Genomic DNA, 55,067 nt, shown 5'->3' with positions numbered 1-55,067 from the left:
GGCACCGTGAACGGCGTCGCGCGTCCGCGCATCCGGCCGAAGAAGCCAACCAGCGCCTGGAGGTCGGCGATGACATCCATGCGCAGCACGTCAAAGGTCATCTCGATCTCCCAGGTGGGCTGGCTGCGGCGGGTGGCGCGGCTCTCGCGGCCCGAGACGTGGCCCGCCATGGCTGTGACGAAGGCCGGCCGGTAGCGGGTCGACCAGCCCCGGCCCGCGAGTGTCGGGAAGCTCGGATACGGCCCACCCGGCGCGGGCGGAGCGTCGGCGGCCGGCGGCGGCAGGGCCGGCCCCTTGCCGCCGAGCCAGTTGCCGACCCGCCAGTTCGCCGCGTCGCCCCAGACCGAACCGAGGAGCGGGAAGGTCGGAAACGGGCGGGCGTCCCAGTTCCAGGCCGCCATGAAGGTCGGCTCGATCATCTTCAGGCCGGCCGGAGAGGCGGCGTTCTTCCCGTCGACCACCCAGTACTCGTAGACCGCCTGCAGCCCGAGCGCCGCCAGGGTGTCGTTGCGGCGCGGCGCGACACGGCCGCCCTCCGCCGGATCCCAGGCCGACCAGTACGGGGTGAAGCTCTCGGTGGATTTCGGGTCGTAGAAGACGTTGGGCTGGTTGGTGCAGCGGTCGCAGGTCGGGAAGCCGTACTCGGTGAAGGTGACCGATTTCGACTGCGGCACCCACTTCGAAGGCGCGCCGCGCGGCACCCAGCCCTGGCCGTCGCCGGTGTCGTAGACGGCCGGGTGCGGGTTGTTCCACCACCACCTCAGCATCTTGGGCGCGAGAAGCTGCTGGCCGGCGGCGTAGGGCGTCCGGGTCTGGGTGGCGCGGTCGCCGTTCGGGCGCGAGACGGTGAGCCCCGAGCCGAGCGGGTCGAGGCCAGGGCCGAGATTGGTCGAATCGGCGTAGAACCAGCCGTATTTCTCGCCGCCCTCGATGTTGGCCTTCAGGTAGGCGAGCGAGCCCAGCATCGGCGATCCGGACAGGCCGAGCCCGTTCATGGTGGCGGCTGTGGGCGGCCAAGTGGTCGGCGCCGGGGCGCTCCAGTTGGCCGCGTCGAGGCCGCCGGTGCCAGTGGTCCAGTCGGAGAGAGGCAGGTAGTTGTCGATCGCCACGAGGTCGATGGCAGCCGAGGCGTAGAGCTGGTCGAGATGGGGCCACTGACCGGCCTCGCCCGGGTGCTGGTACCCGGTCCACACCGACCAGTCGGCCGCGTAGGAGATCAGGTTCTTCATTGCAGATGCGTCCCGGGAGAGCCCGGCGCCGTCGAAGATCCCGCGCACGTCGGCGGCGAGTTGCATCAGACTGGCGACGAACGGATAGTCCCAGGTCGCACGCCCGTCCGATCCCACTGTCCCGGTCTTGGTCCAGGCGGGGCCGCGGATCGCCTCGAGGCTTCGCAGCTCCGAGCCGACGAGGAACAGGTCGACGCCGCCCGCCACCACGCAGAGGTGGGCGTAGTGCAGGATCATGCGCCGGAAGGTGAAGTCCGTAGGCGAGCCGGCGTAGGCGACCGTGAGGTTGGTGGTGTCGCGCGTGAACTGCGACGGCGCGGCGGAGCCGAGGAACGCCGCCACGGCGCTCGCCGCCGCGGCCGATTTGTCGCTCCCGGTCCAACCGATACGGCCCCGCCACGGATAGCCGGCGCAGTCCATCAGCAGGAACGGGTAGAACACGACGCGCAGGCCGCGGGCCTTGAGGTCGCGGATGCAGCGCACCACCGCCTGGTCGGAGGGCGTGCCGCCATAGGTGGCGGTGCCGCCGCTGGCCGAGATCGGGATCAGCCCGGGCGAGGCCTGCGTCAGCCCCGAGCAGCGCCACGGGTCGGCCTGCCAGCTGCCGGAGACGAGCGCCTGGAACTGGCCGCCGATGAAGGTGGTCGAGGGATAGACCCTGGCCTGCGCGACGTCGGTAGAGGAGCCGAACCACGCCACGATCAGGTTGACCGTCCGGCAAGCCGGGTACTGCGCCTGCAGCTGGTCGAGCGAGACGCTGTAGTCGGTCTTCGTGCCGCCCGGGGCCGCGTTGAGGTTGAGCGCGACGAAGGCGCCCTCCCCGGCATGCAGGCCGCGGTGGGGCACGGTGTCGTAGACCCACTCGCCGGAGGCCGGCAGCAGGTTCACCCCGAGAAACGTCGCCATCAGCTGCGCAGCTTGGACAGGCCGAGGTGGGAACCGGTGCGCACGCCGTCGTTGATCGCCTCCATGATGTGGCGGGCATGGGTGCGAAAGAATGACTTCACCCCGGCCGCGTCGACGGCCGAGACGTGGAAGTGCACGTCGCCGGTGCCGGCCGGGGGGCCGCCGGCCTTGCCGCTGGCGGCCTGGGCCATCAGGCTCTGTGCCCAGGGCGTGGCGGCAGCCGGCACGATCATCTCGCCGCGGTGGACGTTTGCCAACGTGTCGCCGGGCAGCGACCAGGCGCCGACGGCGAAGGACGGGATCGCCGCCGCAGCCGCCGCGACAGTGGCCTGTCCGGCCAGCGCCGGGCCAGCAGCGGCCGGGCCCATCAGCGGCGACAGGAAGCCGAAGATGCCCGCGAAGGTCTCAGCGGCCGAAGCCATGATCGACTTGACCATCGCGGCTCCCTGCGTGGCGAGCGATGTCGCCGCCCCGGCCTCCTCGGCGCCCGTGCGGGTGGTCACGCCAGCGACCGTGGCGGCAGTCTTGGCGGCCTCGCCGGCCTGGTGGGTGGTGACGCCGGCGAGCCAGTCGGCGACGAGCCGGACCTTGGCCTGCACGTAGCTCTGGACGATCGACATCGCGGTGGCGCGCGCGGCCTGGGCGACGGTCTGCTGGCCCTGCAGCACCGCGAAGGTGTTGCTGGTCAGCGTCGCGCCGATCTGCTCGTAGGAGCGACGGGTGTCCTGGTAGACCGCCTTGTTGACCTCACGCTCGGCCTGGGCGCGGCGGGCCGCGGACTGCCCGTCGATCTGCAGCAGCTGGGCCCTGGCCTGACGGTACTGGCTGGTGCCGTCGCCCCAGATCGCCGTCAGCCGTTCCTGGTGACCGCGCTCGAGCGTCTCGATCTCTGCCAGCACCGTCAGCGTCTGCGCCCGCCTCTCCTCGAACGAGATCTGGCGCTCGCCGGCCTCGGCGCGGATGTCCTTGATCCGGTCCTCGAGGACGCGGCGGGCGTTCTGGTAGGCGGTGTCCTCCGCCGCTGCCTTCTCGGCGGCCGAGGCGCGCTCCATCTCCGTCTCGATCTCGGCCTTCTCCCGCGCCAGCTGGATGGACTTGAGCGAGCCCGCCTCTTCCTTGGCGAGCAGCTGGTCGAGCATCGCGATCCGGGCCTTGGCGGTGTCCGGGTCGCTGTTGTCCGATCCGACCGTCTTGAGCGCGGTGCGTGCCCGCAGCAGGGTCTCGGCCTCCTGGGCCGCGGCCTTCTCCTGCGCCCGGAGGCTGTTGGTTTTCTGCAACTCGAGCCGGTTCCACTCGGCCGAGCCGCGGGCATAGGCGGCCTGCTGCTTCGTGACCTCGTCGTTGACGATGCGGACGCGCTCGGCGCTCGATGTCTCCATGCCGGCGATGCGCAGGTCGATCTCGCTCTGCTCCTGCGCGCGCTGCCGGTCCCGCAGGGCCTGCTCGGCTTCGGCGACGGCGCGGGCGGCGGCGAGGCGTGCGGCCGGCGTGCCCCCCTGCGCCGCCCGCTCGTCGTCCTTGCGCGCCTCGACGAGGCGCCGCGCCTCCTCGACCTGGTTGCGCGCGGCACCCACCGCTTCCTGCGCGATCGTCAGCGACTCGACGTCGGCCCGGGTGCCGCCGCGCTGCTCGTCGGCGATCCGCCGGCGGATGTCGGCCTGTTCCTCGAGGCGCTGCCGGATCGCGTCCTGCTGCGCGGCGTCCCCGACCGGCGGGCTCTCGGGCGTGTTGCCGAACCGGTGGTTGCCGATGTCGGTGACGTTCCCGAGCGTCCTGCCCCAGGCCGGGTCGGCGGCCCTCGGATTGTAGTAGTTCGTCGCGCCCCTGGTCGGGTCGGCCGCCTCGGACAGGTAGACCTTGTCGACGATCTCGCCGGTGCGCCGGTACTCGTCGCTGTCCGGGCTCAAGGCCCGGGCGCGGGCTCCGGCCGGGTCGCCGGGGTTCCAGACCGAGAACTGGCGCGGCGCCGTGACGACGTCCTGGTAGTTGCCGCCGTAGCGCCCGCTGAGAATCCGGTTGCGGATGACGTTCGCGACGGCTTCCTGCCCCTCGGCGCGCTCGCCGCCGGCCTCGCCGTAGACGGTGCGGATCATCAGGTCGCGTTCGGCCGGGGTCATCCGGCTCGCGGCCCCGGTGTTGTTCAGCCGGCCCCGCAAGACCGCCGAAGCGGCCTCCGACTGCTGAAGCCGGCCGGTCTGCGAGGCCTCGGCGTTGAGCGCCTTCTGGAAGTCGGCCTCGCGCTGTTGCGCGGCCACGATCCCCTCGCGTTCGCGCCGCTGGTTCTGCAATTCCAGGGTCGCGACCCGGATCTCCTCGTTGAGGCTGCGCTGCGTGGCCTGCGCCCCGTAGAGACGCTCGTTGATGTCGGCCAGCGCGTTGCCGATCAGGGGATACCGGCGGATCGCCTTGTCGTTCTCCTCCGCGATGAACGCCTGCTGCTCGGCCTGCTTCCTCAGGCGGCCCTCGATCGTGTCGAAGTAGGAGACCGCCTGCTGCGGCGTCAGCGAGGCCGCGATCCGGCGCGCGAGCACCTGGATGTCCTCGAGGTTGCGCAGGTCGGCCGTCAGGTCGCCGAGGATCCGGCCGCCGTTCTGCTGGTCCTTGAACGCCGCGCCGATCTTCTGCGCGTTGGCGACGGCCTCGTCTCCCGTCTTCGAGATGGTCTGGAGGAGGTTGACCAGGATGGCGTTGGTGTCGACCGAGTAGTTCGGCACCGTCGCCAGCATGACCTCGATGCCGGCCGCGGCCTCGCGGCTCAGACCCGGGATCGTCTGCAACTCGCCGGTGAAGCGGAGGAGGACGTCCTTCGCGCCGGAATCGGTGATACCGAGCGCGGTTCGGAATCGCTCCAGCCCCTCGGCCGCCGAGATGGCCACGACCTGACTGCGGACCATCTCCGCCGAGGAAGCCCGCATCCGGTCGACGAATTGCTCGACGTCGAGGATCGTCCGGCCGATCGAGGCGCGCACCCCCTCGTTGGCCTGGGCGAACAGCCGTCCGCCATGCTCTGCGTAGGCGACCGACGTGTAGTAGTCGCGCACCGCCGCGGTCACCGTCGCTGCGGTGTTCGCGACCTCGCGGTAGTTCCGGAACGGGTCGGTGATGGTTGCGCTGGCGCTGGCGTAGAGCGATTGCGCCGCGTAGGCGTCGAGCGCCGCCACCTTGACCGTGAGATAGCCGAGCGTCGTCCGCTCGAGCGCGGCTTTGAGGTCGGTTTGCCAGTCGCTCGCCTCGCGGGTCGCGGCGGCGATGCGGGCCGTTGCCGCGGCGGTCTGCTGGGCAGCCGCGACCTGCGCCTGCATCGCCTCGCGATTGGCGCGCATCTCGGCGCCGAGGTTGCGCAATGCCTGCCCCGTGGCGAGGTTGGCGGCCTGGGCCGCTGCCGCCTGATCCTGGATGGCGGCCTTGGCAGCTTGAGCCGCCGCACGGATGCCGGAGGCATCGCCGCCGAAGCGAGCCTGGATGTCATCAGACATTTGTCTCTAATTCTTTTCCTGGGCTCGATCCGAATTGCAGTCGAACTTGTTTCTGGGTCAGATATGTCGCCGGATGCTTCAATCCGGCGAATCGGATATGACGGGAGATGGGCGATGGTGTCGTATGCTCTTCAGCTTCAAAGCAGCACAACAAATACCATCATCGCCACCTTTCCGCCGGCGTCCCAGTCATATGGCAGCTTTTCTGCCGGTAATTTGATCACGCTTGGAAGTAACAACTACAAGATTGTGGATGTCGACCACAATTTTTCTGTCGGTCCGGCAGGAGCAATCCTCGTATTGACGAAGCTACTCCTCAGGTAGAGCAACGAAGCCATTCGCATTCCGGGTGCTATCCTGCCTTTACTGCACCATCAGGGAACCGCATGATCATGGAGCCGATGCCGCTGGGATCGTCGGCGGAAGGAGCGGCCGCCGCCGGCTCGGGCGGCGGCTTGTAGCCGAGGTAGGCGGCCACGAGCTCGTGGGTGGGCGGTGAGCCGCGCCAGTAGGCGAAGATCCGCTCCACGTCCCAGATCGTCATCCCGGCGATCACGCCGGGGGCGTAGCCGCAGCCGGTGGCGAGACGTCCGTAGATGAAGCCGAAGTCGAGGCCGCGGCGCTCTCCGCCGCGCGTGCTTCCCCCGGCAGGGTCTCCGGCAGGTAGCCGCCGAGCCGCAGGATGGCCGAGGAGGCCGCGGCGACCTCGGGGCCGGTCGCCTCGAGCTCGCGCCGATCCGCCAGGGCGGCGTCGTCCGGATGGTCGCGCCGCAGGCCGGCAGCGATCACCGCGGCGCCGTAGGCCGTCGGGGACAGCCCCGGCCCGCCCTGAACGACCGGGTCCAGTTCCTCCAGTTGCGCCAGGGTGAGCGGGCGGATGGTCCATTCCCGGGCGCCGAGCCGGACGGTCCGCGGCGGGGGAGCGGTCGTGGCGGGCCCGGTCACGCGACGTCCCCGAACGACCAGGTCGCGACGTTGCCGGCGGCATCCGCGAACATGCTGAAATCGAACTCGGGCATCGTGAAGTCTTCCAGCTTCGTGCCGAAGCCGAGCTTCGAGGCCGTGCAGTTGACGTAGTTCACGTTGACCGACTGGCCCTGGAACGTGGTGTAGAGCTGGACGGCGAAGGTCGGCGTCGTGCCGAGCAGCTGGTTGGTGACCGTGAAGCGCTGGCCGCTGCCGGCGAGCGTGTAGGTGTAGTTCAGCAGCAGGGGCTTGCCCGAGTCGGCCGAGGCGAAGGTGTAGACGCCGCCCGCGCCCAGGCTGTACTGCCCCGCAGCGGGCGCCGAGGCGACCCGGATCAGGGGCAGCCCGGTCAGGGCATAGATCGGGCCCTGGTCGCCGACGAAGCTCGCGCCGTTCGCCACCGTAACGGTGTAGGGCGCGGCCGCCGGCACGGTCGCAGCCTCGCCGAAGGCCGTCATCACCTGCCCGGCCACCGGCGTGACGCCGTAATAGAGGCTGGCGAAGGCGAGCCCGGAGATCCTCGCGACCTTGGCCTTGCCGGTGGTCTTGATCGTCCCGCGGGCGATGGCGACCGGGCGCTGGAACTGGCCGTAGAGCTCCTTGAGGCTCGCGGATTCGTCGATGGTGACCTCCTGGACGAGGCCGAAATTGACCGGCGTGGCGTTGGGCACGTCGGTGCGCGTGCCGATCAGCACGCCGGAGCCGAAGCTGTACAAGGGGATCTCCTCGGGGGTGGGGTTGGCGGGGGTTCAGGCCTCTGCCGCGACGAGCGCCTTCACGCGCTCCTTGAACGAGGCGACGAGGTTCCAGAGTTCGGTGTGGTGGCCGAGGGCCGAGCCGGCGAACATCTCGCGGTGCAACTGGTCGATTCTCTCGGCGGTGCTGCCCTGGAGCGTCGACAGCGCGATGGCCACCGCGGTCGTCGGCTCGCCGACGCCGCAGGCGGTGGCCGGCGTCGCCGCAGCCGGGCTGTCCGGGACGGTGACCGCGCTGGCCGGCGCTTCCGCCGCAACGGTGGACATGGCAGCGGGCGCCGCTACCCCGGGGCCGTCGTCGTTGTCGGTCATGAGGGTCTCCTGGAGGCTACGGAAGGTCGATCTCCACGGGCACGATGAGCAGCCCGTCGCCGTCCAAGTCGCCCGGGACCTTGATCGGGCGGCCCGCGATGCGCGCCATGTACTGGGTGCCGGCCAGCGTGTTGCGGCCGAGCACGGCGTCGGCGCCCTTCGGCGCGAGCTTTGCGTCGAAGGCGTCCATGATGTCGTTGAGGAGCGCCGCGCCGACCGTCTTCGGGTCCCTGGCGTCGATGTAGACGAAGACCTTCACCTCGATCTTTCGCCGCGGGATCGCGCCGCTCTGCCAGGTGTAGGTTTCGTCGCCGCCCTCGTGCAGGAAGACGCAGGGGCGGTCCTTGGCGGGCACGTCGGCGAACAGCCTGAGGCGGCGCGACGGCGGCGCCTTCCAGGCCCAGACGCCCGCGACGACGACCTTCAGCGCCTCGACGGCGGCGTTGCGGCTCATGCGCCGGTTCCTCGCGCGACGGCGCCCTTGAGGCGCGCCACGATCGCCGCCGCCCGCTCGGCGAGGCTCGGGCGCATGAACGGCCGGGCCGGCTGGTCGACGTGGCGGGTGAACCCGCGCACCTCGACCTCGCGCGGGGCGATTGCCGAGCCGAAGGCCTGGGTGACCGTCCTGACGTGGGCCCGCACGACCTCGTCGCCGGTGAAGCCGAACTCCCAGCGCCGGCCGTACTTCACGTCGCCGGATTGGGCGACCACTCCGGAGATCCGGTCGCCCTCGGCCTCGACGTAGGAATAGATAGAGCGGCGTAGCTTGCCCGTGACGACGTTCAGCACCTCGCCGGACAGCTTGCGCTTGACCAGCGCCTCCAGGATCAGGCGCTCGATGTCGACGGCCGCGCGCAACGCGCGCAGCACGTCGCCCGGCACGCGCTCGAGCCGGGCGACGACCTTGGTCTCGTCGACCTGGATCTCCGTCAGCACGGCGGCACCACGCTGGCGTATTGCTGCAGGACCGGCGCGACGAAGTCCGGCACGGCCGCGATGCGGAAGGACACCGTCTCCTGGCCGCCGAGGCTCTTGGATTGCAGCCCGACGCGCTCGGCATAGGCCTGGCGCTCCAGGATCCATTCCCGGGCCGCATTGGCGAGGTCGGCCGGGACGTAGCCGTAGGTGAGCGCGACCGGCCGGCCGGCATCGGCGGCCGCGAAGGTGTAGCCGCCCGCGCCGTCCATGGCGTACTGGCCGGCGGACGGGGCGGATGCGACGCGGGCCAGGGCGGAGCCGCCGGCATAGGTCACGCCGCCATCGCTCGCCCAGGCGCCGTAGGGCTGGAGCGCTATGACCGCCCCGCCCTGGGGCACCACGGTCGCCTCCGCGGTGACCTGGTAGCCGGCCGTGTAGGTCACCGTGACCCGGGCGCAGCCAAAGCCTATCGGGCTGCCGTGTCCGAAGCGCAGCATCTGCGGCCGGCCCGGCGGCACCTCGTCGTCGGGGTCGACATCGTAGCCGGCGATCAGGCCCGAACCCGGCACGAGCGGACGCACCAGCGTGCCGGCGCGCGAGACCGCGTCGACCCGGGTCACCGGCCAGTTGCGCAGCAGCAGCCCGTTGCGACCCGCCTCGTAGGTCTCGACGTAGGCGCGCGGCAGGATCGACGGGCGGTTGATCGCGGTCAGGATCGACCGGCTCACCGCCGTGATCTGGCGCTGCAGGACCGGATCGGTGTCGGGGTCCGCCACCGCTCGCAGGTCGGCGAGCCGCACGAGATCGGAGGGATTCGGCGCCACTGCGATCAGCCTGCCAGCGCCGCCCGCGCCTTCTCGCGCAGGGCCTCGTTGGTGATCGGAGGCACGGCCGGCACACCCTTCAGCTTCAGGAAGGCGAACAGCTCGGGCCGGGACATCGCGTCGATGGCCGCCTCGGTCACCGCGGCCGGGTCGAGGACCGGCGCGCCGTCCTGCTCCCGCTGCTGCGCCGCCCGTGCATCGGCCAGCATCGCGTCGAGCTCGTCGTCGGTCATGGCGTCGAGCCGGTCGGCGAACAGGCCGATCAGGACCTGCTTGCGCAGGTCGAGGGGACGCTGCGGCGCGGGCTCCCCGGGAGCAGGGAGCGGAAGGCCCGTGTCCTCCGCCCGGAAGCCGTGCATCTCGAACTCGCCGCGGAAGCGCGGGTCGACCTGGGCGACGCCGTCGCGGATCTCGACGGGAAAGCCCTGATGGGTGAAGCCGGTCAGCCCCTCGGGCGCGCGCATCGTGATCATGTCGGCCTCCTCAGACCGCGTTGCCGTTGAGGGGATCGCGCCAGGCTTGGCCGTCGAACACGATCAGCTTGCCCAGCGTCTCGTCGAAGAACGTCGCCCCGCGGTGGGCGGCGTAGAGGCCGGTCTTGCCGGCCTGCCGGGCGCTCGTCGGGCCGGACGGAGCGACGAAGGTCCAGCCGTTCGCCTGGAGCACCTGCCCGTCCTGCTCCGGCACGGTGACGACGCCGCCGGGCTGGCCCGAGTAGGAGCGACCGTTGGCGGTGCGGGTCTGCTCCCGGACCGCGACGGGCGGGAACAGGCGCCAGTTCATTGCCATGATGGGCCCTCGCGGAAAGGATAAGGCGGCACGGTCGCCGCCCCGGGTCTGGCGATCAGCCGTTGCCGATATTGGTCAGGACCGCCATCGACGGCGGGAAGTAGTGCTGCAGCACCTCGTCCGCGTAGACGCCGTACTCGTACTTGCGCGAGCGCAACGGCCACTCGATCTGGTAGTAGTCCTGCCGCGTGCGGATCTGCACGACGTTGCCGATGTTGTTGATCGGGTACGGCAGCGCGGCCGTGGTGAACAGGATGGTGCCGGCCGGCAGGTTCGGGTGGACGCGGATGTCGAGGACGGAGCCGCCCTGCATCGAGAACCGGTTGAGGTACTTCCGGATCATGATGCCGCCGCCGAGCGCGTCCTGGGCGGCGGAGAACTCGAACTTGAAGGCGCTGTTGGCCGAGCCCTGCAGGATCTTGCGCGAGAGATTGAGCCCCTCCTGGCTGTTGACCCAGATCGTGTCGGGGCTCAGCCGGTAGAGGTCCCACATCTGCTTGAGGACGGCATCGATCTCGACGATGCCGCCCGCGCCGTCGGCGGTGAGCGGGGTGCCGACGCCCGGGGTGCCGGACGGCATCGTGACGATCGTCGCGCCCGATCCCGCCTTGAACGCCTGGGTCAGCAGGCCGTCGAAGGCGAGCGCGTTGGTCGAGCGGTCCGAGGCGCCGAGCGAGGCGGCCGTCTGGGTCCCCGCGGCGGCGCCCGTGACGACGACCGAGTTGATGGGGGTGATGGCGCCCAGCACCTCTGCGCCGGCCGCACCCCAGAACCAGGCGTATCCCAGCGCGCCGGACACAGCCGCGACCGAGGCCGCGGCCGAGCCGGTGGGACCGGTGACCGCGACGGTGGCCGGAGCGGACCTCGCCGCCGCGCCGCCGCCGAAGATGTCGGTCGAGCCGTCCGCGTTGGTGCGGGTGATGGTCGACTGGATGCCGCCGGACAGCGAGCCGTTGATCACGCCGTCGAGCGAAAGCGCGACGCAGATCACCGACAGGGTGCCGCTGGCGAGGCCGCCGCCGGCGGACGAGGCCGAGAGCGTCGGGGTCGGGGTGGTGCCGAGCGCGAGCGACGAGTTGCCGCCCAGGATCATCGCCTCCTCGCCGAGCATCAGGCTCTGGAGGCCGGTGCGGGCCGCGATGGCGCGCACGTCGTCGAAACCCGCGGCCGCGTACTGCGCCTCGAAGTCGACGTTCGATTCGATGCCGATGCCCTTGTAGGAGGCGGTGTAGTCGGCGGTGGCGACGATCTGCACGCCGCCGCGGTTGCCGCCCGACACGCCGATGCGCATCCCCGACACGTTGATGCCGGTGATGGCGCGCCAGGCGGCCTGGATGCCGCCACGGCCGGGCACGCGCGGGATCAGGTTCCGCAGCGGGGTCAGGACGGGATACAGATTTTTGGCGCCCAACTCCAAGTCGTAAAATGTCAGACCGCTCGTGGGCGAGACGCCCTGCGAGAAGGTCGCCTTGGTCAGGCCGAGCTGGGCGAGGATCGGATCGTTGAGCGGGATCGCCTGGGCCTTCTTCAGGGCCTCCAGGGCGGCAGCGGGATTGTCCTGGAACATGGGTGCGTGATCCGGATCGATGGGCACGGCCGCGGGCGCGCACGCTCCGTTCCCGGGGCGCGGCATGGCGGACGTCGTGAGGGGGTGGGCCGTCGGGCCCGGCGGGCGAGGCGCGAGGCCGGCCCGTCCCCGGGCGGCCTGGCCTCCGTGTTCAGCCCCGGCGCGTCAGCGCGCGGCCGGGAGAAGCTGCTGGGGGTTGGCCTGCGCGACCTTGATCATCAGCGTCGCGCGCTCCTCGGACGTCATCCTGGCGAGGAGCTGCACGGCCTGTTCGTCGGAGACCAGTTCGGCAGCGCCCTCGGCGCCCTTGGTCACGGCCCGGCCGACGAGGTGGCGCGGCACCGGCTGGTCGCCGATCATCTTCTGCAGCATGGCGATCGCCGGCATGATCTGGTCGGTCACCGCCTTCTTCAGGGCGTCGCGCTCGCCCGTCACCTTGGCGAGCTCGGCGCGCACGACCTCGACGAGGTCCGCGCCCTTCGCCAGTCCGTCGCCGCCCGCCGCCTTCTCGGCACCGCAGGTCGCGCCGAGCGCCACGGCGTGGTCGTGTACGCCCTGAATCTTCTCGGCGTCCGACTTGTTGTTGCGCGCGCCAACCTTGGCCAGCGCCTGGCCGCCTGCGCTGTTCACCAGCACGGCCTTGCGGAGCGCCCCCCAGGCGTCGTCGCTCAAGCGGCCGGCGGCGAGCGCCATCGTCGCGTCGTCCGCGCTGCCCGCGAGGTCGTCCATCTCGCTCTGCACAATCGCCATTAGGAGCGAGAGGCCCTGCGAGGCCCACGCCTTGATGCGGGCCGGAACGTCGGTCTGGGCGCCGGCATAGGCTGCATCGAAGGCGAACGAGGACTGCAGATCTTTCACCTCGCCGATCAGGGAGGCCAGCCGCGAGACGCCGTACAGGCCTTTCTCGAGGTCGGAGGCGGCGACCTTGTCGACAGTGCTGCCGGCGGCGGTGTCCGCCGGGCGCCGACGCTTTCTGGCCGGCTTCGCCGGCTGTTCCTCGGCAGCCGGCTCGCCCTCCGTCCCGACGCCGGCCTGCTTGGTCAGGTCCGCCAGGGCGTCGAGCGCCGGCCCGGTGATGGCCCGCGCCGCCGCCTCGGCCTCGGCGCGCGCATTGTGCGCCAGCGCATCCGCCTTCTTCGCGAAGGTGGTGCCGTCCTTGGCCTTCCAGACCTGCTCCACGCCGGCATAATCCGGTCCCGGCTCGGCGGCGGGCGGTTCCTGGGTGCCGGGACCGTCGGCCTTCGCCAGTGCCGCCGCCGCGGCTTCCGCCTCCAGTTCCCGGCGCGCCGGCGCGATGAAGTCGCCGGGCTTGCCCGGCTGGCCGGCTGCCTTGGCGAGCGCTTCGGCCCGGGCCACGACGTCGGCGTTGCCGGGCTCTTCCGGCGTCACCGTCACCGCGGGGGAGAAGCGTTTCGTCTCGGCGGCGCCGTCGGCCTTCAGCACCTGGAACGTGGCGGAGGGCAGGCATGGCATGTCGACGAGGCTGATCTCGCTCGGGTCGGCGGTGTAGCGCATCACGCCGTCCTCGCCCTTCCAGCGCTTCACGTAGGCGCCGCCCTGGGAGAAGCCGGTGTAGACACCCTCCAGCACCTTCGCCCACTCGGCGTCGTCGACCACCTTGGCGCAGAGCTCGATCTGCCGGGCGTCGTCGTTGAAGGCGAGCGCCGTGACCTTGCCGGCCGCGACCTTGCCGTGCATCGCCCGCAGGTTGCCGAACGACTTGCCCTCGGTCGCCTTGTGGATGCCGCCCGACCACTTCTCGTAATACGGCTTGGTCGAGGCGTAGTCGCAGACCTCGCCGGACCTATCCTTGGTCTCGGCCGTGGCGACGCCGTAGACCAGGCGCTGCTCGGCGTCGACCTTGGTCAGGGGGATGAAGAGGGAAAGGTCCGACATGTCCGTGTCCTGTTGCTGGCTCAGGCGGGCTTCGACCGCAGGGCCGCCCGGCGCGCGGCCATTGAACTCGACGCGGCTTCGAGATCGCGCTCGAGCTGGGTGATGACGTCGTCGTGCCGGCTGGCGCCGGCCTGTGCGGCGGATGCGGCGCGACTGGCGGTCTCCTCGCGGATGGTGGCCAGCGCTTCCCTGGAGGCGGCGTGCGCCTCCTCGTAGCTGCCGAGCGCCCCCACCAGGTCCTCAGTATCGTTGAGGATCGGCGTCTCGTGCTCCTCGTCGCCGTAGAGCGCCCGGACCTCGTGCACCTCGTCGTAGGCCCGGCCGGCTGCCGCGTGGTGCCGGGTGACGTCCTTGCCCGCTGCGATGATCTGATCCGCGGTGGCGCCAGGGTCATGGAAGACAACGGCTGCCCGATCCAAGCTGCTTTCCAGCTTCCCAACGTGATTGCTAAGCGATTTCATCGCCTTGTCGTGGCGCTTCTGATCGACGGGCTCGTAGCCCTCGCCGGGCCTGAATTCCTCGTCATCGCCGCCACCACCGCCGGTCGACGAAAACTTCCCGTGGTCGTCTCGCGGATGGTCCTCCTCGTTCCAGGCCTTCGCCATCCCGAGTACTCCGAAGGTCTGCAACCCGCACTGCATAGTCATCTCGTCGCTCACTTCAGCTTCGCGGCGGTCGCATGCGGTTTCAGCACGTCGCGTGCGTCATCGATGCCGGACATGAACTCGGCAGCATCGTCGACCTCGGTGGATTCGCTCTCGGCAAATCCGTACTCGCCGAGAACGCCGTTGTGCCCGGTGAGCGCATCGAGGGCGGCGGCGTGCTCCTTCTCGACGGTCGCTCCGATCCCCTCGAGCGCCGCGATGTGCTCGGCCGCCTGCTTCCGGGCCGCGTGGATGTTGCCGAGGTGCTTGTCCAGGCGGCCGTCGATGGCGTGCATCCGCGCCTCGTCCTCGGGCTGGAACGTGCTGTTGTCGACGGCGTGATCGCCCGAGGTCCACCGGCCGTTGGCGTCCCGCGGATGGTCCACTTCTTTGAAGCTCTTGGCGAAGCTGGGCGCACCGAAGTTGCGGACGAGGCCGGTCAGCACCGTGGCCATGCTTCGGCTCCTCAGGTCGCTTCGGATCGGTTGGCGTTGAGGTCTGTGGTGGGACGCGCTACACTCTCGGGCAGCCGCCAGTCGTTTCGGACGTGTCAGCTCAGGCCGGTTCTGAACCGTGCATCGAGCATGGCGGTGTTACCTCTTCCACAGCGTGACGACTTCGATCCGCCGCTTCCCGCGCTGGATCTCGCCGATGCAGGTGTAGGTCACGCCGTCGATAGCCTTCGTGAAGATCAGTCGCGGCTGGCCATTCGCCTTGGAAGCCGGGCCGGGCCCGATGGTGTCGGGGCGTCGGACGATCGCGGTAACCTGCGCGAAGTCCCCTGCGGAGACGGGGATCTGCCCCCGTGACCTCTCCTGCGCAGAGCCATGTTTGGCGAGGATGTGCCTGATGCCTTCATTGGTCAGCGTATGCTTGAAGCCGCGCACGTCGACCCCGGTCAGAGCATGGATCCTGGCCGCCCTGGTCACCGGGCCGAGGCTGGCGCGCACGACGGGAGCCGCCTTCTGGCCGGCCGCGCCGAGGGCGGACGAGAGACCCGACGTCCACCGGCCCCGCTCGTCCCGCCCCTGACGCGGATCGAACGCCTTGCCGACCGCCTCCGGCCCATCCTCGACGACCGGCGCCACCACGCAGCGGCATTTCGGGTGCGCCGGGGTGGTCTCGTCCCCGCTCGGGAACTCGTCGTCGAGGTCGATCGGCCCGGCCTCGGCGTTGGCCTGGCAGGCCGCGCAGCATCCGTTCTCGGCCCACCACGCCTTCTTGACTCCGACGCCCGCGTGTCGCGCCGCGTGGTAGCTCTCCAGCGAGGCCTGCCCGTTGACCGCGGCCACCTCGGTCTCGGCGATGGTGAGCGCCCGTTCGGCCGAGAACGCGTAGGAGGCCTCGATCTCGTCGGCGATCGCGTCCGAGCCAATGTTGCGGGCCAGCCCAGAGACGATCGTCTCGCGCAGGCTCTCCCGGGTCGTCTCGTCGATCCGGTAGGAGGCGCGCTTCGCCTCGACGAGGTTGCCGTCCTCGTCCCAGTGCATCCCGACCAGTTCGGCCGCCCGGGCCCGGGCCTCGGCGACGGCCCCCTCGTTGACCTGGTCGACCAGGGTGTCCAGGCCATCGGCGCCGACCTGCGCCATGGTCCGGCGCACTGTGTCGGTGGCAACGCCCGCCAGATCGTCGGCGAGGCCCGGCGCGAGCTCGTCGAGGTCCGAGAGGTCGAGCCGGTCGACGAACGCGTCCGCCTCCCGCCGGGCTCGCTCCGTATCCTCGGGGTTCGGCGCGGCCTTGGCGAGCTTGCCGAGCCCGCGCGCCGCCGCGACCGCTTCGTCACGGATACCGGCGAGCGCACCCGCAACCCGTCCCGTGATCGCCCGGATGGCCCGGCGCGTGGCCGGCCGGTCGAAAGGGACCGGGTCCGGCCGCCCCCATCGCTTCGTGAAGCCGGCAGCCTTCTCGGCCGGTGCCCCGATCGCCGCGACCTTGTCCTGCCAGGAGCGTCGGCGCTCCTCGATCGCAGCCAGGGCCGCCTCGCGCACGTCCTCGTCGAAGTCGCCGCGCGCCTCTTCGACGTGCCGGCTCATCTCGTCGAGCGCGGCATTCACCGTGGCGGCGAGTTCGCGGCGCAGGTCGGACACGATCCCGGTGCTCTCGGCCTTGAGCAACCCGCCGAGGCCGGCACTGTCGAGCGCGCCAGCGACGAGGCCCGTGGCCGCCTCTGCGTCCACACCAGCCTCGGACAGAAGGTGGCGGGCGACCTTCTCGGCTGCGTTGGTGAGCAGGGAATCCGCGGCGTAGGTTGCCAAGGCGACGACGGCCGGCGCCGTCCCACCGCTCATCGCTGTGACAACGGCGCCGCCAGCGAGGAGGGCCGCCGCTATGGTGGTGTTGCGGACCACGCCGCGGAACGTCCCGCGCGCCTCCTCCCCTCGGATCTTCGCCGGACCATCGCCGCCCGCGCTGCCGCCTCCGCCGCTGGTCCATTTGCCGTCGGCGGCCCGGGGCTGATCCGGGTCGAACTTGGCAAGGAGCCGCTTGGCTACCTCATCCTCGCCGTCCTGCTCCTGCCCGCCGCCCTGCGCCCCGAACGCACCATCCGGCCCCGCCGGCGGCCCGAGCAGCGCCATCGCCGCCTGCCTGCCCTCCAGCGTGTTCGCGTCGATCGGCACGTAGCCGGAGCCGGTGAGGACCATCAGCTGGTTGGCCGCCGGCGACGGGTCGGGGTCGAGGCCGTCCTTCGCCCGCACCTCGTTGATGCTCATCAGGCCCGACGAGGCCTTGCCCCGCAGGATCTCGGCCTGCCGCGCCTCGTCGATCTGGACGTCCTCGGCCCAGGCGAATTCGAGCTCCGGCGCGCCGAAATCGTCGGCGAGCACATCGTCGATCAGGCCCTTCACCCAATCGAGGAGGGGGGCGAGCCCTTCTTCCTCGGCGATCTCCTTCTGGGTGTCGGCCGAGGCTCGGTTCATCTGCTTGAGCAGGGCCTGCGGCGAGGTCGAGAAGGCGAAGCACACGACGCGCGCCAGCCACTCGTCGAACTCGCCCTTCAGCTCCGGCTCGCGGGTCTGGATGAAGGTCTTGGCGACGCCGCCGGGCACGAACTTGGCCTTGCGCCGGCGCGCCTGGTTACCCTCGAACAGCGAGTCCCAGTGGTTCTGGAACGCCGCGATCTGGTCGGGCGTCCAGGTGTCGGGCACGCCGATCAGCGAGTCGGGGACGTTGCCCGAGGTGTAGTATTCCAGGGTCCCGACCTGCCGGCGCAGGGCGATGTTGACCGTGGTCATGACCTGCTCGACGGGCGAATAGCCGTAGACCCGGTTCACCCGGCGGTTGCGCGGCCGGTAGAGCAGGTCGTTGGCGGTGTAGTTCACCGCCGGCAGGTCCTTGAGGACCTGCTGGTAGGCGTCGGGCCACTCCGTCTCGCCGGCCCGCAGCATGGGCTCGGGGATGCGGCCCCAGTCGTCGACCAGCGGCTTGATCGTGGCGCCGTCGATCGGCTCCAGGGCCAGCAGGTTGCCGGCGTAGTCGCGGCGCTTGAGCAGCGACAAGGCGTCGATGACCAGCACGTCCTCGAGCGCCATGCGCAGCCAGTCGTCCCACCGGTGCAGCCCGTCCGGCTTGCGCAGCCACGTGATCAGCGCAGCGGTCCGGCCGTTTACCGCCCGCCCTTCCCGCGGCCGGATCGTCCAGTCCATCCGGGCGACCTGATCCTTGCGCGTCTCAATGACGAGCCGGAGCAGGTCGTAGCCGTCGGCGAGCCGCCGTAGCATGTCGAACCCGACCGGCTCGTAGGCCCGGGCGGTGGTGTTGAGGTTGTAGCCAACTGGGAAGTCCCAGGCGCGGCCGCGCACCTCCGACGGCGCCGAGGGCGGCATGGGCGCGCCCGGCCCGAACCAAGCAGAGCCCTGGCCGGGCGCGGCATAGCTGAGCTTGAGCGTCAGCGGGGACAGGGGCGTGCCCTGTACGCCGCCGCGGGACGGGTTCGCCATTCTCGCTCCGGATCCGGCCCGCGTGCGGCCGTTAGGCCGACGGTGCGTCCTCGGCCGCGCGTCTGGCGGCTTCGTCCTGCTGCGCGTCCGTGCCAGCGGGCTGCGCGGCGTTGCCGGTGTTCGCCTCCGGGCTCGTCATGGCCTGCGGCGCTCCGGCGCGCTGGGCCGCCTCGGCGACGGCCGCGGCATCGGCGGCCTTGTGCGCGGTCGTCACCGGGTCGCTGCCGAGGTCAAGCGGCCGGCCGTGCGGCGGGACGGCGCCGCCGAAATCCTGGTGCCCCTGCGCGGTGTCGGACGGGGTCTCGCGCCGGCCGGCCTCGCGCTGGGCCGGGTCGAGCGCGGTGGCGCCCTCGGTCGCCGCGGTGGGCGAGGGCGAGGTGATCGGGGCCGCGGTCGCGGTGCTGGGGTCGCCCCCCTGCTGCTGGACGACGTAGCCCGCGCCGATGAGGTCGCGCACGTCTGAGGAATCGACCGTCACGGTGCCGTCGGGGGCGATCGTGTAGTTGCGGCCGGACTGGCTGGCGTGGATCTGTCCGCCGACGCCCGGGGGCGCCTTGAGGACGACTTTCGGCATCATGGCTGGGGGTTCTCCTGGTCGAGAAACGGGCCGCCGCGCAGGCGGCGCTGTGGACAAGCTGGTGGCACGGGCGCGTGAGTGGGCTCTCAGGCCGCCGCGTCCTCGACATCCACGAACCCGGCCGCCCGCAGCGGCCCTGCATCCTCCGCTGCCACCCGCACCAGGCCGTCCGCATCGGGCGCATAGCGCGCGCCGGTGAGCCCGATGACAGTCCCGGTGCCGGGAGGGGCCAGCAGGACGACCTGCCCTTCGACGACCCCCGAGGGCATCGACCAGCCGTGCTGCGGGGTGGGAATGCTGGGCGCGGCCTCGGCCTCCCGGCGATAGAATTCCAGGATGCCAGTGCCGTCGGCGATGCCGAGCAGGTAGGTGAGGGCCCAGACGCAGGCGTCGGCGTGGTCGGGCGAGCCCGGGCCGGTGTAGCCCGAGCCCGCGAAGGCGCAGAGCTGGTCCTCGAGCACCGGGAAGCGCCCGGCATGGTGCACCTGGCCCTGGGCGTAGCGGGTCGAGACCGGCTCGGCCCGCACCGCCTTCCCGCGGCTCGCGGTGACGAGGCGCACCGGCACGTTCGGGTCGGCGGCGCGGATCGTCGCTTCGACCATCGCCCCGCCGAAGTTCGATTCGGCCACGATGCAGTCGGCGCGGTAGCGGTGGTAAGCCTCGACCGCCCGGCGCGCCCAGACCGCCGGCGCCTCGCGGCAGGACAGGTCCTCGAGCACGTAGCCGTGGCTGTCGGTGCCGCGGGCCGCCACCACGATGCCGATCTCGTCGGCCGCCTCGTCCTGGCGGCTCGCCGCGCCGGAGGGATCGACCGCCACTACCACGGCGGCCCGCCTCCCCTCCGGGATGTCCTCGGGCCGACAGCGGTGCTTCTCCAGCACCTCCAGCGTCCAGAGCGCCCCGTCGATCTCGTCGACGTAGACGCCCTCCAGGAAGCGCTTGCGGGCCTTCTCGGGCAGGCCCTCCAGCGCCCGGAGGAAGTCGGGCGAGAGGTTGTGCGCGTTGTCGCGCGGGTTGAGGAAGGCCCGGGCGTAGTCGTCGGGGTCCGGCAGCGGCTGGCGCGAGACCGGGTCGCGCTTCTCGCCGAACAGCTGGTTGGTCCAGTGCGCCTTGCCGACCGGGTTGAGGTCGACGAAGGCCCGCTGCTTGAGGCCCGGCACCACCTGGGCGAGGCGGGTGAACGCGATGGTGGCCGAACTGTGCGGGATCTGCGACGCCTCGTTGAGGAACATCGTCGCGAATTCGAGGCCGAGGATTTTCTCGACCCGGTCCTTGTCGTCGAGGCCCCCGATCCAGAACTGCGAGCCGTTCGGCAGCTCGAAGAACCCGTCCTGCCGGTGCTCCTTGAGCGCCACGCCCGGGAAGCACGTCCGCATCACCGCCGGCAGCGTGTCGAGGGCGATCGAGGCGCGCGCGGCGTTCGCCCGGAAGCGCAGCAGGGCGTGGCGCGAGCCCGCCCCCTTGAGGCCGCGCACCACGATGGTCCGCACGGTCAGGAACGTCTTGCCCGAGCGCGTGCCGCCGACGAGGCAGGTGTAGCGCTGCGGGCCGGCGAGCAGGCGGCGGGCCGCCTCCTGCCCGGGCGAGAACGCGACGCTCACGCCTCGGCGTCGACCGTGTCGAACACGATGGTGACCTCTCCGGTGTGCTGGACCTTGTCGCTGAACATCCCGAGGTGCTTGCCGAGCTTTTCGAGCGCGGACAGCTTGTCGTGGAGCTTGAACTTCACCCGCCGCACCTCGCGGGCGTCCTCGCCGCGGCCGTCCCGGAAGTCCTCGACCGTCACCTCGCCAAGCGCGGCGGCTTGGTCCCGCGTGAGCCGGCCGAAGTCGAGGACGGGATCGCCGTCCGGGCCGACGCGCATGTAGTCGTGCATGTTGGCGAAGCCGACCTTCGCCAGTTCCTCGACGATGCGCTGGACCGTCACGCCGGCCTGGGTCGCGCCCGCCGCCAGGATCTCGTCGACGCGTGCCCGGACCTGCTCTTTCCGGCTCAGGCGCGAGGCGTTGCTGTCGTGCGCCTTGAAGCCGGCCGCAACATAGGCCGCGCCGATCGACGAACCCTTGGCGAGTTCCTGCGCGAACCGCTCATGGCGCGAGTTGGGGAGGATCGGCATCGGGCCCCGGATGAGCGGCACCGCGCGGGCTCGGGGCCCGGGCGGGGGATCAGGCGTCGGGAGGGTTCGCCGCGCGGCGCTTCGGCCGGACGGCAAGGCCGTCCCAGCAATGGCCGTCGGCCTGACGCTGCTCGTTGGTGGTGCGGGGGGAGCGGAAGGCGGGCATACCGGTCGTTCCGCCAATGCATCCGCAGGGCGGGTGAAACCTCACCGCGGCCCTGCATGCCGCAAGGTTTACCCCGCGGCGCGGACGTGATCAAGCGGGACCGTCGCCCGGTGCCGCTTGCCCATGGCCTCGAACACCACGTCGATGCGCTGGCCCGGCAGGGTGTGCCGCACGCGCTCCACGAAGGCGTCGAGCTCGGCCGAGCCGACCCGGACCTTCACCGCTTCCCCGGCCGCGAAGGCCGCCTCGGCGGTCCGCGTGAAGGCGTTGGCGGCGATCGCCTCCTCCAGCAGGCCGACGACGCGCTTGGGCACCGCCCGCGGCTGCTGCCCGCTCGACAGGATGCCGAGCACGCCCGGGACGGCCCGCAGCGGGTACCAGGATGCGCCCTCCGGCACGCCGAGGAAGACGTAGCGGGGGAAGACCGGCCGCTCGACCAGCATGCGCCGGCGGGCGTGGCTCACCTCGACGAGGCCGGTGGGCAGGAGGGCGGGATAGGCGCGGGCCTCGGCGGCGTCGCGCACCGCGGTCTCGCGGTTCGCCGCCACGTAGGCGGCGACCCAGATGCGGATCGCGGACGGGGTGTCGGTGGTCGGCATGGTCGGCCGGATCTCCGTGGCGGGAGACCCGGACCGGGCGGGGGCGTGGCGGGCGGATCATACCAGCCGCGGGCTCTCAACCCCCCTCCCCCAAGTTCTTGACGGTGTAAAAAGCCGTTCGCTGGAGAGAGGGTGTGGAGAGCAGGTCTAACAATGGAAGGGAGAGGGATAGGAGGGAAGAAGGGTAAAAAGATTTTTTTCTTTTATCTTTATAGAGTTAGAGCTTGGAGTTTTTGCACTGGCTGAGTTTCTGCTGCCGGTGCAGGAAGGCGCTGGGCGGGTTTCTCCCATGGTGCAAAAACGATTCTGCGCGGAGGCCGGGGCGTAAAATGAAAAGGCCCGCGCGATGGCGGGCCTTCGACGAGCGTCTATGCAGCGTGGTCAAATCAAACGAAGGTAACCTGACCGGCAGTGCGGATAAGAGCGCGCCTACGAGTTAGGCAACAGCTCGAACAATGAAGGTACAGTCAAGCCGACTGTGGTGGTTGGCGCGCGACACAGTAACTAGATATATATGTATCTAGCCGGAAAAAGGTTCGGGATGGGGAGAGGTTCTGCGATTGGATGTATCTTCCTGGCCGTGGATGCCAGTACCGGCGACAAATCGACTCACGGCCAAGGCGTAGTTTTGTGAAGCCTCACGATCAACAGAGGCACTCACTACATTTCTGCCGTTGGGCTCGCTGTTAGCTATGCGGGTGAATTGTTCCGACAGCCACTGCGCTGTGAGTTGTTGCGGCCTATTCATATTCCACCCCGTTTCAACGGTTGCAAATCCGCAGAATCACCATAGCATGTTAACAATGGGTGGTCACTCACGTTCGTTCCCATAGAGTTGGCGGGCAAGTTAAATGTCTGTTAATAACAAGCAAGCAACCGAGTATCCAGAGTTGTTCTTTCCTCTTTGTGGCGCCATCGGCGTAAACCTTGAGTTAGTTTCAAATGTTCTTCAAGATCAATTAAAGTTATTTGGATACAAAACGGTTGAAATACATCAGACGCAGTTCTTGCAACTTATAGATGACAATCTAAAAAACAGGGCAGAGACACTTAATGAGCATTATAAAAAAAGAATTAAAAGCGCAAATGATTATAGAAAATTACTTGAAGATAAGGCTCTGATGGCTCACGTTAGTTTGTTCTTAATTCAGGGAGAAAGAAATAAAATAACAAAAGATCCTTTGATTGCAGCCCCTAAAGTGGCGTATATAATTCGACAACTCAAAAGAACTGAGGAAATAGAATTATTTAGAGAGTTGTACGGTAAGCAAGTATTTCAAATATCCGCCTATATGGATCCGATCGCAAGAAAAACTCGACTTGCTACTAAAATGAGAGATTACGATAATACTAGTACAAGAATTTCTGATTTCGAAGGCGAGGCATTAAACCTCGTGAAGCTCGACGATAATGAGCCCGACAATCCTTATGGGCAGCGACTTAGAGACGTGTACCCGCTCGCTGATGTATTTATTGACGCATCTACAAGCGACTCCGCCAAGAAAACAATCGGAAGATTTGTAAAGATTTTGTTTGGATATAATTTTCATTCACCGTCCCGAGATGAGTATGGAATGTATGTTGCTAAATCAGCGTCACTTAGGTCGGTTGATTTATCGAGGCAAGTCGGGGCCGCTGTATTTTCTCCAAAAGGTGAGGTTAAAGTTCTTGGATGCAACGAGGTTCCCAGCCCCTCAGGGGGCACCTATTGGGAAGACGACAGAGGTGATGCTCGTGAGTTTAAAATCGGGTGGGACACAAACGAAAATTTCAAGTATCGTTTGCTTGGAGATACCTTGAAGCAGCTTGAAGCTATAGGTCTAATTGAAAAGAAATACGTGGAAATGAGTACGCGTGATTTTCTTGCTTCGATAAAAGAAGAAAAAAAAGTCGATCTTACGAAAAGATTAATGATGATGGATGTTATTGAATATGGTAGGATTATACATGCAGAAATGAACGCTATTACTGATGCTGCTAGGAAGGGTATTTCTATAGATGGCGACGTCTTGTATTGCACTACATTCCCTTGCCATCTTTGTGCTAAGCATATAATTTCTGCAGGTATAAAGCGCGTAGTATATATCGAACCTTATCCAAAAAGCTACGCGACTGAATTATATATCGACGATATTTCGCTTGAGCGGTCTGAATCCGACTTGTCTAAAGACAGGGTGCATTTCGAGCCATTTATCGGCGTGGCCCCTTACAGGTACAGGGACTATTTTGAAAAATCGAAGAGAAAAGATGGTGATGGCAAGGCTTTAGAATGGAAAAATGGAGCTCCCAAGCCTGATATTAAAATCAAGACAACAGCATATATCGACAATGAATTCGCATATCTACAATACATGCTGTCACAATTTGCTGCTAAAGGCGTAATGTTGTCAGACGAAGATCATAATATATCTAATTCAGAACAAGGATATAATAGAGATACACAACAAAAAGATGCTAAAACGGACGTTGAAATCGATCGTCAGGACAAGGTTGGCGCGATACCGCAGCCTGATGGGTCCGCGTCGCGTGACTAGGGTCAAGAACCCGATCAGCTTGACGGTAGAACGGCCGCTGACGGTGGGGAGCGGACCCCAACCCTGCGCCCTGAAGCGGACGCCCTGCATTCAACCCAACTCAACCAACGGTCGAACTTCTAGCCGGTCCAGAAAGCGGTATTTGAGACTAGTGCGGTGCCGCCAGCTTCGCGTAGTCGAACATATCCGGACAACAATTGAAGGCTTACAATGAAACTTACCAAAGAGGGTTTTGAACGCATAGCAACTGCTGGACTCGAAACAGCACAAAGATATGCACTGCCCATTCTCGTGTTTGATTCTGCGAAGCAGAAAGTAAATACCGCCACTGGGACCATAATACGCACTGCCAAGGGAGCCCTGATGGCGACCGCGGGCCACGTCATCGAAGAATTTGTTGGCTTGGGTGACACCGGTCGTATGCAAATCGGAGGTATGGGCTACGTGCTTAAAAACATTAGTGCCGATCGCATTAAAATAGCGAGAAACGTGGACTTTGGAGTCATTCACCTAACAGACGACGATGCACTTGGGGCGAAGTGGAGCATATTTCCAGATTCAAACCTGCACTTTGACGGCGTTCAACAAATGGACCTTGTAGCATACGTCGGCTTCCCAGGATGCTGGAAGAAAATCGAGTCTGCGAAGACCATGGTGATGGGGCGCCTCTTTTGCGTCGGAGCCATTGAGACGATCGAGCAGGATCAGTTTTCGATTCGAATTGATGAGCGCCGATATGATTCGGAACAGGGAGTAGCAGGTCCTCTGGACGATCTTGGAGGAATCAGTGGCGCCCCGGTGTTTAGTCTGCTTGATTTCAGAAAATCGCGGATGAGGGCACCCCTTCTGGTCGGATGGATCCATGAAGGAATGGCATGGGAAGAATTGAATCAAAAGCATTACGTCGTTCAGGCCAGCTTTGTAAAGTCGTTATTCTTATAAAATGCGACACATCTCTGTCACTGCGGCTAATTTAGAAGCTTACTCCTTGTATGTACAGCATCATGAAGGAAAAAATCCGAAGAAAAACCGACTCGGACGTAGATCATCATGTGATCGATTGCAAGGGAATTTCTGTGTTGAGATACATTCTGCCGGCTACACTTTGCACGCTGTGCCTGCTCACGGTCTCGCCGGCCGTGGCCTCGGGGAAGATTTACTACGGATCGCGCGCCGGCATGACCGTCACCGTCGTGTCAATGAGCGGCCTGGACACGGCCCGAGCGGTCATCCGCACCAAGCACACGCGTGAGGACGCAATCGGCTTCTGCCGGGACTATGTCGGCAAGGTGACGCCTGCCTGCATCAGCGAGGAGCTAGCCGTCCCGCTCAATGACCGGATCACCGCCAATTGCCCACGCGGCGAGTTCACCGACTTCCAGGGCAGCCGCTACCGCTTTGCTGGCCGCTCCCGCAGCAAGGACAGCATGGCCAAGTACGTGGTCATGAGTCTGCCGTCTGGAGAGGTGGCGGACGGCTCGAGCGCCAGCGGCTACCCGACCAATATCCAGATCTTCAAGGCGCTCTGCCCGAGCCGCGCGCCGGAGGCCGAATGACCTGCGGCCGCACGCCAGGGGCATCTCCTTCCACGGCAAACTGTAGCTGGGGTTGGCCCACCGCAGCGACCGACACCACCTAGGCGATTGCGGTGAGCCGGCGGATTTCGGCACCCGGGCACGTCCTGGGCCAGCCGCACCGCCTCCACCTGAGCCGTTCCAGGCGTCCCCCGCGCCTCCGTGGCCGCCCGGTCCTGGTCAGGACGGCCACGATCCTGACCGGCCTCGTCCTGACGCTCTTTCTGTGGCGCGGACGTGAATGCGTCGCGGTCCTGGCCACCGCCAGCGTTGCGGCCTGCTTCGCCCTGCGCGGCGAATGGCGGACGTGAGGACGTGAGAGCGTCTCACTGCCACACTACGACTCGTTACACCTCAGAGGCACAGCAGGTGACCTGCTGCTGTCATCCAGGTATCGTGCCATGCGCTGGAGTGTCGTCATCGATACCGATTAATCGAAGGGTACCTGGCGGCAGGTCGCGGTGGTAAGAGGATCGCATGACAGCAAGTCATAAAATTCCTGACTCATCAGAAGACGTCATCGTTTCATCGCAAATTCCAGGCAAAAATCTATACATATTAGGTATGTTTGATAACGGAGTTACTGTCCTCAGTCAACAAACTCGCGCTCTTAATCTGGTATGGTCTTTAATTGAAAACAGTAGAGTGCCATGTGTGAGGCCGGGAGAGCTGCCTCAGGATCGCCCTGAACGATCTATTGCTATAGTTGGGGCCGGCTTCGCCGGGCTAACAACTGCCGCGGCTTTCATAAAAAAAGGTACTAATTCTAGAATTACATTGTTTGAACAAAGAGACACTCTGTTGCCTTTGCAGCATGGCAGTGACACGCGCTGGCTACATCCGCATATTTATAATTGGCCTGCAAATGGGAGCGAAGCAAATTCTGCAATGTTGCCTGTGCTTAATTGGACTGCGGCACGTGCATCTGATGTTGTAGTCCAGGTATTAGCAGAATGGAGCAATATTGCTGAGCCTTATAGCAAGCAGATAGAAATATTTTGTAATACAAGATACATACAGATATACGATTATACATCGAGCAATTCGAATCTCAAAATCGAGTGGATAGGTGAGCAGCGCTCAATCGATGGCTCAAGTGGAATAAGAGATGCGAATCTGCCGGCCGTCGGTAGGACTGAAATATTCGATATTGTGATAATTGCTACAGGATTTGGTTTAGAAAAGGATAACACGCTTTCGTATTGGAGAAACGACATTGTAGGGCAGCCAAACCTCGAGCAATCGCGGCGCATGTACCTTGTTTCCGGTCAGGGGGATGGCGCCATGATAGATTTGCTTCGTGTTAGAGTTTCACACTACAGGCAAGATAGAATTTTGTACGAAATATTTAGCAAATCTGTAGAGCTCAAGCGAGAAATGAAAAAATTATACGAAAAAACTATTAAAGAGTCGAGCGCTGATTTGTTTGCAAATTTGGAGAACTTATCTAATATTCATAAAGACGAGTTTGATGTAGTTCTAAAAATTCTATCAAACAGACTCAGAAGAGATACGGATGCGATACTACATATGAAAATAAAGAAAATATCTGAATTGTTCAATACCGACTCTATAAGAATTTCTTTTCAGAATAAATTGTTGGTTTATTTATTATATAAATGCGGTGGTTTCATACCTTCGACTGCCGACGAAGGTAAGATTCGATCGGAGCACGCTATACCTGACGATCGAATACTTCGTCGACATGGAACCGACCGTCTAGGTCAATTGCAAAATCTGCTTTCGAGCGAACTTTCCAGTATCATCAAAAACTATCGCGAAAGCAGTTTTAGTTATAGTTTTCGCCAAACTGACAAGGCGCTTTGGCCAGGGGGTTACTTTGGCTTTTTCAGCTCGTCAGAAGACATAAAAAAGATAAATGTTGACAATCATATTACAATGCAGTGGCGAAAAGAATACCTTCCAGGACCAACTGAACTCGTAGCAGCGTCATTTTGCTCGACACTCGCGGGCGTTCTACAGAATATACACCCACATGACAAACGATTAAGGATCACTCTCCATAGGGCAATTAATTTTGGCATAGAGGAGGTCCTACAGCAATGTTGCGAATATTTTGGCATAGGCCTATCGCATGGAAAGTTTACATCTGCTGGACGAGCATTTCCGGCTGATAATGCAACTATAGGATTGGCATATAAAACCCGCCGAATAGTACGTTCGGTTAAAGGCGTATCGCCGAACGCGCTCGAAGAAGTAATGCAAAAATTAAGACTCACCACTGCATCGGGAAAAATGGTTGCTGACATTCATTATATAATCGCCATACCCATTTTGGAGCCTGAAACTCGTGGAAATTTCATCGGTCCCAATCCTGTGGCCGGTGTTATATACATAGATAGTACGGCGGCTGATTTTGATATTGAAGATGACGATCTTATGCAGATCGTCCAAATTACGAACTCATTCATTGCTGCTTTGGAGAAAAGCTCATCCACTACAATGAATCGTATTAGGAATGTTCCTGTCGGAACTAGTGACTGCGAACCGCCTAACCCTCAGGTTTTGCTTCCCGAATTTTCCAGCGCCTTAGAAATCGTCGAGGGTATTTCTCCTCCAGTCTCTGCGTCGAAATTCCACTTTAATTTCGATTATTCAGACTTTATACCTGTGGGCGAATCAGATATGTGAGTCATTCTCAGCGTTGATGGTGCTAGAGTATGAAAGGGTGGCGAGGTAAACAAAGGAATGTTAGCGATGAAAAATACCCGCTCGCAGAAGGTGTTGGAAGCAGTTAGGCAAAGTAGAGTGCATGAGGTAAAGTCGTGGCCGCATCTATTCGAGGCAACTCTGAATGGAACAAAAAAACACGATATGCGGCGCGCAAGCGATAGAGATTATAATGTAGGGGACTTCTTGCTATTAAAAGAATTCGATCCGAAAAAAGGCACTTATACAGGAAGGCAGTTAAGAGCAAAAATTACATATATAACTTCTGCAGAATTTCCTTGCGCTCTATCTGCTCAAGGCTTATCGGAAGGCTACTGCATACTGAGTCTTGAGCTGCAAAGCGAGTAAAAATGCCTAGCGTTATTGGCTTGTGTGGTTTTGCGGGGGTGGGAAAATCCACTGCCCTCTCATATCTTGCGGAGAAAACAAACGCTGGAGGTGTATACCTTGGCGATATCGTACTTGAGGAGGTGCGTCGGCGGGGGCTTCCGGAGTCCCGTGAAAGCGAAAAGATTGTTCGCTCAGAGTTGCGGGAACACAACCGTGCGGAACTGGTCTCAAGATCTATAGAGCATATTCGGCAAATATTAATATCCGGACGATCGGTTATAGTCGACGCAATACTTCTGCCAGAAGAGCGCGAATGTTTGATTTTTTCGCTTTCAGGCTACGATGTCTATATTTTGAAAATTTCGGTAGAACTGGAGCATCGTGTAGACAGACTCGGCATTCGTGCTAAGAGACCCCATACAATAGGCGAGATCCAAGATCGAGATAATTTTGAAGTCGATCGTCTTCACATTGATCATGTATTTAAAATGGCTACACATGCCATTGATAATAATGGTGTGGAGGAAAAATTTAAAAATGACTTGGATGAATTCATCCAAGCCATCAACATCTGATTTATCTCGCGTATATTTGATTGTTCCTTGATAAGAATGGTAAGATAGAATTTCTTAAACTTGGTGCCAAGTTTGGCTCGTCTGAGTTTTCAAGTGTAAACCATACTAAATCTTCGATTTCGGCTTGTGCTTTTGGCGTTCCGATGAGTTTGCCGGTATATAATTGTACTGTAACCTCTGTATCCACAAGGCCGGCTGCTACATCGGAGAAAGACCCAATAAGGCGGAGTGTTGATTCGTCGAGGGTGCAACCAAGCTCCTCTTCGATCTCCCGGCTGAGCGCGACGACATCAGTTTCGCCCAGTTCCGGCTTTCCGCCTGGCAAAATAAAATAAAAGGAGCCTTTTTTTCGAACAAGGAGAATTTCCTGATCTCTCAGGAGCGCGAGTCCGACCTTGACTATTTTTCTCATGATAGCATCCCTCTATCTGTGGATTAGATCTACGATTGTTGGTCATCTATTATCCTTTCTCCTAAAATTGGCTCGAATCATTTAATACGCCGTAAACCTTTCAACGCACATTCAATTTTGTTTAACGTCTCATGAATCTCGTGCTTCGGTTGTTAAACAATGCACTGATTTATTATCGAATTCGCGTCATTCCTAATGTCTTGTAGGGACGTAGATGATATGCAGAGACTGCGTAAATATCTCCTCAGCGTACTTATCGATATTCCAAATCAATACGGCATTAAATTTTGATTTAAAGAGATGTAATCGCATACAAGGTCTTCGGTCGCCCTTTCGTCCGCTCCACCATCTCCTCCACCTGCCCACTGGTCACGAGGTACTTCATCACGTTGTCGAGCTGCCGCGCATCCATCCTTCCGTCCACCCGCCTGTAGACCTCCGATCGGTTCACCGGCCGCCCGGCCTGACGGATGAACCCGAGCACCGCCTTCAGCCCCGCCTGGTGCTCGTTCTCGGCCATGTTCTCCCGCAGGCCGGTCACGAACAGGCTGAACGACCAGTCCACCAACCGCTGCGCCCAGGCCATGTCCCCCTCCTCCACTTGCACTCCCGCGAGGCTGGCCTCTGCATAGCGCCCGCAGGCGACGATCAGGGCCACCCGTTTCGTCAACTCCGCCGCCCGGCTCCAGGCCTCGTAGAGCGGGTCGTGGTCGGCCCGGGCCAGCATCGCCTCGTCGCGCTCGCGGCAGGCGGCGTAGATCGCCTGCGCGCCGGCCGTCATTTCGACCACCACGAGCGGCGGCGGTCGGGCCGGGTCCAGCAGCGTCGCCGTCGCGCCGAGGTGCCGACGGGGATCGGCGCCCGGTGGCGGGGCGTCCTGGAACTCGAACAGGCGCCGGGCCGCCGCCACGATCGCGTCGGGCACCTCCTCCTCCGGCGCCACCCGGGCCTGCACCTTCACCCGCTCGAACCGCGGCAGCACCAGGAAGCGGTTGAGGAAGCCGTTCGAGACCATCTTCGAGCGCATCTGCTCGTAGAACGACGTGAAGGTGGTGGCGCCGTAGAGCGACAGGCAGGGCCGCTGGATCAGGATGTCGCCGCGGGTGGTGGTGCTGTTGGGGATGAACGTGCCCATGCCACGGCCCCAGAGGGTGCAATAATCCTGCAGCATCTCGGCCTCCTGGGCGTTGGCGTTGCGGTGGCCGACCCGGCGCAGGATCTTGTCGACCTCGTCCACCACCTGCACCTGCACCGGCCGCTCGGCGAGGCGGAGCGCCAGCGACGCGGCCGAGGAGGCCGCCGCGGTGTGCAGCCGCTGGCCGCCGGTCGCGGCGTCGAGGATCTGGCGCACCGCCTCCTGCGGCCGCTCCTTGCCGGCGCCGGTGCCGGCGATCGTCATCACGTAGAGGTGGGCGCCCGAGCGCGGCGTGCCGCAATAGACCCGCCGGCCGACCAGCGTGCCGACCGTCACCAGGGCCGCCGCGGTGGCGAACAGCCGGATCGGCTTGGGGCTCGACGCCATGATCCAGTCGGCGATCTCGCCCACCAACCCGGGCACGCGCAGGTCCGCGTCCGGGAAGTCGCGGGAATCGGCCGGGTGAGGTGGCGTCTCCAGCACCTCGCCGGTCTCGGCGTCGACTGTCACGCCCGCATGCATCTCCACCCGCCGCGGCTGCAGGTCGATGGTCAGGCCCTCGCCGTAGCCGACCCGCCCCGCCAGCCAGTCGAAGGCCGCGTCCAGGGCACATCCCTGCGCCGCCATCACGAGGTCGAGGGGCGTGTAGGCCCGGTCGCCATCGTGGAAGTCGCGGATGCCCTCCGGATGGATCTTGAGGTTGGGGCTGCGCTTCTCCAGCGGCCGGCCGCCATGCGACGGCCGCCAGACCGGCACCGCCACGTAGCCACCGCCCCGGCGGCGCAGCTTGGGCAGGCCGAGCTCCGGCACCCAGGCGCCGAGATCTGCCATGGCGAGGTCGTTGACCCGGCGGTGCGGCGTCTCCTCACCAACCGGCGTCTCCCGGCGCGGCGGCCGCGGCGGCTCGGGCCGGTAGCCGAACGGCGCCAGCGCCGCAGCGATGCGCTCGCCGACGTCGTCGCCGATCCACGGCAGGTCCCCGGGCGCCACGCCGTCCAGCGCCTCGAGGCGCGTCCAGCGGTAGGGCTCGCCGGTCTCGGGGTGGAGCGTCGGCGGCAGCACGGTCTGCTTGCCCGGGCCGAGCAGGTCGAGCACGCGCACGGGCCTGCCGTCCGGGCCAGGCAGGTCGAAGGCCCGGGACGGGAAGGTCGGGCTCGCGCGGTAGAACAGCGTCTCGCCCTTCCGGCCGGCCTTGCCGACCGTGGTGTCCGGCAGGATCGTCAGCAGGACGGCGCGGATCGCCGCGTCGTCGGTGTCGATGTCGGCGCTCACCGTGCCGCCCGAGGGCGGACCGAGCGCGATCCCGACGCCGGCCCCGCTCTCGGACCAGCGTTCCACCTCGACCTCGACCGGCAGGCGGTGGCGGAACCGGGCCTGCCAGTCGTCGAGGCCGGTCCAGGCGCCGTCGGCCCGCGGCACGCCCGGGCGCTTGGTGCCGGGGATGATCGGAATCGCCGCGTAGCCCCGCTCCACGAGGCGGGCCCCGACCTGCCCATACGCACCCGACACCGCACGCATCGCGTTGGTCCTCAGAACGGCGCGGTGCGCGCGAGGAGCATCCGGCGCAGCTCGTCCTCGAAGCCGACTACGACCTGCTGCAGGAAGGTTGCCCATTCCTCGGGCGTCAGGGTCGCGAGGTCGGTCTTGCCGATGGCGTCGAGGAAGGCCCCCGCCCGCTCGCCGGCCGCGTCGCGCGCCCGCTGCTCGTATCGATCCAGCTCGATGGTCGGCATCTCGTACACGCTCCTCGCGGCCCGGCCGCATTCCGGGCTGTCGCACAGCCACAGCACCGGGCGGCCCTGTTTCCCGGCCCAGCCGAAGCCGGTATTCGCCCGGCGCCGGCACACGCCGCAGATCACCGGCTCGCGGTCGCCCTTCACCCGCGCCACGGCATCGCCCTTTCCTCCCGCCGACATCAGAACGGCACGTCGGTGGGGCTCGCGGCGCGCAAGCCCTCGACGTAGGCGCGGTTGATGTTGGTCATCGCGGCGTGAGAGCCGCCGTGGTCCGGGTGGTGCTCGCGCGCGAGCCGCCGGAACGCCGCCCGCACCTCGTCTTCGTGGGCGAAGGGGTCGAGGCCGAGCACGCGCCACCAAGCGGCGTCCTCGCGCTCGGTGACGGAGCGGGGCGCGTAGGCGCGCACACGGGCGAGTTCGTCGGGCGCGAACCGGCGGCTGGCGACCCGGGCGAACTGGCCCTCCCGCTTCACCACGATGTGGCTCGGCCGGGCGAGCTCGCCGTCCTCGAGGCGCTCCAGCGCCTCGTCCACGCTCGCCGGGGCCGGCTGCCGGCCGCGCATGTCGCGCCACCACTTCTCGGCCTTGGCCCGGGCGACGCCCCGGTGCTCGAAGCACACCCACTCGGCATGGCTGACGAACCCGCAGGCGTACTCCACCCGCAGCGTCGGCGGCGCCTCCGGCTCGAACCGCTTGACGTGTCGCGCCGCCCCCATGCCGGTCACCGGCACCCACGGGTCGGGCGGTGGGGGCGGCGCGCCCTGCATCACCGGCCGCTCGGCATCCGCCACCGGATCGTGCTTCGGCACCGGCCGCTCCCACTCGAAGCCGCAGCCGGGGGCGGTGCAGGCGTACTCGTCGAGGCCGACGAGGGTGCTGCAATGGGGGCAGGCCTTCGCCCGGACCGTCTCCGGCTTCACCGCCATCTCCGGGGCCGCCCGCGCCGGCCCGCTTCTAGCCGTCGGTGTCAGCGCGTCCACGGGCCCGTGCCGCAGGACGTTCTGCGCGAAGTCGAGCACGAGGCAGTTGGCCTTGACGCTCTCGGCGATCGCCACCCGCCTCTCCTCCGGGGTTGCCTCGTTCGCGTCGAAGCCGTCCGGGTAGACCGGCCGGGTGCCGCGCCCCAGGATCTGTACGTAGAGGCCGGTGGAAAGGGTCGGCCGCAGCATGGCGATGAGGTCGACGCCGGGTGCGTCGAAGCCGGTGGTGAGCACCATGGCGTTGGTCAGGCAGCGGATGCGGCCTTCCCGGAACTGCGCCACCAGCCGGTCGCGCTCTCCCGCCGGGGTCTCGCCGGTCACCGTCTCGGCGGCGATGCCGCGGGCGCGCAAGCCGTTGCGCACGTTCAGCGCGTGCTCGACGCCGGCGCAGAAGGCGAGCCAGGATTGCCGGTCCCGGCCGAGCGCCACGATCTCGTCGCAGGCCGCCTTGGTCACGTCGATCTGGTCGACGGCCGCCTGCAGCTGGCCCTCCACGAACTCGCCGCCGCGGCGCGCGACGCCCGAGAGGTCGAAGCCGGTGAGCGTCGCCTTGCTGACGAGCGGCGCCAGCCAGCCGTCGCGCACCGCGTCGCCGATGCCGTAGGTGTAGACGATGCGGTCGAACAGCCGGTCGTCGCCCTGGTCGAGGCGCCCGCTGTCGAGCCGGTAGGGCGTGGCGGTGAAGCCGGCGACGCGCAGGTCCGGCACTCGCTCGCGCAGCTTCTCGACGAGGGTGCGGTACATGCCGTCGCCCGACTTCGGCACCAGATGCGCCTCGTCGATCAGCACCAAGTCGCGCTTGCCCAGCGAGTAGCCGTCCTCGCGGTAGACGCTCTGGATGGAGGCGAACAGCACCTGTGCGTGCCGGTCGCGCTGCCCGAGGCCGACCGCGTTGATGCCGACCGGTGCGTTGGGGCGCAGGCGCAGCAGGGCCTTCACGTTCTGCGCCACGAGCTCCTTGACGTGGACCAGCACGAGCACCCGCATGTCGGGCCACTCGGTCAGGACGAGGTCAATGACCTGGGCGATGCAGACCGACTTGCCGGTGCCGGTGGCGAGGTCGACGAGCGGGTTGCCGCCGCCGGCCCGCCAGTAGTCGAGGAGCGCCTGTACCGTCTCCATCTGGTAGGCGCGCGACCGCAAGGCCGCAGCTGCAGGCCGGCGCTCGAAGAGCGTGTCGGATCCCGGCATCATTCGTCGTCTCCGTCGCGGCGCTTGCGGTCGTACTCGGCGAGGATCCGGGCCTGCCGGCGCGCGGGCAGCGCCTCGAGGATCCGCAGCGCCCGCTCGCGACGGGCGCGGTTGAACGGGTCGCCCAGCGCCCGGGCGGCCTCGCTGGCCTCCGGGACCTTCTTCATGGCCTTGGTAAGGATCACGGCGTCCGCGCCCATGGTGAACACGCCGACGATGCCGGGCCGGAAGATCGGCATGGAGCGGAAGCGCGACATGGCCGCTACTCCGCTGCCGCGGCAGACGACCCGCCAGGGACACCCGTTTCCGTCCCGCGCTCCCCCTCGCCCACCCGCCAGGTCTGGGCGGTTCCCCTGCCGAACAGGCCGTCGGCGCTTGGGACAAGGTGGCCCGAGGCGATCGCGTCCAGCGCGCTGCGGTGCCGCGTCGGCCGCCCCGATGGCTCGAACCAGCACAGGGGTGGCCCGATCTCGCGCACGCGGTGGCCGAGGCAGAGGGTCTGCCCAGCCCGGCAGCGTTCGACGATCCGGCGCACCCGCGCCGGCAGCTTCTCGATCGGGACCGTCGTCCGGGCGGCCGCGGCGTCGAGGCTCACGGGCGCCATCCCGCGGCGCCGGCGCCGTCGACCCACGCGCTGCCGTCGGCGAGGCGATAGGTGATCGTCTCGCGGCCTTCGTCGACGTCGACCTGCTCACCGGGCACGAGGCCGGGCACGTAGCGGTGCTGGTGGCAGCCGCGGCGCTGCTCGTCCGGGGTCAGGTGGATGTCGTGCCGGGCGCAGTGCCAACGCCCGGCATCGCTATCGTCCACCACCGGCGTCGCGTGCAGGCAGGTCCGGCAGTTCACCCGCGCCCAGGCGCCCTCGTGGCAGACCGTCCGGGCCGGGCACCAGCCGCAGGCGAAGGCGGCCTTCGCGGTCGGGTCATCATGCAGCTTCGCCGGGGGCTGGTCCGCCCGGATGATGCGCTCCGCCCGGGCGACCAGCTGCAACGCGGCCGTCGCGTCGTAGCGGACCCGCTCGGCGTAGAGCTGATCGTCGTTCTTGTTGACGGCGACGTAGAGCGCCCGCGTCAACCCCGTGAAATGCATGTAGAACTGCATCTGCGAGAAGTGACCCGGCTTCGACCTGGCGACGCCGTCCTTCAGCAGGGCTTTGAAGCTCTTGTCGTTGTGCGTCTTGCATTCGAGGACATGCGTCGTCTTCGGCGCGTCCGGCACGCCATCGACCTTGCCGTCCAGGTGACCGCGCAGGTGGCCCCCGATCGACCACACGCCGAACTGCCGGCCGGTCTGCGGAACGGCGTCGGCGACAACCATGCCGGCGCTCCGCAGGTCGCCGATGAGGCGCCCTTCCTCGAGGTGCCCAGTCTCGAACAGCCGGATGCGCCGGCCGTCGAGCGGTTCCGGATCGTGGACCTTGCGCCAGCCGTACCAGAGCGCGCGGTCGCACTCGGTGCCGAACTGCGACATCCCGAGATAGCCGCGATCCTCGTCGCGGCGGTTGCGCTGGAGCGCGGCGTAGACGGCCGACACGGTCGGCGCCTCGATCGGCGGGAGCTCAGCCATGGCGGCGGACCTCCGTCACGCTGTTGCCGGCCTCCGGCAGCGTGATGGGATCGCCCTGGCAGCACAGGCGCCGCAGGCGCACCGCGCCCGGGCGCAGCTCGATCACCGCGGCGGTCGACCCGCAGGCGCGGCAGGGTTGCAGTCCGATCGGCCAATTCTCTCCAGATTTCGGGCATAGCTCCGCCCTGCGCGCGAATCGCATCGTGCGTCTCCGTATCCTCAGGGTGCGGGGTGGAGCGGCCGGCTCCTGGCGTCCCTTCCGAGCGCCGGCCGCTCCGGCTTCGTCAGGCCGCTCGGTTGCCCCAGGGCCGCCCGCCGGTGCCGGGGCGCGAGGTGGCCGCCGCGCCGCCGTTCTGGGTCTGGCGCGCCGTCGAGGGCTCGCCCTGCGGCTGGGTCTTGCCGGGCGGCGGGGCGGTGCCGGCGAGGGGCGAGAACTTCTTCATCTCGTTGCGCGGGCCGTATTCGGGGTCCTGCTTGATCGTCAGGCGCGTCCGGATCGGCTTGTAGTGCAGCACCTCGCTGTCGGTGAGGTGCCCGGCGAAGCCGACCGCGTCGCAGATCTGCTTGATCTGCTCGTGCGCGATGCGCTGCGCGGTGGCGTTGGGGTTCTTGTAGTTGAGGTTGAGCCAGACCTTGCGGCCGGCGCTCGGCCCGTCCATCACCTCGAAGGTGAGCTTCAGGATCAGGCCGTTGCCGGCCTTGGTCTCGACCACGTCGCTGTCAGTGACCTGGACCATGTACTCGCCGGCCGGCAGCGGCTCGAAATTGTTGTCGACCTCAATGTTGTCGACGTCGATGCTCTCGCCGAGGTTCGCCATCGTGCGTGTCTCCTTCGCTGGTGGGGAATCAGGCCGCGTCGGCAGCCGGCGCCTGCGCATCCGGCAGGTACTTCGACAGCTCGGCGAAGCCCCGGCCGGGCTGGAACATGAGCTTCTCGGGCATGCCGAAGCGGTTCTTCGCCACGAAGGCGGGCCGGCCCTCGGTGTAGATCCAGCGCTGCCCGCCGCCGTCGGCCTGGGCGCGCTTCTTCCCGAAGCCCTGGTCCTCGTTCTTGATCGAGGCATCCTGCTTCACGAGCAGGATGGCGTCGGCCTCATCCTTGACGATGGCGCTGGCCCGCTGGTGCAGGCGCAGGTCGTAGCGCGAGTAGCTGGCGGTCTGGGGATCGTCGAAGCGGTCGATCGCCGAGTGGGCGAGCAGCACGACCGTCATGCCGAGCTGCGTGCGCAGCGCATTCAGGCCGTCGAGGAAGTCGCGCCAGAGGTAGTCCGCCTCCTTGTAGCCCTTGCCGTAGCCGGGCGCCTCGATCGAGCGCCACTGGTGCAGCTCGCAGACCCGGGCCCAGACCAGCGGCTCGAGGCGGTCCAGGCCGTCGACCACCACCGTGCGGAAGGAATGCTCCTCCTGGTAGAGCGAGCCGATCGCCTCCATCACCTGCTCGAACGTGGTGAGCACGCCGAACGAATCGATGGTGACGCCGGACGGCGTGCCGTCCTCGACCTGGATGAACACGGCCTCCGGGAACTCCGCCGCCAGCGTCGTCTTCCCGATGCCCTCCGGGCCGTAGATCAGGATGCGCGCGGCACTTTCGTTGGTGCGCTTGCGCAAGCTCTTGAGCGAGATCGACATGTCGTTTCCTTAGTCGTGCCTGCTCCTGTGGGTCCGGGGCGACCGGAGCGGAGATCAGGTATCGCGCCTTGAGCCGAGGTTTCAGCTCAGGCTTCCGGCTGCCCTTGGTGAAGGGGTTGGTTGGCCGGGGGCCGCCACGCCCCCGGCCGTCGCCACGCCCCCGACCCGGTCCGGATCGGGAAGCGAGCCCGCGGGCAGGAGCCGCTCGGCGCCGTAGAGCGCCAGCAGGGCCGCCTCCGCCCGGTTGTGGTCTTTCTTGCGCGCGAACAGATTCGCGTTCGCCGGGAAGCGGCGCAGCGCCAGGGCGCGGCCGGCTTCCTTGCCCTCGGGGCCACCGCGCAGCCGGAAGTGGCCCTTCCAGGCCTGCGGGCGCACGAGGTGGAGTGGGATCTCCAGCATCAGCGCGACGGTGCGCGCCGTGGCGTAGGACTGCCCGAAGCTAAAGGCCTGCCGCACGCCGTCGCGCGGCTGCGGGCCGACCTCCTCGAGCACGATGAAGTTGGGACGCGGCCAGCGGCGGATCAGGTCCGCGAGGGCGGCCGCGTCGACAGTCTTGTGGACCTCCGGCATGTCCGCGATGGCGAGCGACGGGCCGCCGGCGGTCAGGCCGAGGAGCGCGAGGGCTCCGGTGAGACCGGGATCAATCCCGAGGAGGCGCACCTCCGGCGTCATCGGCGCCCTCCCCGATCCACGGGGCGATCTTGAGCGCCAGCCAGCCCGAGCTCCGCATGATCCACCCGGCCAGCATCGTCCGCGGCCGGAAGGCGAAGGGCCGCTTGCCCGAAGGATCCTTGTCCGAGGACCTCCTGGCAGGCCCGGAGCCGGGCAAGGTGGGCACGGTACGCACGATCGACATCCTCTAGGGTGCTGGCATCGAGGGCCGCTTGGCGCAGCCGGTCCATCTCCCCGGCCTCGATGCGGCGGGCCTCGCCGTTCCAGATACCACGCACGCGGCGGTCGCCGAGGCCCGTGAGCCGTGCGACCCGCGCGAGCGCGGCCTTCACGTTCTCGCCGAGCCGGACCGGCCCGGCGATCAGCTCGACGAGCTGACGCGCCTCTGCCTGAGCAGTCATGCTACCCTCGTGACGCTCGGGATGGTCTCCCGAGAGCTTGGGTGAGAATCCCGACACCTTGGGCCGCTCCTGTGGTCCTCTGCACTCGCCGGGGAGAGCGCAGAGGCATGAGCAGCAGGGCCGGAGGACTTGCGGTGTCCCGGACGGACGGAGTCGAGGGCACGCGACCAAAGCTGACGAGGCTGGACGGTCGCGTGGGGAAGAACGCCGGCGGCGGCCATGGCCGGCCGCTGTCCGGCGCCGCCTTCCGGAACCACCGCTTCGCCGCGTTCCAGCGCGGCGAGAAGCGGCAGGAGCGCGGGCTGGGCCGCGCAGCGGAGGACGAAGGCGTGGGCGTCGGCCAGGACCTGCGCCTGCTCGGCATGGTGCTGCACCGCCTCGTCGAGGCCTGCGCAGCCCATGCTCGCGGGCAGGCCGACCTGCATCCGCGCCGCCAGGATTTCGGTCCCGCGCGCGACTACGCCGGCATGCGAGGCCGCCGCGTGGAGCCGGGCGGCGAGCGAGGACAGGCCGCAATCGCTCATCGCGCCACCCGCAGGAGCGTCACCCACCCGTCGGCCAGGCACACCTCGCAGCGGCCGTCGGCGCGCAGGCGGTAGCGGATCTTGCGACGGGTCGTCCTCATGGCTGCCTCCGGTGGTGACGAGGGTGCGCCCGGCCGGGCGGATGGGGGCGGAAGGGACCGGCCGGGCGCGATCCGGGGTCGGCGCCGTTCGGTCGCCGGGACCCGGAACACGGGTGGAGGGGTGGCTTCAGCCGGCCTCCGATTGCGTGGGCGAGGGCTGCTGCGACGTGCGCTTCGACCAGCACCCGGCCGTTCCGACACCCCAGGCGAGCAGGCAGAAGAGGATCGCGGCGAGGCGCCGGTCCCGCAGGACGGCCCGGATGGCCGGACGCGACAGCGGAGGGGATCTCCGGATCATCATGCGGCCACCCCGTGCCCGAGGGCACCCGCGGTGGCGCTACCGCCGGCCGCAGGCTGTTCCCAGAGGTCTGGCCGCAGCCGGTGTTTCGGGACCGCGCCGCCGGTCGCCCGGTCGATCCGGACGGCCAGTTCGCCGGACACGCGCCCGGCTTTCTTCGCTTTCCAGATCGCGCTCTGGGAGACGCCGCAGGCCTCGCCCAGCTTCGCTTCCGAGCCGGCCAGCGTGATCGCGGCCTGAATGAGGGATCGCACGGTCATGACCGTGGACATAACCGCCTCGGTTGTTGGTTGTCAACAACCGGAATATGCGCGCGCGGCCACAACCGAGGTTTTAGACTGTCGCCCCATGGATTGGCAGGACATCATCCGCGAGGGGCGGCTCGCCAAGAAGCTCAGCCAGGCCCGGCTGGCGAAGGAGGTCGGCACCTCCCAGGCGACGATTGCCAAGATCGAGCTCAAGCAGGTCGAGAGCACCGCGCACCTCGCCCGGCTGATCGAGGTGCTCGGCCTCGACCCGGCGCTTTTCCCGGACAGCGCCTCTGGCGGCCAGGACGGCCGGCCGGCGCAAGCCCCGAGGCAGGCGTCGATGCCGGTCCCGGACTTCGCGAAGGACCCGGCCTACTGGGCGGCCGCGGCGGGGCTCGTCGGCGACGTGCCGCTCTTCGCCTCGGCGGAGGGCGGGGAAGGCTCGCTCCTCATCGAGCGCGACCCGATCGGGACGGTGAAGCGCCCGCCCGCCCTGCAGGGCGTCAAGGACGGCTACGCGATCTACCTCGTCGGCGAATCGATGTCGCCGGAGTTCGAGCCCGGCGACACCCTGATGGTCAACCCGCGCCTGCCCGGCCTGTCCGCGACGCCCTGCGTGTTCTATTCCGGCGCCGGGGACGAACCGCGGGCGATGGTCAAGCGGCTCGTCGGCTCCAGCGCGGAGGCGTGGCGCGTCCAGCAGTTCAACCCGGCGCGGACTTTCGAGTTGTCCCGCGACGAGTGGCCGACCTGCCACCGGATCGTGTCCAAGGACTTCCGGAAGTAGCCTCAGGCGCAGAGCGCCCCAGCCAGTTCCTCGGGTAGCTCCCCGTCGCTGAAGATCAGCACCGCGTCTTCGAATTCGCCGGTCTCGGGATCGCCAGCGCGCGAGAACGCGAGGGTGACGGCCTTGGTCCCAGCGATCCGGCGGGCGACCGCCAGGGCTGCCTCCTCGGACCGCGCCTCGATCGGCTCGTCCATGACGTAGCCCCCGTCGGCCAGAGAGAACGACTGCACCACGTAATAGGTGTGGCGTCCGCCATGCACCGTCACCACCGGCTGCTCTCCATGCTGAACCCGTGGTGGAAATGTTCCTTATTTGTTCACGTAGCGTCAAGTGGGCCAGCGGAGAGGAAGCTGTGGGATAACAACCACAACGGCGGGGGCAACTCTGGTAATTGACAACCAACAACCAGGGTTTTAGGGTGTCGCCATTCCCCAAGGATGGCCTCATGCCGAACCCCACCGACCTTCACTTGGACGGCCCGAGCTACCTGCCGGCCCTCCGGGCGCGGCTCGCCGAATTTCCGCAGCTAGCTGACGAGGACGCACCCATGCCGCCCCCGTTGGGCGCCCGCCTGAACCTCGGCCGGATCGTCGCCCACGCCGTCGTGCTGATTCTCGCAACCGCCCTCGGCCTCCTCATCGGGACGCTGGCCGGCCTGCTGATCCGCGGGGCCGCGTGATGGCCGGCATCCATCCGGCGAGCACGGGCGCCTACGCCCAATACGAGGCCGCCAAGGCCGCAGGCCGGTCCTCGCGGCGGCCGTCGCTGGAATGGTTTTCCGAGCGGCACAAGCGGCGGGCCGCCGAGCGCGAACGCCGCTTGGCCGAGGCGCGGGCTGCCCGCGGCCCGGTCGGCCACGAGGCGGTCGATGCGGCCTGCGAGCGCATCCGGGCCGAAGCGGCCACGGCTACCGAGGCCGCCCGGAACGGGGGCGAGCGCGCCGACATCGCCCGGTGGAACGCGGAGGCCCTCGCCCGGGGCGAGGCGCGATGAGCCCCGCTGCTCCGGCCCTCACCCCGGCCCTGCGCCGCGTCCTGCGGGCCCTCGCGCGTTCCGGCGAGCCCCACAGCTACGCCAGCCTCGCCGCCGCCCTGGAGCGCTCGCCCAAGGCGCTCGAGAAGACGGTGCGGGCGCTCCGTCACGCGCTTGTCGACACCGGCGCCTCGATCACGCGCCGGCGCCTCTCGGGCGAGACCGCCTCACGCCTCTACGTCGCGGGCGATGCCGCCCTGATCGGCCGACTGATCGGCGAGCCGCCGGCCACCGTCCAGCCCGCCTTGCGGCGCATCGAGACCGTCACGCTGCCGAGCGTCGCTGGGATCACCTACGCCTTCTCCGCCGAGGGCCGGCTGATCGTCGGCGGCGAGGTGCAGCCGGTGCGGGCGGCCTGCTGATGGCAGCCCCCGGGTTCGATATTGGCACCAGCCCGCTCACGGAGGCGATCCCGTGAGCGGGGCCGATCCCTTCGCCCGGCATGGCATCCGCCTGCCCCTAGCCCTGAGCGAGAACCAGGACGAGGCTGGCGTGGTCCGCGACGCAGACGGCCGCGAGGTCTTTACGGTGAACACCGAGGGCACATGGCCGGACCCGACCGCACAGGCAGTCGCCGCCCTCCTCCTCGGTCGCGTCAACGCCGCTGCGCCGCTGGCGCCGGCCGAAGCCGCGGAACTCCTCGCCTGCGCGCTCGACAGCGTCCGGACGCTCCTCGCTCCCATCGCCGAGAAGTGTGACGCCGCCCTCGCGGCGCTCCAGATCGCTGACGATGCGCTGGCGGACATGCGTGATTGCGCTGGGGCGATACCGTGACTCCGCCTCGCGTCCAGCGTCCCCGTTCGGAGGGCGACGCTCTCCGTTCGGTCTCCTGGGGCGCCGCTCCACCTTTCTGGCGAATGCCGGAGGCGGCGCTTTCCGAGCCGTCGAACCTGCGCGCCGCGCTGCTCCAGGAGCGGCGATGAGGCTTGGCACGCGCCTCCCCTCTCCCGAGCCGATCACGCCCGAGCGCATCGAACGGGCGCTGGTGCTGCTCGCGTCCATCGTGGTCCAGGACGGGACCGAGGCCTACATGCCGATTCTGGAGCGGCTGGAAGCCGAGCTGATCGAGGCGCGCCGGATCGGGACGCCACGGCAAAGGGCCGAGCGTATGCTGAAGGATTATAATTCCGGCTGGATCCAGGCTCGATCCTGAGCGACTTCAACAATTATGCATATCGAAATTTTTTCTGTAGTGTGCCCGTCCCTACACCCGTGCTGGTGAGTTGAACGCGATCCGCTGAAGCCACTCGCGTTTTTGCGACAGGCTCGGGCCAGATCCATAGCGCGGTCGCTGGTACTTGTGGCCCATCATCGCCGCGATCAGCTTCTCGGGCGCCTCGACGGCCGTTAGCCGGTCCTCGAAGCAGTGACGGAACGAGTAGGCGGACTGTCCAGGCAGGGGCAGCAAGCCGGCCGCGCGCATTACCTTGTTGGTGATCGCCGAGAGCGATGCCGCTTTGTCTCTATAGCGCGGGAAGCCCTCCGGCTGCGCTTGCGCGGCCATCAGCGCCACGCCGACCAGCGGCAGTTCCCGGGCCGACTGCTCTGTCTTCATCCGCCGGCCGTCCGCCCGTACCACGACATGCGGCACCGCATGGTCCAGCCGGATCGTCTCGGCCGTGAGGTTGCAGATCTCGGACAGCCGCATCCCCGTCTCGGCCATGATGTAGAGGATGCGCCGGGCCTCGGGGTTGAGCGCATCCAGGGCGCCGTCCGCCAGGATGCGGGTCTGCACCCACTCGGCCGTGAAGGCCACGCGCTGGCCCTGCGTCTCGCCCTCCAGCCGCAGTTCGGCGAAGACGGGCCCCATGCCAAGCCGGTGGCTGCGCTCGATCTGCCGGAGCATGCGGTTGATGTGGCCGACGTCCTTGTTGGCCGTGCCGATCTCGATGCCCTCGACGAGGACGCGCTCCTGCCACCAGGCCCGGAAGTCGAGGGCGTCGTTGCGGGTGAGCTCCGTGACGGGCTTGTCGCCGATCACCTTCAGCAGGTTGGCGAGCGCACGCTTCTTCGGGTTGCCCCACTTGCGCAGCTGGTCGGGCGACATGTCCTGGCGCGAGGACTTCGTCAGGGTCTCGTACTGCTCGAACAGCTGCGACAGCATCACGGCCGGCACCGGCTCCTTGCCGAGCACGGCCGCGCGGGTCGCCGGGTCGTCGGCTGCGTTGCGCGCGGACAGGGCTTCGATCCGGGCCAGGATCTCGGCTAGAGGCTGGGTCGCCACTTCCCCAGCCGGCATGTAGCTGAAGCCGAGCTGCCGGGCGCGCTTGCGCGCGGCCTCATAGCGCGCCTTCGCCTCCGCGCTCTGGCCGCCGGCGAGACCCTGCCAGTAGGCTTCCAGCTCGCCGTTCATCTGCGCCGCGGCACGCGCTGCGCGTACGCCCCTCGGGTCGTCGGCGATCCGGATGTGGGTTGTGCGCTTGACGATACCGCGTTGGTCGAAGGCTGCGAACGTTTCCGGGACGCGCCGGACGAAGTGCCAGAACCCTTGGCGTCGTGTGAGGAACTCGGGCATCGGCGAGTGGCAATGTTGGACGTTGCGTTGGACGAAATCGTGCCCTGCCCCAAGGTCATCCGTCAAGCAATTGCTCTAAGAGCTTGATTTGATTGTGAAAATTCTGAAATCACTTGGCGGAAGGGGTGGGATTCGAACCCACGGTGGAGTTGCCCCCACGGCGGTTTTCAAGACCGCTGCCTTAAACCACTCGGCCACCCTTCCGGCCGCGGACGCGCAAAGGTCCGGGTGCCTCTTCTGTAGGGCGGCGCGGCGGTGGGCGTCAACCGCGGCCGGTGCCCGGTCAGCCATCCGGGCAAGCCGTCCGGGAATGCCTATCGCGCAGGCCCCGGGCGACGTACCGTGCGGGCCGTGACGGCGGGGCGCGTGTCCCGCGAGGGAGAGCCGCATGGGCTATCGGTACGACCATCTCCACCTGCGCAGCCGGGACGCCGTGGCGGCGGCGCGGTTCTACGGGGAGGTGCTGGGCGCGCGGGAGACCGGGCGCGAGGGCGGCGAGACGCCGAGCCGGATCATGCTCGAGGTCGGCGGGATGACGCTGTTCATCGAGCAGGCGCCGGAGGGACTCGCGCCGGCGGCGGTGCCGCCGCATCGCGGCATCGAGCATATCGGCTTCCGGGTCGAGGACATCGAGGCGACGGTGGCGGATCTGGCGTCCCGCGGCATCCCGCTGGTCTCAGGCATCACCGACATCCGGCCGGGCCTGCGCATCGCCTTCTTCGAGGGGCCGGACGGCGTGCGCATCGAGGTGCTGCAGCGGGGCTGACCCCTCCGCTCCGAGCCGCCGCCTCCGAAACACCCCTCCTCCGCGACATTCCTACTCCGCGACGTGGACCACGATCGGCTGGGTGCGGCCGCGCAGGGTCAGGGGGAGCGTGCGGGGGAAGCGGGCCGCCGCCGCCGGCCCGGCGGCCGCGAGGCAGTGCTCGGAGACGAGGATGCGGCCGCCGACCTCGCGGGTGGCGACCTGGAGGCGGCTCGCGACGTTGACGACGTCGCCGATCACCGTGAACTCCACCCGCTGGTCGGCGCCGATATTGCCGATCACCACCGGGCCGCAATGCACCCCCACCGCGACCCGCACCGGCTCGGCGCCGCGGGCCGTGCGCTTGGCGTTCCAGGCGTCGATCTCGTGCTGGAGGTCGAGGGCGCAGGCGACCGCCCGGGCGGCGGCGTCGCCGCGCCCGTCGAGGCCGCCGAAGGTCGCCATGAAGCCGTCGCCCAAAAACTTGTCGAGGGTGCCGGCATGGCGAAACACCACCTTGCAGCTGCGCTCGCGAAAGCCGCGCAGCAGCGCGAAGGCCCGCTCCGGGCCCAGATCCTCGCTCATCCCGGTGAAGCCGACCATGTCGGCGAACAGCACCGCCACCACCCGGGTCTGCGGCGCGCCGAAGCCGGCATGGGCCCGGGCGCTGAGGGCATCGGCCACGTCGGGCGAGACGTAGCGGGCGAGGTCGGCCCGCACCACCTCGGCGCGCACCTGGGCGAGCAGCAGCCCCCGCCCCCGCCACACCGCGATGGCCAGCAGCAGCGTGAACAGCCCGGTGGCGATCACCTGCGTCCAGAGCGGGGTCAGGCCGACGTAGTTCGGGTCGAGGAAGACCTTGAGGCTCGCCTCGGCGCTCAAGGACCCGTCGCGGGCGACGTCGGCGAAGCGCAGGCTGTCCTCGCGGCCGTAGACCAGCCAGGTGCCGAGCGACCAGAGAGCGGCGATCCAGCTCCCGGTCCAGAGCACGGCGAGGGGCCGGTAGGTCAGGGCCGCCTCGCCGAGCAGCAGCAGCAGGTAGAGGAATTCCGGGGTGCGCAGCCGGGTCTGGATCGGCCAGTCCACCCCGAGGCCCGCCGGCGGCGGCAGGATGATGACGGCGCTCATCAGCGCGACGTCGAGGACCGTGAAGCCGAGCTTGATCGCCCAGGCGTGGCGGTGCCGGCGCAGGGCGAACGGAATCGTGCCGAGGAAGAAGAACAGGCCGGCGGCGGCGAGGTAGTAGAGCTCGCGCGGCCAGGGCACCAGCACCAGCAGCCACAGCGACACCACCGCGATGGCGACGGCGCGGGCCCGGAACGCGAAGGCGAGGCCGGCGAGCTCGGCGGCGCGCACGTTCTCGGCCATCCGGCCGCGGGGCCGCGGCGGCAGCCGCCCGGCGAGCCAGTGGCGCAGGCGCGCGACCCGCAGGCTGGTGCGGAAGGCGAGCACGCGGGCGAGGCCGGCGCGGGCCAGGCCGGAGGCCTTCGGCTCGAGGCCAAACGCCTTCGGCTCGGGGCCGTGGGCCTTCTTGAGGCCGAGCGACTTCGGCTTGGGGAAGGGCTGGGGCGGCGGCTCGGCCGCCGCGATGGGCTCACTCACGGATCGGTCGCCGGGCTCCCGTTCCCCGGAGGAGGTAGGGCGTGCAGCGGCGCGGCGAAGCCCCCCGAGGTTGAACAGACCGTGAGCGTCGGCCCGCCAAGGTCAGCCCGCGAGCGCCCGCCCCTCGGCCGGCGCCCCCTCCAGAAAGTCCTCGGCGTAGTGGCAGGCCACCGCCCGTCCCGCCAGGGGCCGCAGGCCCGGCCGCTCCTCGCGGCAGCGGGCGGCGGCGTGGGGGCAGCGGGTGGAGAAGACGCAGCCCGCCGGGGGATCGAGCGGCGAGGGCAACTCGCCCCGCAGCACGATCCGCTCGCGGGTCCGCGGGCCGACGCCCGGCGTCGCCGCCATCAGGGCCTGGGTGTAGGGGTGGAGGGGACGGGCGTAGATCGCCTCCTTCGGCCCCTGCTCCATGGCCAGCCCGAGATACATCACCAGCACGTCGTGGGCGATGTGGCGCACCACGCCGAGGTCGTGGGAGATGAACAGGTAGGCGAGGCCGAGTTCCGCCTGCAGGTCGGCCAGCAGGTTCAGCACCTGGGCCTGGATCGACACGTCGAGGGCCGAGACCGGCTCGTCGGCGACCACGAGCTTGGGCGACAGCATCAGCGCCCGGGCGATGGCGATGCGCTGGCGCTGGCCCCCGGAGAACATGTGGGGGTAGCGCGCATCGTGCTCCGGGCGCAGGCCCACCTTGGCCATCATCGCCCGCACCCGCTCGCGGCGTTCCTGTCCCGACAGGCCGGTATTGATGGCGAGCGGCTGTTCCAGGATCGCCCCGATGCGCTTGCGCGGGTTGAGCGAGCCGTAGGGGTTCTGGAACACCAGCTGCACGGTGCGGCGCAGGCGGCGGCGCTCCGCCGCCGGCGTGTCGACGGCGTCGATCCCGTCGAGGGTGAGGTCGCCGTCGGAGGGCGGCTCGATCAGCGTCACCATCCGGGCGAGGGTCGACTTGCCGCAGCCGGATTCGCCCACCACCGCGAGCGTCCGGCCGGGCTCGATCGAGAACGAGATGCCGCCCACCGCCTGGAGCCGGGCCGGCTGGCGGAAGAGCCCGCGGCGGATCTCGTAGGTCTGGCGGAGGTTGTCGGCGACGACGACGGGGGCGCTCAACGGACGGCCTCCGGGATGGTCGATATGGGGTGATCCTCGCGGATGCGGGCGTCGCGGGAGGGATCGCCGAGCGGGTAGTGGCAGCGCACGAAGCCGTCCTGCCAGGGGCGCAAGGCGGGCCGCTGCTCACGCGAATGATCGGTGGCGAAGGCGCAGCGCGGCGCGAACAGGCAGCCGCGCGGCCGGTCGTAGAGCCCCGGCACCACGCCCGGGATGGTGGACAGCCGCCCGCCCTCGCTGCGCTCCGGCAAGGCCGCCAGCAGGGCCGCCGTGTAGGGATGCTGGGGGTGGGCGAAGAGCGCGTCGGCGCGGCTCTCCTCCATCACCTGGCCGGCATACATCACCATCATCCGGTCGGCGGTCTCGGCGACCACGCCCATGTTGTGGGTGATGAGCACGAGCGCCATGCCGCGCTCGCGCTGGAGCGACAGCAGCAGGTCGAGGATCTGGGCCTGGATGGTGACGTCGAGCGCCGTGGTCGGCTCGTCGGCGATGAGGAGTTTCGGGTTGCAGGCGATCGCCATGGCGATCATCACCCGCTGGTTCATGCCGCCGGAGAGCTGGTGCGGATAGGACGAGAGCCGGCTCTCGGCCGCCGGGATGCCGACCTGCTCCAGCAATTCGATCGCCCGCTTCCTCGCCGCCTTGCGGTCGAGGCCGAGATGCTGGCGCAAGCTCTCGACGATCTGGAAGCCGATCGTGAAGCAGGGATTCAGGCTGGTGGTCGGCTCCTGGAAGATCATCGCCACGTCGCGGCCGGTGAGGCGGCGGCGCTCGCGGGCGGGCATCCCCATCAGGTCGCGGCCGGCGAAGGCGAGGCGGTCGGCGGAGACCCGGCCCGGATAGGCGACGAGGCCCATCAGCGCCATCATGGTCACGCTCTTGCCCGAGCCCGACTCGCCGACGACGCCGAGCACCTCCCCCTCCTCCAGAGTCAGGCTGACGCCGTCGACGGCCCGGAGCGTGCCGCCGGCGGAGGGGAACTCGACGGAGAGGTTGTTGATCTCGAGGAGCGGCATCGGGCGCCTCACCGCTTCAGCTTGGGGTCGAGGGCGTCGCGAAGCCCGTCCCCGACGAGGTTGAAGGCGAGCACGGTGATCAGGATGACGAGGCCCGGGAAGGTCACCACCCACCAGGCCCGGAGCACGAACTCGCGGGCGTCCGCCAGCATCGTGCCCCATTCCGGCGCGGGCGGCTGGGCGCCCAGGCCCAGGAAGCCGAGGGCCGCGGCATCGAGGATCGCCGTCGAGACGCCGAGCGAGGCCTGGACGATCAGGGGGGCGGCGCAGTTCGGCAGCACCTCCCCCACCATCAGCCGCAACGGCCCGGCCCCGCCGACGCGGGCGGCCGTGACGTAGTCCTTCGATTTCTCGCCGATCACCGCCGCGCGGGCGATGCGGACGTAATGCGGCAGCACCACCACGGCGACCGCCAGCATCGCGTTCATCAGCCCGGGGCCGAGGATCGCCACGATGACGATGGCCAGCAGCAGCGACGGCAGGGTCAGGATGATGTCCATCACCCGCATGATGACGATGCCGGTGGCGCCGCCGACGAAGCCGGCGATCAGCCCCAGCATCGTGCCGACCAGGATCGACACCGTCACGACGGCGATGCCGATGGAGAGCGACAGCCGGGCGCCGTAGATCAGGCGCGAGAGGATGTCGCGGCCGATCGCGTCGGTGCCGAGCGGATAGGTGAGCGAGCCGCCCTCCTGCCAGAACGGGGGCTTGAGGAAGGCGGCGTCGTTGGTGAGGTTCGGCGGGTGCGGGGCGACGACGTCGGCGAAGACCGCCATCAGCAGCACCGCGACGATCAGCGCGAGGCCGATCACCGCGCCCTTGTTGGCGCGGAAGCTCGTCCAGAACTCGGCGAGCGGGTGCGGCGGGCCGGCGGGGGCCGCCGAGGCGGAGGGGGTGTCCAGGAGTTCAGCACTCATCGGGGTTCGGCGCTCATCGGGCGTGCCGGATGCGGGGGTTCACGAGGCCGTAGGCGAGGTCGACGATGAGGTTCACCGCCATCACCACCGCGCCGATCAGCAGGATGCCGCCCTGGAGGACCGGATAGTCGCGCCGGCCGATCGCCTCGATCAGCCACTTGCCGATGCCGGGCCAGGAGAAGATCGTCTCGGTCAGGATCGCCCCGGTGAACAGCACGCCGACCTGGAGGCCGATCACCGTGACGACCGGGATCAGGGCGTTGCGCAGGGCATGCAGCCCGACGATGCGCCAGGCCGGCAGGCCCTTGGCCCGGGCGGTGCGCATGTAATCCTCGCCGAGCACTTCGAGCATCGCCGAGCGGGTCATGCGGGCGATGACCGCGAGCGGCACCGTGCCGAGCACGATCGCCGGCAGGACCAGGTGGCTGAGGGCCGACCGGAAGGCGCCGGATTCGTCCGACAGCAGCGTGTCGATCAACAGGAAGCCGGTCACCGGCTCGATGAAGTACTGCACGTCGATGCGGCCCGAGACCGGCGTCCAGCCGAGCTGCACCGAGAACAGCAGGATCAGGAGCAGGCCCCACCAGAAGATCGGCATCGAGTAGCCGGTGAGCGACAGCCCCATCACCCCGTGGTCGAAGACCGAGTTGCGGCGCAAAGCCGCCAGGATGCCGGCCGGCAGGCCGACGAGGAGCGCGAACAGGATCGCGCAGACGCCGAGCTCGACCGTCGCCGGAAACAGGCTGGCGAACTCCGAGATCACCGGCTCCTTGGTGCTGATCGAGCGGCCGAGATCGCCGTGCGCCAGCCGCTCGAGATAGATGCCGTATTGCACGAGCAGCGGCTTGTCGAAGCCGTACTCGGTGCGCAACGCCGCGTGCCGCGCGGGATCGATGCCCCGCTCCCCCGCCATCGTCTCGATCGGGTCGCCGGGCACCAGGCGGATCAGGAAGAACGCCACCAGGGTGATCCCCAGGAAGGTCGGGATCACCAGGGACGCGCGGGTCAGGAGGAAGCGGAGCACGCGGGCGCCCTTACTTGAGGCTCACGCCGTAGAAGGTGTGACGGCCGAACGGCGACAGCTTGAAGTCCACCACCTCCTTGCGGACCGGCTTCAGCTGCACCGCGTGCGCGATGGTGAACCAGGGCGCCTGCTCCTTGAACACCACCTGCGCCTGCTCGTAGAGCTTGGTGCGCTCGGCCTTGTCGGTGATGGTCTTGGCCTTGGTGACGAGGTCGTCGTAGGTCTTGTCGCACCACTTGGCGGTGTTGCCGCCGCCCTTCTCCGCCGCGGCGCAGCCGAGCAGGGTGTGGAGGAAGTTGTCGGGATCGCCGTTGTCGCCGGTCCAGCCCAGCATCGCGGTCTGGTGCTCGCCGTCCTGGACGCGCTTGCGGTACTCGCCCCACTCGTAGGACTTGATCTCGGCCTTCACCCCGACCTTGGCGAGGTCGGCCTGCATCAGCTCGGCGATGCGGCGGGCATTGGGGTTGTAGGGGCGCTGCACCGGCATCGCCCACAGGTCGGTGGTCAGGCCGTTGGCGAAGCCGGCCTCGGCCAGGAGCTTCTTGGCTCCTTCCGGATCGTAGGGGTCGTCCTTGATCGCGTCGTTGTAGGACCACATCGTCGGCGGGATCGGGTTCTTGGCGGCGACTCCGGTCGAGAGGTAGACCGCGTCGATGATCGCCTTCTTGTTGATCGCCATGTTCAGCGCCTTGCGCACGCGCACGTCGTCGAACGGCTTCCTCTTGGTGTTGTAGGCCAGATACCCGATGTTGAGGCCGGGCTGCTCCAGCACCTGGACGTTCGGGTCCTTGCGCATCGCGTCGATGTCGGCCGGGTTCGGATACGGCATGACGTGGCACTCGCCCTTCTGGAGCTTGGCCCAGCGCACCGAGGCATCCGGCGTGATCGCGAAGACCAGGTCGTCGAGGGCGGCCTTGCCGGCATAGTATTGCGGGAAGGCGCGGTAGCGGACGATCGCGTCCTTTTGATATTGCAGCAGGTAGAACGGGCCGGTGCCGATCGGCTCCTGGTCGAGCTTGTCCGGCGTGCCGGCCTTCATCATCGCGTCGGCGTATTCCTTCGACTGGATTGCCGCGAAGGGCATGGCCAGATCGGCGAGGAAGGGCGCTTCGGGCTGGGTCAGGGTGAAGCGGATTGTGTAGTCGTCGATCTTGTCGAGCGACGCGAGGAGCTTCGGCAGCCCCATGTCGTTGAAATAGGTGTGGTTGGAGCTGGTCACCCGGAAGAACGGGTTGTTCTCCTTCCATTGCCGCTCGAACGAGAAGATCACGTCGTCGGCATTGAAGTCGCGGGTCGGCTTGAAGACCTTGTTGGAGTGCCACTTCACGCCCTTGCGCAAGTGGAAGGTGTAGGTCTTGCCGTCCGGTGTGATGTCCCACGTCTCGGCGAGGTCCGGCACCACGTTGGTGGTGCCGCGCTCGAAATTGACGATGTTCGAGTAGATCTGGGAGCTGGCGTCGAACGAGGTACCGGTGGTGTTCACCGCCGGATAGAAGTTCTCCGGGCTGCCCTCGGAGCAGTAGACCAGCGTCTTGGCGCCGGCCGGCAGGCTTGCCGCCAGGGCGGTCGCGGCACCGAGAACCACCGCCAGGGACGCGCGCTTCATGCTCTGCTCTCCACTCCGTGCGGGCTCCGGGCCCGGCCGATCGCCCCTTCTGGCGGGTTTCCGCTCGGTGACGCAAGGCCTTGGCGAATTCGACGCACAGCCGCCTAACCCCCGGGGTCCTTGTCGCCCGGGCGATCCTATGTCTGAATTCAGACGGACGAGGCGCCGGAGGCGCCCGGTACGGATGGGCGGAGGGCCAGTGAAACCGGAGACCACGTCAGCGGGGACGGCTCCGACGGCCGCGGAGGTCTGCCGCAGCGTCGCGCGCCGGCTCGGCCGGCTGGATGAGTGCCGGCGGCAGGGATTGCCCACGGAGGCCGAGGAAACGGCCCTGCGCGCCCTGTGGACCGACCTCGGCCTGGCCTATGCGCGCGAGGTGGCCCGGGTGGCGGAGTTGCGCCATCGGATGGCGCCGGAGACGAAGTGAGCGCCGGATCGGGGGCTGCGATCTTGGCTGGACCTTTCGAAGACGGGCGCCGTCAGCCCTCCGCGGTCATCCCGCACGCCTCCGCGATTTCCCGCGACAGGGCCTCACGCAGGGCCCGCAAGGCCGGATGCCCTGCGCTGGGATAGTCCCGCGCCCCGATCCGCCGCACCGGCGCGATCAGCCGCAGGGAGTTGGTGACGAACACCACCTCGGCCCCGGCCAGATCCTCCGGCGTCACCGGCCGCTCGGCCGGCGCGAGGCCGAGGCCGGGGGCCAGGGCGAGCACCTGCCCGCGTACGATCCCGGCGAGCACCCCCTCCTCCAGGGGCGGCGTGACCACCTCGCGCCCGGACACCGCGAACAGGCTGCCGATGCCGGCGCAGGCCACCCGTCCCTGCATGTTGAGGAACAGGGCCTCGTCGTGACCCTCTCGGGCGGCGGCCTCGGCGGCGAGCACGGCGTCGAGGTAGCCGAGCGTCTTGTGGCGCGACGTCGGCGAGGTCTCGTTGCGGCGGATCGCGCTCCAGCCGAGGGACATCTCCGAAAAGGCCGTGCCGGGCCGCAACGGCGCGGCGCCGGCCCACAGGACCGGGCGGGGCGCGGCCGGCGGGCGCAGGCCCCGCGGGCCGGGCCCACGGGTCACGGTGGTGCGGATCGCCGCCCGCTCATAGGCGGCCGCCACGGCCCGCATCGCCGTGCGGGCCTCCGCTTCGTCGAGCGCGAAACCGAGGGCGGCGGCGGCGCGGCTCAAGCGCGCCAGGTGCGCCTCCTCCGCCACCACCCGGCCGCCGAGCGCCATCGCGGTGTCGAACACCCCGTCGCCCAGCAGCAGGCCGCGATCGGCGAGGTCGAAGGGGGCGACCGTGCCCTCCTGCACCCGTCCGTCACGCCACAGCACGATGCGCCCCTCCCTCCTCGTGCCAGCGCCGGGCGAGGTCCAGGAAATTGCCGAACAGGGCGTGGCCGTGCTCGGTCAGCACCGATTCCGGGTGGAACTGCACGCCGTAGGTCGGGTGCCGACGATGGGACAAGGCCATGACTTCGCCCTCCGGCGAGACCGCGTCGACGCTCAAGTGCTGCTCCATGCCCGGCTCCGGCGTCACGATCAGCGAGTGGTAGCGCCCGACCGTGAGCGGCGCCGGCAGGCCGCGAAACAGGCCCTGCCCGCCATGGTCGATCGGCGTCGCGTGGCCGTGGAGCGGCTGCCGGGCCCGCGCGACCCGGCCGCCGAAGGCCGCGCCGATGCATTGGTGCCCGAGGCAGACCCCGAGCAGCGGCACCGTTCCCGACAGCTCGCGGATGGCCGGCAGCGACACCCCGGCCTCCGCCGGGCTGCACGGGCCGGGCGAGATCACCACGGCCTGCGGGCTCGATCCCCGGATGCCGGCGACGTCGAGGGCGTCGTTGCGCACGACCCGGACCGGAGCGCCCAGTTCCTCGAAATAGCGCACCACGTTGAAGACGAAGGAATCGTAATTGTCGATGACGAGGATCATGCGTCCTCCCCGGTCGCGAAGGCGGCAAAGACCCGCTCGGCCTTGGTCAGGGTCTCGCGGTACTCGGCCTGCGGGTCGGAGAGCAGCGTGACCCCGCCCCCGGCCTGGAGCACGGCGCGGCTCTCGTCGATCAGCACGGTGCGGATGGCGATGCTGGTGTCTAAGCTGCCGTCGAACCCGATCCAGCCGATCGCCCCGCAATAGGCCTCGCGGGCATCGCCCTCGATCTCGGTGATGATGTCCATGGCGCGCAGCTTCGGCGCGCCGGTGATCGAGCCGCCCGGGAAGGTCGCGGCGAGCAGATCGATCCCGTCCGCCCCCTCCCGCAGGGTGCCGGTGACCGCCGAGACGAGGTGGTGGACGCCGGCATAGGTCTCGAGCCCGCACAACGTGGGCACCGCGACGCTGTGGGGGGCGCAGATTCGCGACAGGTCGTTGCGCAGGAGATCGACGATCATCACGTTCTCGGCGCGCTCCTTGGCGTTGGCGACCAGCGCCTCGGCCCGGGCCCG

58 protein-coding genes and 1 tRNA gene (2 of these 59 running past the window's edge) are annotated in these 55,067 nt (G+C 67.6%); 15 read left to right on the top strand and 44 right to left on the bottom strand.

What is annotated here, in order from left to right:
- From G4G93_RS11390 to G4G93_RS11295, 20 genes are all read right to left on the bottom strand, one after another.
- Window positions 1-2,135 carry the 5' portion of a glycoside hydrolase TIM-barrel-like domain-containing protein gene (locus G4G93_RS11390; protein WP_165084221.1) on the bottom strand. Its footprint begins 130 nt before the window's first position, so only the first 2,135 of its 2,265 coding nucleotides appear in the window; its start codon is at window positions 2,133-2,135; its stop codon lies beyond the left edge, outside the window.
- Window positions 2,135-5,611: a cell wall hydrolase gene (locus G4G93_RS11385; RefSeq protein WP_165084219.1), complete on the bottom strand. Its 3,477-nt coding sequence runs from the start codon at window positions 5,609-5,611 to the stop codon at window positions 2,135-2,137. Before G4G93_RS11385 ends, G4G93_RS11390 begins: the two co-directional genes overlap by 1 nt.
- A 352-nt stretch (window positions 5,612-5,963) precedes the next feature.
- Window positions 5,964-6,155 (bottom strand): hypothetical protein, encoded by a 192-nt coding sequence (locus G4G93_RS11380; protein WP_165084217.1) that lies wholly within the window; start codon window positions 6,153-6,155, stop codon window positions 5,964-5,966.
- Window positions 6,156-6,163: 8 nt separating this feature from the next.
- Window positions 6,164-6,556 (bottom strand): hypothetical protein, encoded by a 393-nt coding sequence (locus G4G93_RS11375; protein WP_206289690.1) that lies wholly within the window; start codon window positions 6,554-6,556, stop codon window positions 6,164-6,166.
- Window positions 6,553-7,293, bottom strand: coding sequence for a hypothetical protein (locus G4G93_RS11370; protein ID WP_165084215.1), 741 nt, complete (start codon window positions 7,291-7,293; stop codon window positions 6,553-6,555). The genes G4G93_RS11375 and G4G93_RS11370 overlap by 4 nt, the downstream gene beginning before the upstream one ends.
- A gap of 33 nt (window positions 7,294-7,326) precedes the next feature.
- Window positions 7,327-7,644: a hypothetical protein gene (locus G4G93_RS11365; RefSeq protein ID WP_165084213.1), complete on the bottom strand. Its 318-nt coding sequence runs from the start codon at window positions 7,642-7,644 to the stop codon at window positions 7,327-7,329.
- Window positions 7,645-7,660: 16 nt separating this feature from the next.
- Window positions 7,661-8,098, bottom strand: coding sequence for a hypothetical protein (locus G4G93_RS11360; RefSeq protein WP_165084210.1), 438 nt, complete (start codon window positions 8,096-8,098; stop codon window positions 7,661-7,663).
- Complete coding sequence (locus G4G93_RS11355) at window positions 8,095-8,580, bottom strand: HK97 gp10 family phage protein (protein WP_165084208.1); 486 nt, start codon at window positions 8,578-8,580, stop codon at window positions 8,095-8,097. The genes G4G93_RS11360 and G4G93_RS11355 overlap by 4 nt, the downstream gene beginning before the upstream one ends.
- The gene (locus tag G4G93_RS11350) at window positions 8,574-9,386 is read right to left on the bottom strand and encodes a hypothetical protein (protein ID WP_165084206.1); all 813 of its coding nucleotides are present in this window, start codon (window positions 9,384-9,386) and stop codon (window positions 8,574-8,576) included. The genes G4G93_RS11355 and G4G93_RS11350 overlap by 7 nt, the downstream gene beginning before the upstream one ends.
- Window positions 9,387-9,391: 5 nt before the next feature.
- A complete protein-coding gene (locus G4G93_RS11345; protein WP_165084204.1) occupies window positions 9,392-9,859 on the bottom strand; it encodes a hypothetical protein in 468 nt (155 codons plus the stop codon).
- Window positions 9,860-9,869: 10 nt separating this feature from the next.
- On the bottom strand, window positions 9,870-10,175 hold the full coding sequence (locus G4G93_RS11340) for a hypothetical protein (RefSeq protein ID WP_165084202.1): 306 nt from the start codon (window positions 10,173-10,175) through the stop codon (window positions 9,870-9,872).
- A gap of 55 nt (window positions 10,176-10,230) precedes the next feature.
- Window positions 10,231-11,742, bottom strand: coding sequence for a hypothetical protein (locus G4G93_RS11335; protein WP_165084200.1), 1,512 nt, complete (start codon window positions 11,740-11,742; stop codon window positions 10,231-10,233).
- A gap of 165 nt (window positions 11,743-11,907) precedes the next feature.
- On the bottom strand, window positions 11,908-13,638 hold the full coding sequence (locus tag G4G93_RS35530; RefSeq protein WP_206289689.1) for a hypothetical protein: 1,731 nt from the start codon (window positions 13,636-13,638) through the stop codon (window positions 11,908-11,910).
- Window positions 13,639-13,658: 20 nt separating this feature from the next.
- A complete protein-coding gene (locus G4G93_RS11325; RefSeq protein WP_165084198.1) occupies window positions 13,659-14,243 on the bottom strand; it encodes a hypothetical protein in 585 nt (194 codons plus the stop codon).
- A 50-nt stretch (window positions 14,244-14,293) separates the two neighbouring features.
- The gene (locus G4G93_RS11320; protein WP_165084196.1) at window positions 14,294-14,737 is read right to left on the bottom strand and encodes a hypothetical protein; all 444 of its coding nucleotides are present in this window, start codon (window positions 14,735-14,737) and stop codon (window positions 14,294-14,296) included.
- A 138-nt stretch (window positions 14,738-14,875) separates the two neighbouring features.
- Window positions 14,876-18,220, bottom strand: coding sequence for a phage portal protein (locus G4G93_RS11315; protein WP_165084194.1), 3,345 nt, complete (start codon window positions 18,218-18,220; stop codon window positions 14,876-14,878).
- Window positions 18,221-18,251: 31 nt separating this feature from the next.
- Window positions 18,252-18,797 carry a hypothetical protein gene (locus G4G93_RS11310; protein WP_165084192.1) on the bottom strand — a complete coding sequence of 182 codons (546 nt, stop codon included), beginning with the start codon at window positions 18,795-18,797 and terminating at the stop codon, window positions 18,252-18,254.
- Window positions 18,798-18,883: 86 nt separating this feature from the next.
- Window positions 18,884-20,398: a phage terminase large subunit gene (locus G4G93_RS11305; protein ID WP_165084190.1), complete on the bottom strand. Its 1,515-nt coding sequence runs from the start codon at window positions 20,396-20,398 to the stop codon at window positions 18,884-18,886.
- Entirely contained in the window at window positions 20,395-20,934 is a 540-nt protein-coding gene (locus G4G93_RS11300) for a terminase small subunit (protein WP_206289688.1), read from the bottom strand. The genes G4G93_RS11305 and G4G93_RS11300 overlap by 4 nt, the downstream gene beginning before the upstream one ends.
- Before the next feature lie 213 nt (window positions 20,935-21,147).
- Window positions 21,148-21,678 (bottom strand): transcription termination/antitermination protein NusG, encoded by a 531-nt coding sequence (locus G4G93_RS11295; protein ID WP_165084188.1) that lies wholly within the window; start codon window positions 21,676-21,678, stop codon window positions 21,148-21,150.
- 851 nt (window positions 21,679-22,529) lie between these two features.
- On the opposite strand from G4G93_RS11295, the gene G4G93_RS11290 reads away from it, so the two are divergent.
- The 6 genes from G4G93_RS11290 to G4G93_RS11265 all read left to right on the top strand — a co-directional run bounded on the left by G4G93_RS11290 (window position 22,530) and on the right by G4G93_RS11265 (window position 29,382).
- Window positions 22,530-24,212 carry an anti-phage dCTP deaminase gene (locus G4G93_RS11290; protein ID WP_165084186.1) on the top strand — a complete coding sequence of 561 codons (1,683 nt, stop codon included), beginning with the start codon at window positions 22,530-22,532 and terminating at the stop codon, window positions 24,210-24,212.
- 210 nt (window positions 24,213-24,422) lie between these two features.
- Complete coding sequence (locus G4G93_RS11285) at window positions 24,423-25,154, top strand: hypothetical protein (protein ID WP_165084184.1); 732 nt, start codon at window positions 24,423-24,425, stop codon at window positions 25,152-25,154.
- Window positions 25,155-25,204: 50 nt separating this feature from the next.
- A complete protein-coding gene (locus G4G93_RS11280; protein ID WP_246736685.1) occupies window positions 25,205-25,768 on the top strand; it encodes a hypothetical protein in 564 nt (187 codons plus the stop codon).
- Between the two features lie 495 nt (window positions 25,769-26,263).
- Window positions 26,264-28,438 (top strand): FAD-dependent oxidoreductase, encoded by a 2,175-nt coding sequence (locus tag G4G93_RS11275; RefSeq protein WP_165084182.1) that lies wholly within the window; start codon window positions 26,264-26,266, stop codon window positions 28,436-28,438.
- A gap of 57 nt (window positions 28,439-28,495) precedes the next feature.
- On the top strand, window positions 28,496-28,825 hold the full coding sequence (locus G4G93_RS36745) for a DUF3850 domain-containing protein (protein ID WP_409513822.1): 330 nt from the start codon (window positions 28,496-28,498) through the stop codon (window positions 28,823-28,825).
- 2 nt (window positions 28,826-28,827) lie between these two features.
- Entirely contained in the window at window positions 28,828-29,382 is a 555-nt protein-coding gene (locus G4G93_RS11265) for an AAA family ATPase (protein WP_165084178.1), read from the top strand.
- A 1-nt stretch (window position 29,383) separates the two neighbouring features.
- Here G4G93_RS11265 and G4G93_RS11260 read toward each other — a convergent pair whose 3' ends face one another.
- The 11 genes from G4G93_RS11260 to G4G93_RS11210 all read right to left on the bottom strand — a co-directional run bounded on the left by G4G93_RS11260 (window position 29,384) and on the right by G4G93_RS11210 (window position 39,104).
- The gene (locus tag G4G93_RS11260; protein ID WP_165084176.1) at window positions 29,384-29,794 is read right to left on the bottom strand and encodes an NUDIX domain-containing protein; all 411 of its coding nucleotides are present in this window, start codon (window positions 29,792-29,794) and stop codon (window positions 29,384-29,386) included.
- Between the two features lie 292 nt (window positions 29,795-30,086).
- The gene (locus tag G4G93_RS11255; RefSeq protein ID WP_165084174.1) at window positions 30,087-32,447 is read right to left on the bottom strand and encodes a bifunctional DNA primase/polymerase; all 2,361 of its coding nucleotides are present in this window, start codon (window positions 32,445-32,447) and stop codon (window positions 30,087-30,089) included.
- Window positions 32,448-32,458: 11 nt separating this feature from the next.
- Window positions 32,459-32,845, bottom strand: coding sequence for a DUF6511 domain-containing protein (locus G4G93_RS11250; protein WP_165084172.1), 387 nt, complete (start codon window positions 32,843-32,845; stop codon window positions 32,459-32,461).
- Window positions 32,845-34,839, bottom strand: a complete 1,995-nt coding sequence (locus G4G93_RS11245; RefSeq protein WP_165084170.1) for a DEAD/DEAH box helicase family protein — start codon at window positions 34,837-34,839, stop codon at window positions 32,845-32,847. Before G4G93_RS11245 ends, G4G93_RS11250 begins: the two co-directional genes overlap by 1 nt.
- Complete coding sequence (locus tag G4G93_RS11240) at window positions 34,836-35,093, bottom strand: hypothetical protein (protein ID WP_165084168.1); 258 nt, start codon at window positions 35,091-35,093, stop codon at window positions 34,836-34,838. Before G4G93_RS11240 ends, G4G93_RS11245 begins: the two co-directional genes overlap by 4 nt.
- 5 nt (window positions 35,094-35,098) lie before the next feature.
- On the bottom strand, window positions 35,099-35,431 hold the full coding sequence (locus tag G4G93_RS11235; protein ID WP_165084166.1) for a hypothetical protein: 333 nt from the start codon (window positions 35,429-35,431) through the stop codon (window positions 35,099-35,101).
- Entirely contained in the window at window positions 35,428-36,402 is a 975-nt protein-coding gene (locus G4G93_RS11230; protein WP_165084164.1) for a PD-(D/E)XK nuclease family protein, read from the bottom strand. The genes G4G93_RS11235 and G4G93_RS11230 overlap by 4 nt, the downstream gene beginning before the upstream one ends.
- Before the next feature lie 284 nt (window positions 36,403-36,686).
- Window positions 36,687-37,220, bottom strand: a complete 534-nt coding sequence (locus G4G93_RS11225; RefSeq protein WP_165084150.1) for a DUF669 domain-containing protein — start codon at window positions 37,218-37,220, stop codon at window positions 36,687-36,689.
- A gap of 28 nt (window positions 37,221-37,248) precedes the next feature.
- Window positions 37,249-38,031 (bottom strand): ATP-binding protein, encoded by a 783-nt coding sequence (locus G4G93_RS11220; RefSeq protein WP_165084148.1) that lies wholly within the window; start codon window positions 38,029-38,031, stop codon window positions 37,249-37,251.
- A gap of 81 nt (window positions 38,032-38,112) precedes the next feature.
- Window positions 38,113-38,703: a hypothetical protein gene (locus G4G93_RS11215; RefSeq protein ID WP_165084146.1), complete on the bottom strand. Its 591-nt coding sequence runs from the start codon at window positions 38,701-38,703 to the stop codon at window positions 38,113-38,115.
- Window positions 38,700-39,104 carry a hypothetical protein gene (locus tag G4G93_RS11210; protein ID WP_165084144.1) on the bottom strand — a complete coding sequence of 135 codons (405 nt, stop codon included), beginning with the start codon at window positions 39,102-39,104 and terminating at the stop codon, window positions 38,700-38,702. Before G4G93_RS11210 ends, G4G93_RS11215 begins: the two co-directional genes overlap by 4 nt.
- A 194-nt stretch (window positions 39,105-39,298) precedes the next feature.
- On the opposite strand from G4G93_RS11210, the gene G4G93_RS11205 reads away from it, so the two are divergent.
- On the top strand, window positions 39,299-39,703 hold the full coding sequence (locus G4G93_RS11205; protein WP_165084142.1) for a hypothetical protein: 405 nt from the start codon (window positions 39,299-39,301) through the stop codon (window positions 39,701-39,703).
- A gap of 323 nt (window positions 39,704-40,026) precedes the next feature.
- On the opposite strand, the gene G4G93_RS11200 is transcribed toward G4G93_RS11205, so the two are convergent.
- A complete protein-coding gene (locus G4G93_RS11200; protein ID WP_206289687.1) occupies window positions 40,027-40,299 on the bottom strand; it encodes a YdaS family helix-turn-helix protein in 273 nt (90 codons plus the stop codon).
- A gap of 76 nt (window positions 40,300-40,375) precedes the next feature.
- Between G4G93_RS11200 and G4G93_RS11195 the strand changes: the two genes are divergently transcribed.
- Window positions 40,376-41,062, top strand: a complete 687-nt coding sequence (locus G4G93_RS11195; protein ID WP_165084140.1) for a helix-turn-helix domain-containing protein — start codon at window positions 40,376-40,378, stop codon at window positions 41,060-41,062.
- Between the two features lie 2 nt (window positions 41,063-41,064).
- On the opposite strand, the gene G4G93_RS11190 is transcribed toward G4G93_RS11195, so the two are convergent.
- On the bottom strand, window positions 41,065-41,331 hold the full coding sequence (locus tag G4G93_RS11190) for a hypothetical protein (protein ID WP_312891891.1): 267 nt from the start codon (window positions 41,329-41,331) through the stop codon (window positions 41,065-41,067).
- Window positions 41,332-41,507: 176 nt separating this feature from the next.
- Here G4G93_RS11190 and G4G93_RS11185 point away from each other — a divergent pair, with 176 nt between their 5' ends.
- The 5 genes from G4G93_RS11185 to G4G93_RS11165 all read left to right on the top strand — a co-directional run bounded on the left by G4G93_RS11185 (window position 41,508) and on the right by G4G93_RS11165 (window position 43,247).
- Entirely contained in the window at window positions 41,508-41,741 is a 234-nt protein-coding gene (locus G4G93_RS11185) for a hypothetical protein (protein ID WP_165084138.1), read from the top strand.
- The gene (locus G4G93_RS11180; protein ID WP_165084136.1) at window positions 41,741-42,055 is read left to right on the top strand and encodes a hypothetical protein; all 315 of its coding nucleotides are present in this window, start codon (window positions 41,741-41,743) and stop codon (window positions 42,053-42,055) included. Before G4G93_RS11185 ends, G4G93_RS11180 begins: the two co-directional genes overlap by 1 nt.
- The gene (locus G4G93_RS11175) at window positions 42,052-42,456 is read left to right on the top strand and encodes a hypothetical protein (protein ID WP_165084134.1); all 405 of its coding nucleotides are present in this window, start codon (window positions 42,052-42,054) and stop codon (window positions 42,454-42,456) included. Before G4G93_RS11180 ends, G4G93_RS11175 begins: the two co-directional genes overlap by 4 nt.
- A gap of 52 nt (window positions 42,457-42,508) precedes the next feature.
- The gene (locus G4G93_RS11170) at window positions 42,509-42,868 is read left to right on the top strand and encodes a hypothetical protein (protein WP_165084132.1); all 360 of its coding nucleotides are present in this window, start codon (window positions 42,509-42,511) and stop codon (window positions 42,866-42,868) included.
- Window positions 42,869-43,013: 145 nt separating this feature from the next.
- On the top strand, window positions 43,014-43,247 hold the full coding sequence (locus G4G93_RS11165; protein ID WP_165084130.1) for a hypothetical protein: 234 nt from the start codon (window positions 43,014-43,016) through the stop codon (window positions 43,245-43,247).
- Between the two features lie 51 nt (window positions 43,248-43,298).
- Here the strand turns inward: G4G93_RS11165 and G4G93_RS11160 are convergent, their stop codons facing one another.
- The gene (locus G4G93_RS11160) at window positions 43,299-44,609 is read right to left on the bottom strand and encodes a tyrosine-type recombinase/integrase (RefSeq protein ID WP_165084128.1); all 1,311 of its coding nucleotides are present in this window, start codon (window positions 44,607-44,609) and stop codon (window positions 43,299-43,301) included.
- A gap of 114 nt (window positions 44,610-44,723) precedes the next feature.
- Window positions 44,724-44,813 (bottom strand) — tRNA-Ser (locus G4G93_RS11155).
- A gap of 184 nt (window positions 44,814-44,997) precedes the next feature.
- On the opposite strand from G4G93_RS11155, the gene G4G93_RS11150 reads away from it, so the two are divergent.
- The gene (locus G4G93_RS11150) at window positions 44,998-45,375 is read left to right on the top strand and encodes a VOC family protein (protein WP_165084126.1); all 378 of its coding nucleotides are present in this window, start codon (window positions 44,998-45,000) and stop codon (window positions 45,373-45,375) included.
- A gap of 51 nt (window positions 45,376-45,426) precedes the next feature.
- Here the strand turns inward: G4G93_RS11150 and G4G93_RS11145 are convergent, their stop codons facing one another.
- From G4G93_RS11145 to G4G93_RS11120, 6 genes are all read right to left on the bottom strand, one after another.
- Window positions 45,427-46,956 (bottom strand): adenylate/guanylate cyclase domain-containing protein, encoded by a 1,530-nt coding sequence (locus G4G93_RS11145; RefSeq protein ID WP_312891889.1) that lies wholly within the window; start codon window positions 46,954-46,956, stop codon window positions 45,427-45,429.
- A 102-nt stretch (window positions 46,957-47,058) separates the two neighbouring features.
- Window positions 47,059-48,063 carry a peptide ABC transporter ATP-binding protein gene (locus G4G93_RS11140; RefSeq protein ID WP_165084124.1) on the bottom strand — a complete coding sequence of 335 codons (1,005 nt, stop codon included), beginning with the start codon at window positions 48,061-48,063 and terminating at the stop codon, window positions 47,059-47,061.
- The gene (locus G4G93_RS11135; protein ID WP_165084122.1) at window positions 48,060-49,082 is read right to left on the bottom strand and encodes an ABC transporter ATP-binding protein; all 1,023 of its coding nucleotides are present in this window, start codon (window positions 49,080-49,082) and stop codon (window positions 48,060-48,062) included. Before G4G93_RS11135 ends, G4G93_RS11140 begins: the two co-directional genes overlap by 4 nt.
- Before the next feature lie 8 nt (window positions 49,083-49,090).
- Entirely contained in the window at window positions 49,091-50,002 is a 912-nt protein-coding gene (locus tag G4G93_RS11130) for an ABC transporter permease subunit (RefSeq protein WP_165084120.1), read from the bottom strand.
- Window positions 50,003-50,015: 13 nt separating this feature from the next.
- A complete protein-coding gene (locus G4G93_RS11125; RefSeq protein WP_165084118.1) occupies window positions 50,016-51,026 on the bottom strand; it encodes an ABC transporter permease subunit in 1,011 nt (336 codons plus the stop codon).
- A 10-nt stretch (window positions 51,027-51,036) separates the two neighbouring features.
- A complete protein-coding gene (locus G4G93_RS11120; protein WP_165084116.1) occupies window positions 51,037-52,632 on the bottom strand; it encodes an ABC transporter substrate-binding protein in 1,596 nt (531 codons plus the stop codon).
- Window positions 52,633-52,936: 304 nt separating this feature from the next.
- Here G4G93_RS11120 and G4G93_RS36410 point away from each other — a divergent pair, with 304 nt between their 5' ends.
- Window positions 52,937-53,059 carry a hypothetical protein gene (locus tag G4G93_RS36410; protein ID WP_281409694.1) on the top strand — a complete coding sequence of 41 codons (123 nt, stop codon included), beginning with the start codon at window positions 52,937-52,939 and terminating at the stop codon, window positions 53,057-53,059.
- A gap of 52 nt (window positions 53,060-53,111) precedes the next feature.
- On the opposite strand, the gene G4G93_RS11115 is transcribed toward G4G93_RS36410, so the two are convergent.
- The 3 genes in view from G4G93_RS11115 to pabB are tightly spaced (each overlapping or abutting the next) and all read right to left on the bottom strand, a layout consistent with a single transcriptional unit that may run on beyond the window.
- Window positions 53,112-53,957: an aminotransferase class IV gene (locus G4G93_RS11115; protein ID WP_165084114.1), complete on the bottom strand. Its 846-nt coding sequence runs from the start codon at window positions 53,955-53,957 to the stop codon at window positions 53,112-53,114.
- Window positions 53,944-54,555, bottom strand: a complete 612-nt coding sequence (locus G4G93_RS11110; RefSeq protein ID WP_165084112.1) for an aminodeoxychorismate/anthranilate synthase component II — start codon at window positions 54,553-54,555, stop codon at window positions 53,944-53,946. The genes G4G93_RS11115 and G4G93_RS11110 overlap by 14 nt, the downstream gene beginning before the upstream one ends.
- Window positions 54,552-55,067, bottom strand: the 3' portion of a protein-coding gene (gene pabB / locus G4G93_RS11105) for an aminodeoxychorismate synthase component I (protein WP_165084110.1). Its footprint extends 876 nt past the window's final position; 516 of the gene's 1,392 nt are visible here — the last part of the coding sequence; the start codon falls outside the window, past its right edge — the gene reads right to left on this strand; the stop codon is at window positions 54,552-54,554. Before pabB ends, G4G93_RS11110 begins: the two co-directional genes overlap by 4 nt.

This window comes from Methylobacterium sp. DB0501 (assembly GCF_011043735.1).
Lineage (GTDB): Bacteria > Pseudomonadota > Alphaproteobacteria > Rhizobiales > Beijerinckiaceae > Methylobacterium > Methylobacterium alsaeris.
Note: the sequence above shows the minus strand (reverse complement) of the source record. Positions and strands in the feature narration are given on the sequence as shown.

Bases quoted from the DNA above. Each gene is read 5' to 3' on its own strand.
- G4G93_RS11385 (WP_165084219.1), bottom strand. From the start codon at position 5,611: ATGTCTGATGACATCCAGGCTCGCTTCGGCGGCGATGCCTCCGGCATC.
- G4G93_RS11380 (WP_165084217.1), bottom strand. From the start codon at position 6,155: ATGACGATCTGGGACGTGGAGCGGATCTTCGCCTACTGGCGCGGCTCA.
- G4G93_RS11365 (WP_165084213.1), bottom strand. From the start codon at position 7,644: ATGACCGACAACGACGACGGCCCCGGGGTAGCGGCGCCCGCTGCCATG.
- G4G93_RS11360 (WP_165084210.1), bottom strand. From the start codon at position 8,098: ATGAGCCGCAACGCCGCCGTCGAGGCGCTGAAGGTCGTCGTCGCGGGC.
- G4G93_RS11345 (WP_165084204.1), bottom strand. From the start codon at position 9,859: ATGATCACGATGCGCGCGCCCGAGGGGCTGACCGGCTTCACCCATCAG.
- G4G93_RS11340 (WP_165084202.1), bottom strand. From the start codon at position 10,175: ATGGCAATGAACTGGCGCCTGTTCCCGCCCGTCGCGGTCCGGGAGCAG.
- G4G93_RS11335 (WP_165084200.1), bottom strand. From the start codon at position 11,742: ATGTTCCAGGACAATCCCGCTGCCGCCCTGGAGGCCCTGAAGAAGGCC.
- G4G93_RS35530 (WP_206289689.1), bottom strand. From the start codon at position 13,638: ATGTCGGACCTTTCCCTCTTCATCCCCCTGACCAAGGTCGACGCCGAG.
- G4G93_RS11325 (WP_165084198.1), bottom strand. From the start codon at position 14,243: ATGGCGAAGGCCTGGAACGAGGAGGACCATCCGCGAGACGACCACGGG.
- G4G93_RS11320 (WP_165084196.1), bottom strand. From the start codon at position 14,737: ATGGCCACGGTGCTGACCGGCCTCGTCCGCAACTTCGGTGCGCCCAGC.
- G4G93_RS11315 (WP_165084194.1), bottom strand. From the start codon at position 18,220: ATGGCGAACCCGTCCCGCGGCGGCGTACAGGGCACGCCCCTGTCCCCG.
- G4G93_RS11310 (WP_165084192.1), bottom strand. From the start codon at position 18,797: ATGATGCCGAAAGTCGTCCTCAAGGCGCCCCCGGGCGTCGGCGGACAG.
- G4G93_RS11295 (WP_165084188.1), bottom strand. From the start codon at position 21,678: ATGCCGACCACCGACACCCCGTCCGCGATCCGCATCTGGGTCGCCGCC.
- G4G93_RS11290 (WP_165084186.1), top strand. From the start codon at position 22,530: ATGTCTGTTAATAACAAGCAAGCAACCGAGTATCCAGAGTTGTTCTTT.
- G4G93_RS11285 (WP_165084184.1), top strand. From the start codon at position 24,423: ATGAAACTTACCAAAGAGGGTTTTGAACGCATAGCAACTGCTGGACTC.
- G4G93_RS11280 (WP_246736685.1), top strand. From the start codon at position 25,205: ATGTACAGCATCATGAAGGAAAAAATCCGAAGAAAAACCGACTCGGAC.
- G4G93_RS11275 (WP_165084182.1), top strand. From the start codon at position 26,264: ATGACAGCAAGTCATAAAATTCCTGACTCATCAGAAGACGTCATCGTT.
- G4G93_RS36745 (WP_409513822.1), top strand. From the start codon at position 28,496: ATGTTAGCGATGAAAAATACCCGCTCGCAGAAGGTGTTGGAAGCAGTT.
- G4G93_RS11265 (WP_165084178.1), top strand. From the start codon at position 28,828: ATGCCTAGCGTTATTGGCTTGTGTGGTTTTGCGGGGGTGGGAAAATCC.
- G4G93_RS11260 (WP_165084176.1), bottom strand. From the start codon at position 29,794: ATGAGAAAAATAGTCAAGGTCGGACTCGCGCTCCTGAGAGATCAGGAA.
- G4G93_RS11255 (WP_165084174.1), bottom strand. From the start codon at position 32,447: ATGCGTGCGGTGTCGGGTGCGTATGGGCAGGTCGGGGCCCGCCTCGTG.
- G4G93_RS11250 (WP_165084172.1), bottom strand. From the start codon at position 32,845: ATGTCGGCGGGAGGAAAGGGCGATGCCGTGGCGCGGGTGAAGGGCGAC.
- G4G93_RS11245 (WP_165084170.1), bottom strand. From the start codon at position 34,839: ATGATGCCGGGATCCGACACGCTCTTCGAGCGCCGGCCTGCAGCTGCG.
- G4G93_RS11240 (WP_165084168.1), bottom strand. From the start codon at position 35,093: ATGTCGCGCTTCCGCTCCATGCCGATCTTCCGGCCCGGCATCGTCGGC.
- G4G93_RS11230 (WP_165084164.1), bottom strand. From the start codon at position 36,402: ATGGCTGAGCTCCCGCCGATCGAGGCGCCGACCGTGTCGGCCGTCTAC.
- G4G93_RS11225 (WP_165084150.1), bottom strand. From the start codon at position 37,220: ATGGCGAACCTCGGCGAGAGCATCGACGTCGACAACATTGAGGTCGAC.
- G4G93_RS11220 (WP_165084148.1), bottom strand. From the start codon at position 38,031: ATGTCGATCTCGCTCAAGAGCTTGCGCAAGCGCACCAACGAAAGTGCC.
- G4G93_RS11215 (WP_165084146.1), bottom strand. From the start codon at position 38,703: ATGACGCCGGAGGTGCGCCTCCTCGGGATTGATCCCGGTCTCACCGGA.
- G4G93_RS11210 (WP_165084144.1), bottom strand. From the start codon at position 39,104: ATGACTGCTCAGGCAGAGGCGCGTCAGCTCGTCGAGCTGATCGCCGGG.
- G4G93_RS11200 (WP_206289687.1), bottom strand. From the start codon at position 40,299: ATGTCCACGGTCATGACCGTGCGATCCCTCATTCAGGCCGCGATCACG.
- G4G93_RS11195 (WP_165084140.1), top strand. From the start codon at position 40,376: ATGGATTGGCAGGACATCATCCGCGAGGGGCGGCTCGCCAAGAAGCTC.
- G4G93_RS11185 (WP_165084138.1), top strand. From the start codon at position 41,508: ATGCCGAACCCCACCGACCTTCACTTGGACGGCCCGAGCTACCTGCCG.
- G4G93_RS11180 (WP_165084136.1), top strand. From the start codon at position 41,741: ATGGCCGGCATCCATCCGGCGAGCACGGGCGCCTACGCCCAATACGAG.
- G4G93_RS11175 (WP_165084134.1), top strand. From the start codon at position 42,052: ATGAGCCCCGCTGCTCCGGCCCTCACCCCGGCCCTGCGCCGCGTCCTG.
- G4G93_RS11165 (WP_165084130.1), top strand. From the start codon at position 43,014: ATGAGGCTTGGCACGCGCCTCCCCTCTCCCGAGCCGATCACGCCCGAG.
- G4G93_RS11160 (WP_165084128.1), bottom strand. From the start codon at position 44,609: ATGCCCGAGTTCCTCACACGACGCCAAGGGTTCTGGCACTTCGTCCGG.
- G4G93_RS11150 (WP_165084126.1), top strand. From the start codon at position 44,998: ATGGGCTATCGGTACGACCATCTCCACCTGCGCAGCCGGGACGCCGTG.
- G4G93_RS11135 (WP_165084122.1), bottom strand. From the start codon at position 49,082: ATGCCGCTCCTCGAGATCAACAACCTCTCCGTCGAGTTCCCCTCCGCC.
- G4G93_RS11130 (WP_165084120.1), bottom strand. From the start codon at position 50,002: ATGAGTGCTGAACTCCTGGACACCCCCTCCGCCTCGGCGGCCCCCGCC.
- G4G93_RS11120 (WP_165084116.1), bottom strand. From the start codon at position 52,632: ATGAAGCGCGCGTCCCTGGCGGTGGTTCTCGGTGCCGCGACCGCCCTG.
- G4G93_RS11110 (WP_165084112.1), bottom strand. From the start codon at position 54,555: ATGATCCTCGTCATCGACAATTACGATTCCTTCGTCTTCAACGTGGTG.